Here is a 57,671-nt window from a genome sequence, read left to right on the forward strand (position 1 = left end):
CGAGTTTGCGGCCTTCGAAAACGGCACCAAGGTGATTGCCCAGGCGATTGCCGAGTCCAGCGCCTTCAGCATTGCAGGCGGTGGTGACACACTGGCCGCGATTGCCAAATACGGCATCGAAAAGCAGGTGGGCTACATCTCGACAGGCGGTGGTGCATTCCTCGAGATCCTGGAAGGCAAAACTCTGCCCGCGTTCGAAATTCTGACCAAACGCGCTGCAGGCTGAACGCATTCCCCTCCCTTGTGGGAGCGAGCCCCTGCTCGCGAAACTTTGCCTGATCATGCAGACTCTTCGGCCGCAGGGGCAGCCTCCCACAAACGATCGCCCAACAAAAAACCCCGCATCGCGGGGTTTTTTGTTGTTGGAGGCGAAGGCCTGATCAGGCTTGGGCCGAAGTGGGCAAATTGCCGCGCACCGGGCTGGTCATATTGCCTTTGAAGTCGGTCCAGCATTCGCGGCTGAAGTCGTACATCTTGCAGTTTTTGGCGGTTTCAAAGTACCACTTCCAAGAGAAGGCTTGCACGATGATGCGCCCGGGAAGCATTTCTTCAAGCTTGGTTTGTGCCTGCTTCAAACGGTACAGCGGGATGCTCATGTCCACATGGTGAGCGGTGTGCTCCATGATGTGATGCATCATGCCGCCGATGTTGAAGGGGAAGGTCAGGTGCACGGTGGTGGACACGAAGGGCGCGGCCTTGGTCCAAGCGGCTTTGTTGTCGTGCCAAGACACTTTGACATGGGTGTGGTGAACATAGACCACGAAGCCGATCATGCTGTTCCAGAAGAAGAAGGGCACGGCGAAACCCAGCAGCAGTGACAGCCAGACCGACTGACCGGTGTAGACAGCCGCAGCGGCGATGGTGGCGATCCAGAACGCGCCAAACAGGGTGACCAGCATGCTGTCCTTGAAAAAGATCGGACGGCGCGTGGGCATGTGGGTTTTGTTGGGGAAGAACTCGCGCTTCCACCAGATTTCGATCATGTAGTACAGGCCCGGCGCCCAGCCACTGCGGTACGCACGCTCCAGCAGCTTTTGCATGGGGCTCAAGGCTTCAAATTCGGCCGCTGTCAACGGCGTCCAGACGAAGTCCACGCCTTTGAGGTTGGTGTAGCCGTGGTGCACCACGTTGTGGCCTGTGTCCCACAAGCTGTAGGGCGTGAGCGATGGCAAAAAGGCGATGCGGCCCAGCACCTTGTTCAGTTCGCGGTGGGGCGTCAGGCTTTGGTGGCAAGCGTCATGGCCAATGATGAAAAGGCGGCCGATCACAAAGCCAGCGGCCAAGGCGCAAAGCAGTTTGGCCCAAATCGCGTCCAAGGCGATCGTGCCGGAGATCAAGGCGAAAAACAAAGCGTAATCCAACACCAAGAGAGCGAAAGCCCTGACCGTGCTGCGCCCGGAAAGCGGAACCAGCCACTCGCGCAAAGTTTTGCGGTGCGGCAGGGGTTGGTCTAAACCAATGGGTTGTTCGGTGGTCGTGGTGGGTATGGCAGTCATGGCACTTCAGTTTTGACAAACTAGGCTCAAGTTTAGTCGTCCTGCCCTTCTGGTGGGCTGACAAGGATCAATTGAGGGTCTGCTTCACAGGGGATTCGGAGATCTCCCGGATCTTTGGGGGCATGGGGCCCGGCCCATTGGGGTTTCCCATCAGGGGAAGGGATCGGAAAGAACCGGCTATGTAACCGATTCCGTGTGAGAATTGAAATCAAATTACATGGAGAGCATTGAATGTCCCGTCGCGCTACCAAGATTGTTGCCACCTTAGGCCCTGCTTCCAGCGATCCCGCACTGCTTGAGGCCATGATTCGGGCTGGCGTGAACGTGGTTCGGCTCAATTTCAGCCACGGCAAGGCGCAGGACCATGTGGACCGTGCCCTTTTGGTGCGTGAAGCTTCTCACCGCGCGGGCCGCGAAGTGGCCATCATGGCCGACCTGCAAGGCCCGAAAATCCGCGTGGGCAAGTTCGCAGAGGGCAAGGTCATGCTGGAGCCGGGTCAGCCTTTTGTGCTGGATGCCTCTCGCACTGAGCCGGGTGATTTGCAAGGCGTGGGCCTGGATTACAAGGAATTGCCCCGCGACGTCAAGGCGGGCGATGTGCTCTTGCTCAACGACGGTTTGATCGTGCTCACCATCAATGCCGTCAAGGGCGAGCAGGTGCACACCACGGTCAAGTTGGGTGGCGAGTTGTCCAACAACAAGGGCATCAACAAACAAGGCGGCGGCCTCACGGCCCCAGCCTTGACCGCCAAGGACATGGACGACATCAAAACCGCCATGAGCCTGCGTGCCGATTACGTGGCCGTGAGCTTCCCTAAAAACGCCACCGACATGGAAATGGCCCGCCAACTGTGCAATGTGGCGGGTGCCGAATACGGCCACAAGCCGGGCTTGATTGCCAAGATCGAACGCGCTGAAGCCATCCCACACCTCGAAAGCATCTTGTTGGCCAGCGACGGCATCATGGTCGCCCGGGGTGACTTGGCGGTGGAAGTTGGTAACGCCGCTGTGCCTGCGCTGCAAAAACGCATGATCAAGCTGGCCAAGGTGCACGACAAAGTGGTCATCACGGCCACCCAAATGATGGAAAGCATGATCACCAACCCGGTGCCTACCCGCGCCGAGGTGTCCGATGTGGCCAACGCGGTGTTGGATGGCACCGACGCCGTGATGCTGAGCGCCGAAACCGCAGCAGGCAAATTCCCGCTCGAGACGGTGGAAGAGATGGCCAAAATCTGTTTGGCCGCAGAAGGCGCCGAAGACGTGGAAATCGATGCCGATTTCAAAGGCCAGACCTTCAGCCGCATTGACCAGTCCATCGCCATGGGAGCTTTGTTCACCGCCAGCCATTTGGGCGCCAAGGCCATTGTGGCCATGACCGAGTCGGGTTCCACCGCCTTGTGGATGAGCCGTCGCCGGGTACACATTCCGATTTATGCCCTGACCACGAAACTGTCGTCACAGCGCAAGATGGCCCTGTTCCGCAACGTCAGCCCTCTCCTCATGGACACCAGCGCCGACCGCGACACGGCTTTGGCCGAGGCTGAAAATCATCTGAAAAACCGCGGCATTGTGAGTTCGGGCGACGTGTATGCCATCACTTGCGGCGAGCCCATGGGTTCGCCCGGCGGCACCAACATGTTGAAAATCTGCAAGGTTGATTGAGGGTGATTCGCCCTGCCGGGAGGGGGCGGTTCAGACTTGTGTCAGGCCGAACCCTATAAAATCTGTTTCAGTTACGGGCCGGGTACACCTCGGCGCCTCTGAATTTTCAACTTTCCCGGGAAATCACCACCATGGCACTCGTTTCAATGCGCGAGCTGCTGGACCATGCCGCCGTCAACGGCTACGGCATTCCAGCTTTCAACGTCAACAATCTGGAGCAAGTCCAGGCCGTCATGACCGCCGCCGACGAAGTCGGTGCCCCGGTCATCTTGCAGGCCAGCGCGGGCGCACGCAAGTACGCTGGTGAGCCCTTCATCAAGCATCTGATCCAGGCTGCTACCGAGCAGTGGCCCCATATTCCTTTGGTCATGCATCAGGATCACGGCCAAAGCCCGGCGGTTTGCCAAGGTGCGATCGATCTGGGGTTTTCTTCGGTGATGATGGACGGCTCTTTGTTGGAAGATGGCAAGACCCCGGCCGACTTTGGCTACAACGTTGATGTGACCCGCCGTGTGGTGGACATGGCCCACAAAATGGGTGTGTCGGTTGAAGGTGAGCTGGGCTGCTTGGGCAACCTGGAAACCGGCGAAGCCGGCGAGGAAGACGGCATCGGCGCTGAAGGCAAGCTCGATCACAGCCAAATGCTGACTGACCCCGAAGAGGCAGCCCAATTTGTGAAAGCCACAGGCCTGGATGCCTTGGCCATCGCCATCGGTACAAGCCACGGCGCCTACAAGTTCAGCCGCAAGCCCACGGGCGACATTTTGGCGATCTACCGTGTCAAGGAAATCCACCAGCGCATTCCCAATACCCATTTGGTGATGCATGGGTCTTCCAGCGTGCCTCAAGAGTTGTTGGCCATGATCAACCAATATGGCGGCAACATGAAGGAGACTTACGGCGTTCCCGTCGAGGAAATCCAGGAAGCCATCAAGCACGGCGTTCGCAAGATCAACATTGACACCGACATCCGTTTGGCCATGACGGCCGCTTGCCGCAAGTTCCTGGCAGAAAACCCCGACAAGTTCGACGCGCGTGAATGGCTCAAGCCCGCCCGCGAAGCGGCCAAGCAGCTGTGCAAACAGCGTTACCTGCAGTTCGGCTGCGAAGGCCAGGCGGCAAAAATCAAGGGCGAGACCTTGCAAGTGTTTGCTGGTCGATATGCCAAGGGTGAGCTGGCGCAAGTGGTGAACTGAGCCTGCGATAATCGACCCGAATGGCCCGTTGACTGTTCAACGGGCCTTTTTCTTTTTTGCTGGACTGTTTTTTGCCATGACTTCTGCGCTTCACACCTCGGCCCTGACTTCCTTGCCCCTTCTGGCTCGAGGCAAAGTGCGTGACAACTATGCAGTGGGCGACGACCGCATCTTGATGGTGGCGTCGGACCGCATCAGCGCGTTCGACGTGATCATGGGTGAGCCGATTCCAGGCAAAGGCGTGCTGCTCACGCAAATGGCGCTGTTTTGGTTTGACCAGCTCGGACCCAAGGGCCTGAACATCTGCCCGATCCACCTGACAGGTGAAGCGCCCGAGAGCGTGGTGAGCGCCGACGAGGTGCCGCAGGTTGTGGGCCGCTCCATGCTGGTCAAGCGCCTCAAACCCATCCCGGTCGAGGCGGTGGTGCGCGGTTATCTGGCCGGCAGTGGCTGGAAGGAATACCAAGACAACCAAGCCGTGTGCGGCGTGAACCTGCCTGCAGGCCTGAAAAACGCGAGCCGCTTGCCCGAGCCCATCTACACGCCAGCGGCCAAAGCCGCAGTGGGTGAGCACGACGAAAACATCACCTTCGAACAAACCGTGGCCATGATCGGCGCCGACCTGGCCACCCGCATCCGCGACATCAGCATCCAGCTCTACAAAGCCGCGCGTGACATCGCGGCCACCAAGGGCATCATCATTGCCGACACCAAGTTCGAGTTCGGCCTAGACGCTGACGGCACGCTGGTGCTGATGGACGAGGTGTTGACGCCAGATTCTTCGCGCTACTGGCCCGCCGAAAGCTATGCAGAGGGCGCCAACCCGCCCAGTTATGACAAGCAGTTTTTGCGTGATTGGCTGGAAACTGCCCTAATCAACGGCAAGCCTTGGGACAAAACCCCGCCTGCGCCGCGTTTGCCCCGCGAAGTGATCGAGAAAACGGCTGCCAAATACGAAGAGGCGATGAACAAATTAATGACTTGAAGTTTGCGGTATGTCGGGCAGATTTAAGTAATGTGTATAAATCAGGAACTTAAAATTTGGAAATAAATTTTAAATATTTTCTATGAATGTGCCAAAGCCTGATTTGAGTAATGCTGTAATAATAATCTTTTCCGATCTGTATTCTAATCCATCACGGAAAGTGCTATCTAATAAGCTGGAACCAAAGGATGAAAATTCTTTTTCGAGACCTTTTTCGCAAATATCATTGTAAAAATCTTTAAAATTTCTATCGTTACTTTTGAATTTTTCAAACAAATCTATTCCGAAATTTCTTCTTTCATCATCGTTTGGGAAATTCATCTTACTTAGCGTAAATATTGTTGCTTGGTATTGTGGAGTCAAAACAAATATGTAATCTTTTTTGACAATATCTTTTGAGGTGAACTCTATGTAGCCTTTTTCGATATTATCTAAAATACTAGTCATGTATGTTTTTGGCGGAGTCTTTTTTACTGATTTGTAAATATCAAGCATGAATTTATTTTTGCGCATTTCCTCAATTGCTTTATTTAAATAATCTTTATTATTTAGCTTTTCAAACTCTACAAAAAATTGCTCTCCAATTTTTTCTTCAAGAAATTTTCGATCGATACCCATTTTAAAGTTGGGTTCTTTGAAGATGGTTGAATCAATTGGCGTTGAGGATAATGTTAATGCTAATGCGGCTTTGTTTGATAAAACTGCTTTATATGTGAGAATATTATTCGTGGTCATTTTTTTAAACAACGAGAGAGTATGGTTTCTGCCTTTTTCAATTCTTATATTAGTCGACACTGTTGCTGATCGCATCGATAAGAATTGCAGGGAAATCAGCCCGCGAAAGCCAGCAGTGTCATGCCATCCAGCAGCAAAGTGGTGCTGGCCACCAGCAAGCTGGCGTTGGCGGCCGTCCGGCCGCGTGGGTGTAAGGACGCACCCCAGAATACCGCCAGGCAAACCAATTCCAGGCTGCCGCGCATCCACAGGTAGCGACTGCTCCCCAACAAATTGGCGGCATCGGGGCTCATGAGCACGGCATACAGGAAAACACCCTTGACCAGCCAGAGTGCAGCGCCAAAATGCAGGGAGTGCAGTTGTGCCAGCTGGCTGCGCAAAGACATGTTCGAGCGCACAGTCGCACCGCCGAGCAGGCATTGCAGCTCTTCCGGTGTGATCAGGGGATCGGTGCGTGACATGGTTTGAAAATGTAGCCAAAAGTGATGGTTAAATTCTAGGGTGCAACCCGCCCAAAATTGCTGTCAGTGGCCATGTTCGCAGCTGAAACCGGTAAACATCTGTAACGACAAGTATTACATTTGGCGCTTTGGGTGCCAGAACGAGAGGATTGAATGACGCTTTTCCGCCCCGCTACCGCCTTGATGGTGCAGTACGCGCATTACCACCGCGATCGCCGCAACATCGCCACACACCTGGTGGGCATCCCGCTGATTTTCATGGCCGTCGGTGTCTTGATGCTGGGCCCGGCCTGGCCTGTGGCGGGTCAGACGCTGACGCTGGCTTGGGCCATGTGGGCGCTGACCAGCCTTTGGTACCTGAGCCGGGGCGATGTGTTGCTGGGCTTGGCTACATCGGTTGTCAATGGCCTGCTGATCGCGGCCGCCCATGAGGTGCCGCCTTTGGCGCAAACCCTGGGCTTGGCGGTTTGGCAGGCGGGCTTGGGCTTGTTCTTCATCGGCTGGGTCATCCAGTTCATTGGCCACTATTTCGAAGGTAAAAAACCTGCTTTTGTGGACGACGTCGTCGGCTTGTTGGTGGGGCCGATGTTTGTGGTGGGTGAGGTGCTCATGTGGGCTGGGTTGCTGCAGCGGATGCACATGGACATCGAACGCCAGGCAGGGGCCACCCGTTGAGTGTGTGGGCTGCGCTAGCGTCAAAAAGCCCGGCTCGTCTGCATCGCGGCAGCTGAACCGGGCTTGGGATGGTGGCCTCGCTTGTGCTCAGTTGAGCATCATGCTCAGCTTGCGCCGGTAGCTGGAAATCATGGCCATGTGCGGGTCTTCTTGCATGGCGGCTTTGCCCATGAGCTCGATACCCCCGGCTGACTTGCCGGTAGCGTCTTGCGTTTTGGGTTTGGGAGGTGTCATCAGCTCCAGCAGCGCCACAAAGGTTTTGCGCGGTGCCTCGTCGCTCCACTTTTTGTCGCGCATGATGATTTCCAGCAACTCGTCCAGGGCCGCTTCCCACTGGCCAATGGCGATCAACAAGCGGCTTTTGGCAAAACGGGCATCGAAATCACGCTTGTTCTGGGCGATCAAAGCGTCAAACTGGTCCAAGTCCCATTCGCCGCGTGGGTCGGTGGTCACAAATTCCAGAGCCTTGAGCCATTGGGTTTGTGCCTCAAAACGCAAGGGCACCGGGATACGTCCCATGGCCGGCGCCAGCAAGGCCGAGGCTTCGGCCAATTCACCCAGTCCGATCAACAGTTTCACCAGGTCAAAACGCGCATCGTCGTTGCCGGGGTCGGTGGCCAAGGCTTGTTCCAATGCGGCGCGAGCACTGTCGGCGTCACCCGCCTGCATGTGCTCTTGCGCTTCTTGAGCGGCGGCTTGGGCTTGCAGCTCGCCTTCGGCGGGCAGGTGTTTGTCCAAGAACTGCTTGACTTGGCCTTCGGGCAACGCACCCATGAAGCCGTCGACCGGCTGGCCATTTTTGAGCAAAACGCAAGTGGGCAGGCTTTTGATGCCAAAGGCCCCGGCCAGTTGTTGTTCTTCGTCCGCGTTGATCTTGACCAGCTTGAAGCGACCTTCGTAGGCGAGCTCAACTTTTTCGAGCACCGGGCCCAGCGATTTGCAAGGGCCGCACCAAGCGGCCCAAAAGTCCACCAGCACGGGCGTGGTCATGGAGGCTGCGATCACCTCGGCTTCAAAGTTTTGTATCGTGACGTCCATCATGGCGGGCAGTGTTCCGGGTTGTGTTCCAGACCCCAAGCGGGTGAAACCTTAAAATTCAACATTGATCACGAAAAGCACCCAATGACTCAAGCGCTCATCGGCGTCGTTATGGGTTCCAGCTCCGACTGGGACACCATGCAGCACGCAGTCCAGATTCTCCAACAGTTTGGCATCCCTCACGATGCCCGCGTGGTTTCTGCCCACAGAATGCCGGACGATATGTTCACTTATGCCGAAACCGCCGCAGCGCGTGGTTTGCAAGCCATCATTGCGGGCGCGGGTGGGGCGGCCCATTTGCCCGGCATGCTGGCGGCCAAAACGGTGGTGCCGGTGCTGGGTGTGCCCGTGCAGACCAAGGCCCTGTCGGGCGTGGATTCGCTGCACAGCATCGTGCAAATGCCCAAAGGCGTGCCCGTGGCCACCTTTGCCATTGGCGCAGCCGGTGCTGCCAATGCGGCTTTGTTTGCTGTGGCCATGTTGGCCAACAACGACCCGGCCCTGCGCCAAAAATTGGAAGCTTTCCGCGCTGAACAAACCGCCATGGCCCGTGCCATGACCCTCCCAGCGGTAGGTGCCGCATGAGCCGCGCCATCTTGCCGGGGTCTATGGTTAATGGCCAGATGGCCACGCTGGGCGTGATGGGCGGCGGCCAGCTGGGCCGCATGTTCGTGCACGCCGCGCAGGCCATGGGTTATTTCACCGCCGTGCTCGACCCAGATGCGGCCAGTCCGGCTGGACTGGTCAGCCACCACCACATCCAGGCCGATTACCTGGACGAACAAGGTTTGGCGCAGTTGATGCAGCGCTGCGCTGCCATCACCACCGAATTTGAAAACGTGCCCGCACCCGCGCTGGTGACCCTGGGCGCCCACCGCCCTGTGGCCCCAGCGTCCGAGTCGGTTGCCATTGCGCAAGACCGTGCGGCCGAGAAGGCCCATTTTGTGGGCTGTGGCGTGCCGGTCGCGCCGCATGCTGTGATCGTGACCCCAGAGCAGTTGAACGCTGTCACGGTGGATTTGCTGCCCGGCATTTTGAAGACCGCCCGCATGGGTTACGACGGCAAGGGTCAAATCCGCGTCAAGACCCGCGAGGAACTGGCTGCCGCTTGGGCAGAGTTGAAGGGCGTGCCCTGCGTACTCGAAAAAATGCTGCCCCTGCAAGCCGAGTGCTCGGTCATCTTGGCGCGTGGCGCCGACGGGCAGATGGTGAATTTTCCGGTGCAACTCAACCTGCACCGCGACGGTATCTTGGCCGTGACCAGCGTCTACGAAGGTGCCGTGCCGGCCGATGTGGCCGCCCAAGCCGTGGCTTCGACCCGCGCCATTGCCGAAGGCCTGAACTACGTGGGCGTGCTGTGCGTGGAATTTTTCCTGCTCGAAGGCGGCCAACTGGTCGTCAATGAGATGGCCCCACGTCCTCACAACAGCGGCCACTACACCATGAACGCCTGTGACCAGTCGCAGTTTGAGCTGCAAGTGCGCACCCTGGCAGGGCTACCTCTCACGCAGCCGCGCCAGCATTCGAGCGCCATCATGCTTAACCTGCTGGGCGATCTGTGGCCCGAAGTCACACCCACAGGCAAAGGCCCCACCAGCCCCGCTTGGGGCCAAGTGCTGGCGCTGCCCGGCACGCATTTGCATTTGTATGGCAAGTTGTCGGCACGCCCCGGCCGCAAGATGGGCCACCTGAACATCACTGGGGCCACGCCCGAGGCTGTGCGGGCCACCGCCTTGCAGGCGGCCGCTTTGCTCGGCATTGAAGCGTTTTAAAGACCACCATGATCCTGAGCACCTCCCAGGCTGCCATCGCGCAGGCTGCACAAGCTTTGTGTGACGGCCAGTTGGTCGGACTGCCGACCGAGACCGTGTACGGTCTGGCGGCCAATGCCACCGATGAAGCGGCCGTCGCGAAAATCTTTGTGGCCAAGGGCCGCCCGGCCGACCACCCGCTCATCGTGCATGTGGCCAGCTGGGACCAAGTGCCGATGTTTGCGGCGAAAGTGCCCGACTTTGCGCAAGCCTTGATGGCCGCTTTTTGGCCCGGCCCACTCACCTTGATACTGCCGCGCCAAAGCGGTGTGGCCACGGCTTCGGCAGGCGGGCAAGACTCCATCGGTCTGCGCTGCCCCTCGCACCCGGTGGCCCAAGCTTTGTTGCAAGCCTGTCTGCCGCTGGGCGTGCTGGGTGTCTCGGCCCCCAGCGCCAACCGCTTTGGCCGCGTGAGCCCCACCAGTGCCGCGCATGTGCAGTCAGAACTGGGGCCTGATTTGTTGATTCTGGATGGCGGCGACTGCGCAGTTGGCATCGAGTCCACCATCATCGACTGCACCCGTGGCGAACCCGTTTTGCTGCGCCCAGGACACATTACACGGTCGCAGATTGAAGCCGTTTGCGGCCGCACCGTGCTGGACAAGGACGCACCGCAAGCGGTGTTGGGCCAGCCTGCACCCCGAGCCTCTGGCACCCTCGAATCGCATTACGCGCCGCGTGCCAAGGTGCGTTTGATGACGGCGGCTGACATTGCCCATAAATTGCAAGCCCTCGGCCCACACGCCAACAACCTCGGACTCTGGTCGGCAGAGCGACCTGCCAGCGAACAGGCCATGGGTTCAGGGGTGGGCGCTGGGGTGTTGTGGCGCCAACAAGCCAACACGGCCGAGCAAGCCGCGCACGACTTGTTCAGCGTGCTGCGCGACTTGGACGCTCGGGGGGTGAGCCAAATTTGGGTCCAGCTGCCGCCCGACACGCCCGAATGGGAAGGCGTACGGGACAGGTTGCAGCGGGCTGCGGCTTAAGGCGCTGTAATTTATCTGTCCAAGAACAAGGCCCGCGCGAAGCGGGCCTTGTTCATAAAGTTTTCGGGATTACTTCACCTTATCAAACTCTTTTTTGGCTTCCGCGTGGCAAAGTGGAGGTTCATATGTGCCATGGTAATTGCCGTAATAAGTCATAGGGTCAGTTGCCAACTCAGTTCCGTGTAAGTATTGAATAGTCGCATCTACATCAACCGATCGAACATTCGTAAGACCTTTTGCATCGAAGGCGGCTTTCATGACAGCCTGATGCACAGCAGGCGGCACTGTGGGGTCGCCAGAGCCACCGCATAGCATCAGTGGTGATTTGGGACTCCAGTCCAGTAGGTCGTTTTTCTTGGCTGCAGCGACTACAGCATTGTTCGCATTTGCGGTGATGTCTGTGATGAAAGCAGGTTGAAACAGTGCATCGCGGGCCTGGTTTGGGGTTCCGCCACCTGGCAACTTGCCGCTGGTGACCAGAGTGATGTAGTCCAAGGTAGGATTAGGCAACAAAGACTCGATCCCATCCGCATAAGGTGCTTTGAATGCCGTTTTGACATCGCTGTACAAATTGCCGTAGATCTTCTGCCATGCGGTGACGAGGTAAGGCACAAAGAACTGGTAGCCGGCAATTGCGTTTGGCAGTTGCATGGATCCCGACAGGTTGTACGGTCCAGCCAAGTGTGCGCCGGCCACAACGTTGATCTCCGAAGACAGGCTCTTTTCAATGGCGCGGTGTGCCGCCATCGAGGCATGGCCACCTTGAGAGTAGCCCGTCAGCATGACCTTGCCGTTGAGGCTGGCTCCTTGCGAAGACACAGCATTGCGCGCAGCGCGAATCGAGTCGATCACCGATGAGGCCTCAGTGTCTGCATGCAGATAAGGGTGATAGCTGTGACTGGATTTGGCGAATCCCAAATAGTCGGTGGCTACCACGGCATAACCTTGGCTTGCGTACATGGCAGCGAGTAAGAAGGTTTCGCCGTCGGCAGGGTTGGCCAGTGTGCGGGGTTTTTGCACATCTGTGCCTTTGGCATAAGCCACCAAGGGTGCAGCGGCCGTGCAATCGGCGCCCGATGGGAGCAACAAAACGCCCGAAGCATTTGAGCTTTCGCCCTTGACACCGGGTGTCAGGTAGTTAATGGAAACGACCTTAACGTCACATTTGGCTTTGCCGCTCAAACCCACAAGTGGCCCACCGTCGAACTGTGCTTTGGTCAGTGTCGCCAGCAATACGGGGCTCTCAATCAATGTGCCATGAGGTGAATCGCCTCCCCCGCAAGCCGCAAGCAGGGCTGCACCCAAAATCGAGATGCCGTATTTCAATGTCTTCATGGTTTGTCTCCATTGGATTAAAAAGAACAATCGTTCTTTTTTCACTGTAGTCGACTCATGGGTATCTAACCATGGGGTTATCACTGACTTTTGATCGGCAGTCAGGGGCTATCAGCTCACCGATAACGCAACTTCATCACCAAAATCATCAGCGCCAGGCTGGTGGTGATGGTGTTGGCGATGATGATGGGCCAGGCCACCAGCAAAACGCCATAGACCAGCCACAGTGCCACGCCCACGGTAAAGAGGCTGTACATGCTCAGAGAAATACCGCTCACGTCTCGGGTTCGGAAGGTTTGCCAAGCTTGAGGTACAAAGCTGGCCGTGGTCAGGATGGCGGCCAAAGAGCCGACCCAGTCGATCAAGTTCATGGTGTGTTGGCCTTGGGCGATCGGGTGTCGCGCACGGTCCATTCAAGGAGTTGGTCAAGAGCCGCTCGGGCTTGTTGGGCGTTGGGGTGATTCAAAACGGCCACCAGTGTGTAGCGTTGCCCGCTTTGCCCTTGCACATAGCCCGCGACCGAGGCCACGTCGCGCAGCGAACCGGTTTTGAGCCAGGCGTTCCCAATGACTGGGGATTGTGGGTTGCGGTCTTTGAGTCGGGCGGTGGTGCCGTCCATGCCGGCCACCGACAGAGAACTGACAAAGGGTTTGGCGTGGGTCCCAGAATGGGCTGCTTGCAGGAGCGCGGTCAAAGCCTGAGCCGTGCTGCGTTCGTGGCGGGAGAGACCTGATCCGTTGTCCATCACGGGCTCATCCTGTCCTGCAAATCCGCTTCGCCACCACTGCGACAAGCGCACTCGCGAGGCTTCGAATCGGCCGGGTGCCCCCAACTCGCTCGACAGCGTCAGGTAAAGCTGTTGGGCCATCACGTTGTTGGAGAACTTGTTGATGTTTTGGATGATGTCGGACAGCGGCAAGGACGGCGCTTCCAGCAGCAGCCTGGCCGATGCTGAGCGCGTGCCGTAACGCACTTGCCCGGTGAGTTGTCCGCCCGCACCCAGCCACAGGGCGCGAATGACACGCGGCGCATAGGCTTCTGGTTCGGGGTAGGCCACGGGCCATTCGCGCTCTCCGCAGCGTGAGGGGTAGCTGCCTGCAAAGCGCACTTGCAAGGGTTGGCTGAAGTCGGCTTGCAGCTGACGCCTCCAGTCGGTGCAAGGGGCACTCGTCAAGGGCAATTGGGAGGGGACTGTCAAGCCCGCCAAGGGCGGTTCAAAACGCACTTGCACTTGCCCACTCGCACCATCGGGGGTGAATTTGTAAACCACAGCCTTGAAGTTCAGCAGCAAGCCGTCGGGCGACACGTTGTAGGGTCGAAGGGGCTCGTCGTCAAAGGGTTCGCTGCGTTCGCGCACGTCAAACACACTGCGGTCGAGCACGATATCGCCGCGCACCTCGCGCACGCCCGCAGCCTGCACTTGGGTCATGAGGTCTTGCAAGCGTTCAACGACCAGCTTAGGGTCGCCACTGCCTCGCACGATCAGGTTGCCCTGCAGCATGCCTTCACGCAAAGGGCCGTCGGTGTAGATGCGGTTACGCCAGACATGGTCAGGGCCCAGCAGGCTGAGCCCAGCATAAGTGGTGAACAGCTTCATGACCGAAGCGGGGTTCACGCTGGCATGGGCTTGGTGCGACAAATGGCGGGGCTCGGTGTTCGAGATCAGGCTATTGGGCAAGGGCGTGATGAGGACACTCAAGCCCGACGGTGGGACTTGGGCTTGTTGCAAGGTTTGCAGCACTTGCCGCGGCAGTTTGCCCTGCGCCAAGTTGTGGGTCGGCTTTTTGTTCTGGGTCTCTTGGGCGATGGCCGGCCCACCCAGCGCCATGCCCACTGCCAGGGCCAGCCACAGCCACCTGCGCAGCGCGATTCTTGGCAGGGTGCGACCCGACACAAGCAGCCGCAATAAGGCCGGGGCAATGGACCCAGAGCGTGGGCGCGAAGAGCTGGAGAACAACATCGGTCAAGTCTAACGGGGTGGATGGCGTTTGTTCTTGGGCGCTCGAAAGAGAGGCATCGGCCCCGTATGATTCAGCCCATGCGATTTTCTTCAAAAACCGTGGGCCTGGCTTCTGCGGTCATCACGGTGTTCATCTGGACCGGTTTCATTGTCATTGCGCGTGCTTCGGCTTCTCGGGGCTTGCTGCCTTTGGACATTGCTCTGGCCCGCATTTTGGGGGCCAGCGCCGTCTTGCTGCCCTGGGCTTGGTGGTTGATGCGTCCGGCCCGTCTTGCGGGCCAAGCCGTGGGTTCATTGGGGGGGCTGTCGCCCTTGCCCTTGGGGCCTACATTGCAGGCGGGTGTGTTGGGCGGTTTGCTCTACGCCGTCTTGGCCTACAACGGTTTCTTTTTTGCCCCCGCTTCCCATGCGTCGGTCTTGTTGCCAGGCAGTCTGCCCCTTTGGACCACCCTGCTGGCTTGGCTGGTCTTGCGCGAAAAAGTTTCATCGGCCCGTGCGGTGGGGCTGGGCTTCATTGTGCTGGGTGATGTGTTGGTGGGCGGTGCCAGTTTGCTCTTGGCCTTTGACGGCGGAGAGGTCTGGAAAGGTGATTTGATGTTCATGACGGCCGCTTGCTGCTGGGCGGGCTACAGCGTCACCGTGCGTCGCCATGGGTTGGATGCGGTACGCGCCACCATGGCCATCACCGCGTTTGCTTTCGTGACTTTTGTCCCGGTTTATTTGGTTCTGGTGGGGTTGGGCGTAGTGCCCAGCCATTTGATGCAGGTGCCTTGGACCGAAATCGTTTTCCAAGCGGTGTTCCAAGGTGTGGGCTCTGTGGTCATTTCGGGCATCACTTTCACGCAGATGGTGCGCCATTACGGCCCGGTGCGTTCGACCATGATCACGGCACTGGTGCCGGGCTTATCGGCCTTGGGCGCGGTGTGGTTCTTGGGCGAGCCCCTGCACTGGAATTTGTTGGCTGGTCTGGCATTGGTGACCAGCGGTATTTTGTTTGGCGTGCGTCAGGCCAAAAAACCAGCACCCGATGCGGAGGTCAAATCATGACCGCAGTCACTCAGCCGCGTTGGCTGGCTTTTGACACCAGCACCGATGTGCTGTCTTTGGCTGTGGCTCGCGGCGACCAAGTCTGGACGCAGACCTTGCCAGGGGGGGCACAAGCCTCCAGCGGTTTGATTCCGGCGGTGCTGGCCATGCTCGCCGAGGCCGACATGCCTCTGGCCTCGCTAGACGCCATCGTTTTTGGCCGGGGTCCGGGCTCTTTCACGGGCTTGCGCACCGCGTGTGCCGTGGCGCAGGGCTTGGCCTTTGGTTCGGATTTGCCGGTCTTGCCTGTGGATACTTTGCTGGCTGTGGCTGAAGAGGCCCGCTGGGCGCAACTTCAAGCCGGGGCCATCGCACACGATGCCGAGATCACCGTGCTGGCGCTGTTGGACGCCCGCATGGACGAGGTCTACAGCGCCGCTTACCGTTGGGAGCCCGTGCCGGGCGCAAACCACGGCCGTTGGCAAGAAGCCGCGCCCTTGCAGGTGGGTGCCCCCGAAAAACTCCAGTGGCCCAATGACTTCCCGGTGCTGCAGGCTGGCAACGCCTTTGCCGCATATGGCGAGCGACTGCCCCAGGTGGTGCCGGGAGGCTTGCGCTGCGAGGCTTTGCCCACTGCCGCCGCATTGCTGCGCTTGGCGCCCGCCTTGTGGGCCCAAGGCCTGGCTGTGCCGGCTGAACAGGCCATGCCGCTGTACATCCGCGACAAGGTGGCCAACACCACCGCCGAGCGCGAGGCCATGAAGGCCAAGACAGCCCTGGACAAGGCCGCAGCGCAGCCATGAGTCTGTCCAGCAAGCCAGCTTCAATTGACGAAGGCACTCAGCCGTCGGAAGCCACGCGCAACCGCGTCACGCTGGCCCCCATGACGCAGGACGACTTGGACGCGGTGATCGCCATCGAGCAAACCGCCTACAGCCACCCCTGGACGCGGGGCAATTTTCGTGACTCGCTCAACCCGCTGTTTGATGCCCAATGTCTGTGGCTGGATGGCGAATTGTTGGGTTACTTTTTGGCCATGCGCGGCTTTGAAGAGATGCATTTGCTCAACATCACCGTGGCGCCAGCGCACCAAGGACAAGGCTGGGGCCACATGATGCTGGACGCCTTGTCGTTGATGTCGCGCCATGAAGGCGCGCAGTGGTTGTGGCTGGAGGTACGCCAAAGCAATCTGCGGGCACTGAAGGTCTACGAGCGCTATGGCTTCAAGCAGATCAGTGTCCGCAAGGATTACTATCCTGCAGGCCGCCAGCAGCGAGAGCATGCGGTGGTGATGAGTTTGAAACTGTGAGCCTGAACATGAGCGACCCCACCCGATTCGACCTGGACGACCGCCAACGCGCCATGCTGGCCGAAATGGGCGTGCGCGTGTGGTGGCCGCAACGCCCCGCCGACGAACAGCCTCATGCTCAAGCTCAGACCCCAGCCCCGGTGCTTGCCGCTTCGTCTGATGTGGCCCTGCCCGCGTCTGCTCCCGCGGGGTTGGCCCCTGCGGCATCGCCGGTTTCACGGCCTGCGGCCCCAGCCCCCACGCCTGCCGTTGCGCCCATGCCGGTGCCCGAAGTGCTGGTGGGCAAGCCCTTGGCCGAGGGCGTGGATCAGATGGATTGGACGGCCTTGGAAGCCACCGTGGCCGCTTGCCGGGCCTGTGATTTGTGCACGAACCGTCAACAGGCCGTGTTCGGCGTGGGTGATGTGCAAGCCGATTGGCTGGTCGTGGGTGACCCGCAGGTCGAAGCCGAAGGCCAGCTTGGCGAACCGTTTGTCGGTCAAGCCAAGCAGTTGCTCGACAACATGCTCAAAGCGGTCGGTTTGAGCCGCGAGGCAAAAGGCGAAGGGGGTGTCTACATCACCAGCAGCCTCAAGTGCCGCCTTCCCGGCAGCCGCAACCCCAGCCCGCAAGAGTTAGCCACATGCGAGCCGTATTTGGCGCGGCAGGTGGCTCTCGTCAAACCCAAAGTCATTGTGGTGATGGGGCGGTTTTCGATTCAGTCTGTGCTGCAATCGACCGAGCCGCTGGGCAAATTGCGTGGTCAAGTCCACAGCTACCAAGGCGTTCCTGTGGTGGTGACCTACCACCCCGATTCGTTGCTGCGCAATCTGCCCGACAAGGCCAAGGCCTGGGCCGATTTGGTGCTGGCGCTCAAAACGGTACAGGGATAAACGGCCATTCAAGCCGCCTGGCTCTTGGGCCACAGCACGGCCGCGATTGACAGCATCATCAAGCCCACCGCTGCCCAGTCTTGCCAGTGCAGCACCTCGCCCAACCAGGCCGCTCCGCTGAATACGCCCAGCACAGGGATCAGCATCACGCTCAATGTGGATGCCACGGGCGGCAAGCTGCGTGCCAGGTAAAACCAAGCGGCGTGCGCAAAGCCAAAAACCAATACGGCATTGAAACCGATGGCAAACCAGTTGGAGGGTGACGGGGCCACCCAGCGATCGCTCTCCAGCACCACGGCCAGCACGCTGATCACCCCGGTGGTCATGAGGGTCATCCAAAACGAGATGGCCAAAGTGGGGATCGGCATCTGGGTGCGGCGCAACATTTGCGTGCCCAGCGCCCAAGTGCTGGCCGCCACCAAGGCCAGCAAGACCCCGGTGGGCCTGCCGCTCAAATTGGACAACTCATGCCAGAGCAAAAGCACCACGCCCAGGCTGGCGGCGGCCACCCCAGCCCACGAGCGCTTGGCCAACTGGTCACCAAACACCCAAGCACCCAGCAAGGCTGAAAACATGGGCATGGTGTAGCCCAAAATCGCCGCCCGCCCGCTGGACAGGGATTGCACCGCGATGATGATCAGCGCGTGCCAAATGAACATGTTGAACACTGCCAACACCAGCAACTCGCGCCAATGCGCACGCGGAATCCGAAACGGGACTTTCATCGCCAGCAATGCCAGCCCCAATACCGGTGTGCCCAGCCAAAGGCACATGGCCCGAAAGGTCAAAGGCGGAAAGCCCGTGACCCCCATTTTCATGACCGGCCAGTTGATGCCCCAGACCAAGGTGAGCAAAACCAAGAGGGTCCATTGGCGGGGAGAGAGTTTGTGCATGGGGTGCATCTTATCGGGCCGTAAAATCACAACCCATGACCTTCCTCGACATGCTGCGCGCCGCCGAGCGCCAAAACGGCTCCATGCTTTGCGTGGGCCTGGACCCCGAACCCACCAAGTTCCCTGACGCCTACAAGGGCGACGCCAACAAGATCTACGACTTTTGCGCTCGCATCGTCGACGCCACGGCCGACCTGGTTAGCAGCTTCAAACCTCAAATTGCCTACTTTGCCGCACACCGCGCCGAGGGCCAGCTCGAACGCCTGATGGAGCACATGCGCCGCGTGGCCCCGCATGTGCCCATCATTTTGGACGCCAAGCGTGGCGACATTGGCAGCACCGCTGAGCAATACGCCAAAGAGGCTTTTGAGCGTTACGGTGCAGATGCCGTGACCCTGTCGCCCTTCATGGGCTGGGACTCGGTGGCCCCGTACCTCAAGTACCACGGCAAAGGCGCCTTCTTGTTGTGCCGCACCTCCAACCCCGGTGGCGACGATTTGCAAAACCAGCGCTTGGCTTCGGTCGAAGGCCAGCCGCTCTTGTACGAGCATGTGGCCCGTCTGGCCCAAGGTCCCTGGAACCTGAATGGCCAACTGGGTCTGGTGGTGGGCGCAACCTATCCCGCAGAAATAGAGCGCGTGCGCGAATTGGCCCCCACCGTCCCCCTGCTTATCCCCGGTGTGGGCGCACAAGGCGGCGACGCAGTCGCCACCGTCAAGGCTGGCTGGCGTGCTAACGCCGACGGCAGCAGCGCAGGATCGATCATCGTCAACTCATCGCGTGCCGTGCTGTACGCATCGAGCGGTGACGACTTCGAGCAAGCCGCCCGCCAAGTGGCCCTGCAGACACGCGACACGCTGGAAGCGGCCAAGGCCTGATGCCTGGATGAACGCTGCCACTCAGCCAGCGCCGAGCGGCATACCCTGGATGGCTCTGCTGTCCTTGTTGATGGCGGTCTTTCTCGGTTCGCTCGACCAATCGGTGGCCAACACGGCCTTGCCTGCCATCGGTGAGGCCTTGCAAAGCACACCGGCCGAGTCGGTCTGGGTAGTGCATGCCTACCAGTTGGCGGAGGTGGCGGTGCTGCTGCCCTTGGCTGCTTTGGGTGACCGTTGGGGCCCACGCAAAGTGTTTTTGCTGGGCATCGTGCTCTTCAACCTGGCGGCACTGGCCAGTGCCAGCGCCACGCAGCTGGAGTGGCTGGCCTTTTTCCGCGCCATTCAAGGTGTGGGGGCGGCCGGGGTGATGAGCGTCAACCTCGCCTTGATCCAGAGCATCTACCCTCCAGAAAAGCTGGGCCGCGGTGCCGGTATGAACGCCCTGATCGTGGGCTTGGGCTACAGCCTGGGCCCCACGGTGGCTTCGCTCTTGCTGGCCGTGTTGCCCTGGCCCTGGTTGTTTGGCTTGCAGGCGCCACTGGGAATGGTCGGGCTCTTGTTGGCGTGGCGTTACTTGCCCCGCACCGTACCTGCCAAAACCAACGTGCCCTATGACCGTGTACTGGCGCTGCTGGCGGCCGTTTGTTTTGCATCCTTGGTGTTCACGCTCAGTGCCGTGGCTCAGCAAAAAGGCTGGGTTGTTCTGACTGCGCTGGGGCTCATGCTGGGCAGCGGTGGTTGGCTGTTGTTGCGCCAGCGCGGCCAGGCCGCGCCTGTGCTGCCGGTCGATCTGATGCGGCGGCCCTTGTTCAGCCTGTCGGTGTTCACCTCGTTCAGCGCCTTCACGACACAGGGCCTTGCGTTTGTGGCTTTGCCCTTCTTTTTTCAACAGCAACTGAATCGCCCGTTTGTGGAAACCGGGGTGCTCATGTCGGTCTGGGCTCTGGTGGTGGCTTTGATGGCGCCTGTGGCGGGCACCTTGTCCGACCGTTATCCGGCTGCGATTTTGGGCGGTGTGGGGCTGGGCATTTTGAGCCTGGGCATGGCCGGGTTGAGCATGTCTGGAGCTGAGGTTTCGTTTGCCGTCATGGCCTTGAGCATGGCGCTGTGTGGTGTAGGCTTTGGGCTGTTTCAGTCGCCCAATCTGCGTGCCATCATGGCCAGCGCACCCGCCCATCGCACCAGCGGCGCCAGTGGTATGGTGGCTTTGGCGCGATTGATCGGGCAGGCCAGCGGTGCGGCTTTGGTGGCCTTGTGCTTCAACCTGTTCGGTCCGCAGGGCGCAGGCCATGCGGTGATGCTGGGCGCGTTCACGGCAGGCCTGGGCGCTGTGCTGAGCGTGGCCCGCTTGCGTGCTCGTTGAGGCGATTGACTCCAAGGCAGCGGAAGCCGTCGTCGGGTCTGACTTGGAACCCTAAGGGAAATCCAACCCCATGTGTCGATTTTGAGCAGGCACTCCTAGGTTTAGATGGTCAGTTTTCGGACGGCGACAACACTTGGTCGTCACAGACTGCAAATCGAGCGTTTAGATTGGCTTTCGTGATAACGCGATCAGGATCGAAAAAGCGTCATCAGCTGACGACAAATTCCGACAGATGAAGCCACGAGCCACAAGGCGGCACCTCGAATGGCATATTCAATTTAAAGTTAATACGGGTTTGCATTTAAAGGTTTTTTTGATGTTTGCCAATTGCAAAAAATCAAACTTTATTTACCAAAATCTCGTCTCAAGAAAAATCAATCATGTCCACTATTTCAGCCCCTTTTGGTTTTTTGCAAGGGTTTAAAGAATCTCATTCGACCCTTGAAAGGTCATGGCTGAAAACCGCGGTAGCAGTCATCATATTGACTGGCAACTTCCTACTTTTGGGTTGTGGCGGCCCCCCAAGCCCTCATCCTCACATCCAACATGTCGCGGTTATCGATGCGGGAAGCAGCGGTTCGCGGGTTGTACTTTATGAACGCATGTTCCAAGGTGATGCGCTACAGGTTGAACCGCGTTTTGCGGACAGTGGCGGCTTGGCGTTATCTGGTTTCGAAAGCACCCCTGGTGATGCAGGCCCATTGGGCGTAAAGCCTCTGCTAGACAAACTGGTTGCCAACTTGCAGGCAAGTGGGGTGTCGCCCGCGTTGGTCGAAGTTCATTTCTTGGCCACTGCCGGTATGCGTTTGGTGGAGGGCCGAAACCCCGCCGCAGCGAACGCAATTTATGACAGCGTTCGTTCGACGCTGGCTCGCTCAGGATTGAAACTCGGCCGTATCGGGACTCTCAGTGGAATCGAAGAAGGCCTTTTTGCCTGGATCGATCTGAACGAAATCGCTGGCAATTTCAAGACCGGTCAAGAAACCACTTTGGGTCTGCTTGAAGTCGGCGGCGCATCTGCTCAAATAGCCTTTGCCACCACCGCACAAGACAATCGGGCGGTATCCGTGTCAGTCAAAGGGAAAAGCCACAAAGTCTTCAGCCAAAGCTGGCTTGGACTTGGTCAGGACCAGGCGAGGCTGTCGATGATCCGCCTAAACCAGGCAGGATCTGGCCTGACAAACAACGTTTGCTACCCGGACAACACAGGCCAAGCCGGCGGCCTCCAGGCCTTTGACGTGGGCATCGAAGGTTTGTTCATCGACTCTGGTCGCTATGATTTCTGGGCCTGTAGCGAACTGTATGACGAACAGCTGCGCGGCATGCGGGTCAGGGAGGTCACAACAGTTCCTGGCTTTTCCGCATCAACCCTGGTGGGCGCCTCGTCCGTGAGCTTTGCACTAACGGACTGGCGCGCGACCGACGATGTGGGCAAGCTGGGCTCACATCTTCAGGCCAATTGCACGGGCCCTGACGCTTACGGGAATCAGGTTCTTCCCTTTCTCGGACGCACGGCACCGGGTAACCGCTTTGCTCAAAACGCCTGCGCCAATGGAACCTTTATGCAGGCCCTGGTGTTTGGAGCACAAGGTTTAGGCCTTCTACCTTGGCAATTTGGAGTTCAGATCGACAAAGGCCAAAGCATCAATTGGACACGAGGCGTGGTACTGATCGACCCATAAAGCCGAGATGAACCAGCGGCTTGCGTCGATACCTGTGCGAGTACGCCTAAATGTGATGCATGCACCTCTGATACCCCCGCTCTCTTTCTCGTCAGGATCCCAAATATGAGCTCATTGTTTCGACGCAAATCCTTCACACAAACAAACATCCCATTGGGACTCAAACGGTCCATGGGCCGCTGGACCCTGCTGTGCTTCAGCACAGGCTCAATCATTGGGTCAGGCATCTTTGTCATATTGGGTGCTGCAATCGAGAAAGCTGGGCCTGCCGTATTGATATCTTTTGCGGTAGCAGCTCTTGCAGCGCTCTTGTCGGCCCTGTCATACGCGGAACTGGCCAGCAAAATACCATCTAGTGGCTCCTCTTATTCTTATGCCTACGTCACATTAGGTGAAATCGTGGCCTGGAGCGTCGGGTGGATGCTGATGTTGGAATACGGTGTTGCCGTTGCTGCGGTGGCGGTAGGCTGGGGTGAGTATCTGAACGTACTGCTGGCTTCGGTGAACATGGCCATACCGCCCGACTTTGCGAATCCGCCTGGCCAGGGGGGTGTCTTCAATGTCCCAGCTTTCATAGTCGTAGTGGCCTGTGGACTGTTGCTGATCAGAGGAGCCTCTGAGTCAGCCATGATCAACACCCTCATGGTGTTTCTCAAAATCGTCGTCCTGATTTTTTTCTGCTGCGTTGCCGCTACGGCTTTTGATGCAAACAAGCTCACGCCTTTTGCACCGTTGGGGGTGGCCGGAATTGTCGCTGCCGCCGGACAAGTTTTTTTCTCATACATTGGCTTTGATGCCGCATCGACTGCGGCTGAAGAAGCCCATGACCCCCAGCGTGATCTACCGTTTGCAATTGTGGGCAGCGTATTGCTAGTCACAATTCTCTATCTGTTGGTGGCACTCGCAGCGGTGGGAACATACGGCTGGGAAGGCTTTGCATCAAAGGGCGCTGAGGCGGCGCTGGCCAGTGTGGCCAATAGCGCCGTCGGCGGAACTTGGGCCGGAAATATCATTGCCCTAGGGGCTGTTGTCTCAATCTTCAGTGTTGTTCTGGTCGTGATGTACGGACAGACTCGCATACTCATGGCGATGGCACGCGATGGCTTGTTGCCGAAGATATTTGCCAAGGTACACGCACGAACACAAACACCGGTGACCAACACCCTCATCGTGACACTGCTGATTGCTCTTCCGGCTGCTCTGGTACCGATGGGGCAACTGGCCGAAGCAACGAGCATAGGCACACTGGGGGCCTTTGCAGTAGTCAACGTAGGCGTGATGGTGCTACGACGTCAACGCTCGGGAACGCAGGCTGGGTTTCGTATGCCACTGTATCCCCTCATACCGCTGCTGGCACTTGTGCTGATTGCAGTGATTCTTGCCGGCCTAGACACAGCGACCTGGCTTGCGTTCCTTGTATGGATGACATTGGGAATGGTTTTCTATTTTGCCTACTCTCGCCGACACTCAGAACTTAACAACCATCATGATTGAATTGGGATAAATACATTCAGCTTTGTCTACGCGTGCCTTTAGGGCAACCACTTTAAGTCCTTTACGAAGCCTGGCGAAATCGTATTCTCGAGCTAATCACGGCAACTGAAGTTCAGGACACGCAAGGGAGCCAGATAATGAAGGTGGCGCCAGCGCCAAGTGTGCTGACAAGTTCAACATGGCCCTCATGCGCTTGGACAATACGCTGAACTATCGAAAGGCCCAACCCCATCCCTCGAACTTGGCTATCGACGGAGCCTCTGAAAAATTCTCGGAATATCTTGTCCTGATCCATTAAAGAAATGCCAGGCCCTTGATCTGTAACAGACACACCGACTAAGCCCGATCTTTCTTGTAGACCAACCGTGATGGTGGACCCGACAGGAGAATATTTGGCGGCATTGTCGAGCAAGTTGCTCAGAACCAGTTCCAGCTGATATTTATCAGCCAGGACTTTTGGCGCTTGAAGTGGCATATTGACATGCACGTTATGCCGGGTCAATAAATGTTGCTGAACCTGAAGCTGCTGTTGCACCCAGGCTTCCAGATCGAGAGGCCCAAGTACAAGTCTGGCTAGCGTTTCATTCAGGGCATCACTGTGAAGCCACTTGTCGAACATGCTCTTAAGCCGCAATGAGGCCCCTTCAATGGCACTCAACCGCTTAACCACCTCGTCAAGACCATTGGCGTACTCCTTGCGCATGAGCATGGCTTGGCTGTAGATGATGCTGAGCGGTGTGCGAAATTCATGCGAGATCATGGAGCCAATCCTCACATACTGCTCACGCAGATTTCTTTCTTCAAGCCAGGACAACTCAAGTTGTTTAGTTCGCTCTTGGACCATCCGGGTGAGTTTTTCTTCAGACGCCTTAGACTGATCCAGTAAGGCCTGGTTGGCCTCCAGCGCCAGTGCTTGTGTAGCAACATGGGTGAGATGCTTCTGGCGCAATATTTCACCGAGTGCAAGCGCCACCAACAGCATTTCCACTGCCGTTGTGATCTGCACCAAATAAGAAGTCAATCCGTTTGTAGGGATCAGGCCAAAAGCACGCAAGGCAGCACCACAGACACCCAGCCACAAAACCACCCACCCCAGCAGAAAATACCGTATGCCGCTTCGGTCCAGTCGATAGGCTTTATAGCCTACCAGTGTGACCAGTAAACCCATCAGCATTGAGTTAAGCATGAGCATCTGATTGGTCAAGAACAGCAGGTGTGGATAGACCAAATGCCCCAGAGACAACAAGAAGGCTAGAGCAAACATCCACTGGCTCAGCGATAAAGAACGATCCAACCAGCTGCGCGAATCCAGACGGACTAACCTGCGCGCAAACATGACTGCAAAAAAAGCCGTCAGACTCAAAAAGAGGCTTTGCGATATTTCGTCAAATTTTATGAAGTCGTTCCAGACAAAAAGACGGCCATAACCATTGCTGGCAAACATCCCCAGTGCAGCCGAAATGATGTAAGCGCTGTAGATTGCAAAGAGGCCATCTCCAATCGACAGGAAAATGACCAAGCCATAAATGGCCAGTACCGCCAGTACACCGTAATACATGAACTGCAACGCATGAAACCGTTGCTGGGACGCCTGGTAGGCATTGGGGGACCAAACCGTCAAGGGGACGGTCAACGCATAGCTCGAGGTCACCCGCAAGTAATATGGTTGGGTCTGCGGTGTCAGCTTTAATGGAAAGATGAAAAAACGGTCAAAGACAGGCCTGCTTAAGAAAGCACGAGCACTACCTGTCTGCACCACAGTTCCATCTGGCGCATAAAAGTCCAGGTCCTGCAGCTTGGTGTAGTCGATCTCGAGCAGCCAGTCCTGCGGCGCGTCCGCCTCTCGTGCAAGAGGCAACTTGATCCAGTAGGCCGACGTGGTAAATCCGAAATTTAATAATTTCCCGGGCCCAGCCCAATGTTTAAATTGTGCGTCTGCTGCTCTGACCTGCTCGAAGGTAAGTTGACCAGCCGGGTCTTCCAGAAAGGTGGTATCTGCAAGTGGATTGAACTTCAAAACTGTCGTAGTCAAGGTAGCCGCCGATGTTGACAAGCCGCTCAACAGCAGCGCGTACACCATTAGCAATTTGATAAAAACAGACATAGTCAATCGTAAAAAATCATAGGTTACGGCAGACCTTAATCTGGCTCAGACTGCACGGTCGCCGACCCTGTGAAGGCAAAGCCAAAGCCATAAACCGTCTGCAACGGCAACGCTTCGCTACCAATCTGATCAATTTTCTTTCGCAATCGGCGGACCATGATTTCCATTCGGCGAGCATCGTAATAGTCAGGCTTATGGCCCAAACTTGTTACCAACTCATGCCTGTCGACTGGAACACCAGCAGCATGCATGAGAGGCTTAAGAAATCTAATTTCGGATTGGGTGAGTTTGACCGCCAGCCCCATAGGGGTGACCAATGACCAATGCACTTCATCAAGTCGCCAGTAACCCGATTGTTGTCGTCGCACACGGCGAGTGAGGTTTCGCACCTGCAGAGAAAGCTCTTCGAGATCAAAGGGCTTAACAAAGTAGGCATCGGCGCCACATCGGATGCCTTTGAGCCGGTGTTCCTTGGAAATGCGAGCGCTCGTAATAATGAGGCCAGTTTCCTTCAAATCTTTACGCTGTTGGAGTAATTCCAAGCCATCGCCATCGGGTAGGCCAAGATCAAGAAGAATGACGTCGAATTGTTGCTGCTCAAGGGAAGAAAGTGCTTCCCCCAAGCTGCCTACACCTACCACCTTGATTCCGTCGAGGCGTAAGAAATTAACCACAGCGTCGCGCAGGTCCGGCTCGTCTTCCACCAACAGCACACTTGGCACGTCTTCTGTTTGCGTTTTCATTTATTTCCGGCCCTAGGCGGGCTAAGCGTCAATACCGCTGGAAAACTTCTGGACGTTTATAGGTTCCATCCTTGTCGTCGCGAACAAAGGCATAAAGCAGGTCATTTTCCCGATAAAAGGCCATTTGGTCGTCGCCCTCAATCAAAGTTTCGTCGTCTTCCTGGAAACAGTATTCCGATCCACCCACCCCTCTTACACACCAAATTCCAGGTGCATTATTGAGTCGGGAGTAGTCAACTGTCATGCCGCTGGAGAGCACACGCAGGGTGCCAGCTTTAGTGGTTGTGTTGAACGCGCCTGCTTGTAAGGTGCGCGCGATATCGGACAACATAATCGTCGCGATAACCTGCCCGGTTTTCTCAGCCACGATGCTGGATTGAGAGTGGGTCAGATAGGCGCCGGGACTCCCAGAGCAATCGGTTTTTGTATGAAAAGTAGTTTCAACCTCTAGCAGCATCTGCTCTTGAGCCGCCCCTGGTCTGATCTGCAGCCAATCCATTCGACCCTTGCCATCGCAGGTGCCCCATTTACCTATGTACGGTGATATCGGAGTTACTGGCTCAGGCTGAGTGTTGCCGCCACAAGCTACGAGTAAAGCTGCAGTGGCCAGTAGCCCCGTCATTTTTTTCATCAATTTGCTATTCATACGATTGCTCCTGCACCAAGAGGAATGAAGTTCCAACTAATGGCAAACAAATCCTAGCTCAAGGTCTACACGACTCGGAAAAACAAATTCGACAAATACCGACATCGAATTTTTTTAGTCACTTAAATAATTAATATTGAGCAATACTGGCTGGTGCAGCTTAATCATGGGGCTCACAATTCACCTCAGTTTTACTCTTGCCCTTGAACGTAGATTGATCAGTTACTGCGTGGATCCATGATGCCTTCACTTGATGATCGGTCACTTTCAGCGATTCTGGGTGCTCCACAAGAGTCGATGGAGAGAGTTTGATAACACATTTTTCTGGCGGCCGCGTGGTCTTGGTGCAGTAGTGCTGCGATTGAGTTACCCCGCGTATGGGTCATATTAATGTTTAAAGCGTTTAAGAATACCAATGCATCAATTTGAATCACAAATCTTACTGGGCTACAAAACACGTATCGAGATATATTTAAAAATCGTTGTGCTGTCCATGCTGTCAGCTTTGTTTTTCACAGGATGCGGCCACAATACTGAAGCTCCGGTGAGTGTAAAAATACTGGCTGTGAACGACTTTCACGGCTATCTGCTCCCAGAAAAGCAACTGGTCATGAGCCTACCTGATCCCGACGGCGGTGCAGATGTGCGTGTCAATGTCGGAGGCGCCGCTTACCTTGCCAGCCTTGTCCGACAAACACGTGCGCAATCGCCGAACACTCTTTTTGTCGGGGTTGGCGATTTTGTCGGAGGCTCACCGGCACTGTCCACTTGGACAACAGGCGAGGCCACCATTGAAGCCATGAACCTGATCGGACTGGAGGTCAGTGCAGTTGGTAATCACGAATTCGACCGGGGCAAGGCCGAGCTCAAAAGACTGCAGAACGGCGGCTGCGCCAAAGGGGAACCGACAAGCAGTGCGCAGGAGTTCAGTTGCGCCCGCACAGGTGCTTTTGAAGGAGCGCGGTTTCCCTACCTGGCAGCTAATGTGATCGACCATGACACAGGAAAGAGCCTGTTCCCAGCAACATTCGTGCGTCGGGTAGGGTCGGTATCCGTCGGCTTTATTGGCCTGACCCTGCGCGACACACCACAGTCCACACGGGGGGCGCAAGGCCTGACCTTTCTCGATGAAGTCAGTACGATACGAGAACATGCTGCACGGCTCAAACAAGAGGGGGTAGAAGCAGTGGTGGTGCTACTCCACGAAGGAGGCTCCACCAGCACCTCATCTCTAAGAGATCAGACTTGTGCTGGTCTTGCTGGACCGATCAAATCCATTGTCTCTTCATTACCACCAACAGTGGATGTGGTGCTCAGTGCGCACACCCACTACGATTACTTGTGCGAGATCAACGGTATTTTGCTGAGTCAGGCTGGCTCCTATGGTCGCATGGCAACCGAGATCAACTTAAGCATCAGACCAGGTCGCGGCGTGACGTCCAGATCAGGCAAAACAGTGCCCATCATCAACGACCTTACTGCGACCACTCCGAAGGGCTACTCCATCCTCTCACCGGATCCGCAAGTTTCTCGCTTGGTGGAGTTCTACGACCAACTCACCCGGCCGCTACGAACCCGTGCTTTGGGCTTCATCAACAGCAATATTTTGCGTACCGACATCGACGGCGCTGGGCAGGTGGTGAGCAGCGGAACCAGGATAGATGTAGCCGACCACCCCATTGGCCGGGTCTTTGCCGACGCTCTCCTTGCCATGCCCGTACCCGATGGTCAAACAGCGGATGTGGCTTTCATCAACCCCGGGGGGCTGCGAAACTACCTGCCCATGCTAGAAGGTGGCAAGGTCGACTATGAAACCCTTTTCGGTGTCGCGCCCTTCGGGGATGCCCTTTACAGGGTCGAGATGACTGGCGAATCCCTGATCCGATTGCTCGAACAGCAATGGGAGGCGCCCAACTGCACTGGCAAGCGATACAAAGGCATCTGCGGGCGGGTACTGCAACCCAGCCACAGCCTGACCTACACGTGGACTTTTAGCCCAGAAGGCCAAGGTAAAGCGAGCGGTACAGGCAAGATGATCGACCTTGATTCGGTTCGAATTCATGGCAAACCGTTGGTACTCGATGCCATTTACAAAGTCGTAACAGTGGAATTTTTGGCCGTCTATGGCGGCGACTTCTTCACTGCTTTTACTAACCAGCGCCTTTCCCTGCAGAATATTGCAGCCACTGATATGGATGCCTTACAGGCCTATCTCTCCCGGTACACCGCCAACTCACCTCTGACGCCTCCCCCATCGCGGATTCGCTGTGTCGAAAAATTCAGCGGTAAAGCTTGCGAAATCCCAGTCTTATGACCACTGGTTTTCAAGGATACAGTTGTCCTGCAGCCCGTGCCGCCTCAAGGTATATTTCTGGCGGCTTAAAGCCACGTCTTACCCAAGCGGAGCGGCGTATCGATATGTCATATGAAGAGTTAACCTGACTTGATGCAGAGGGCCGCTGTTCGGGATTGGCGAGTTGCCTGAGGGCCATTTCCATGGCCTTCGCTCCCAGTTCAGTTGGCGATGATGAAACGGCCAATCCGCCACCGAAGCGCACGTACGAAGCACGCACACCCATAGGCAAGGGCACTGCGTGCTGTTCCGTCCAAGCGTTCACATCAGCCTCTGGTGCCATTCGCCGACTCCCTGGTACAGCTGGTATTTTGTCTGTCGTCAGCACCAATAGAATGTCCGCGCCGCGTGCAGGTCCCGACACAAAGGCTCTCCAGGCCTCAAAGTTACCAACCAGCGCCTGTGCCTTGATGCGGTGGTGTCCCCAGTCGTAACGTAACACCTGCTCCATTTCTGCGCGGCCAGTCAGATCATCCACACCAACCACCGCAATATTGAGGGATTTTGTGGGATGCATCTGTTCAAGCAGCCTGTTCATAGCCTGCAAGGGTAATTGTTCGCGAATGCCCCAAACGCCGCTGCTGGCTGTATAACCGTAGCTTTCGGGCTCATCCATCAGACCGGTGTAAAGGATTTTCATATCCCTGCGGCCCACGTAATGCCGCGCCACAAGTTCACTGGTTTCATCATCCACCGCAATCAGCACATGTGGATCAAACTGTTCGATTTTTCGACCAACTGCAGCAGTCAGGACCTGGGTGTCCACCCCGTCGGCAAGGATATCTAGGTTCAGGTAATCACGCGTAACGGACACTGGCATGCGGTTGGATGCCAAAACCTTGTTGAAGCCTGCGTCCATGGCTGAAGTCCATGATGATGCCTGGCTGAGAGAGTGAAGCACAAGGATACGGGGCTTAGTGGCGTTGAAAATGGTCAGAAGCAGCAAACTCGTGACCAAGAAAACAGCGACCAGGATTTGACGAAGCAATCGGCTTGAGTGAGGGGTCATACCAACCCCATCCAGCTCCACATGGGAAGAGAGCCCAACACTGCAAGCAAACGAGCTCCGTTCATCAGTAAGTTATGGCGCAAAAAGGCTCGCTCGTCCATCACAGCAGTCACACCAGCGTTGACGGCGATCATGTAGGGAGTTATCTGGTATCGGAAAAACCAGATATCTGAGAAGACTGTAATGACGAATATGCACAACCACAGGTGTATTCCTTGGCTCTGCGCAATAGGCAACAAGATGACTGCGGACAAAAGCATACCTGCAGGGATCGGAAAGAAAAGACGAAGGAGCAGGACCACACATAGGGCCAATCCAATGAAGCGGTAAGTGTCGCCATGAATGAATGCTGACATTCCCCGAAGCGACTGAGCCAATTCAGCCGTCAGGCCCAGATAATCCATGACCTTGATCAAGCAGTCGGTGCTGATGAGAAAAACAATCATCGGCCAGTCCACATTTTTTTGCAGATCGTTCTTGGTCATGGCACCCGTGACCAGCAGATAGATCAACACCGCACCAACAACTGCTGCGGGACTGACATGATGGACACTGGTGGTCATCGCACCTAAGAGAAAAAGGACAAAGCCCGAAGCGGTGACCTTCTCTGCCATGCTAGGTGCACCAAGTAATTTGAGACGGTCGGCCAGCATTGCCCGCGAGACTTCGGCAACCTCGACATCACGAAATACCCAACGGCTGGCTAAAAAATGGCACCCTAGCAAGACGAGGGTGGAAAAAGCTGCCGCCGACAGCCAAAATAGCCCACCGAAGTCGTCCTGCAGATGAGCCGGCAAAAAACCAAAGACCGAAATCGTGGCTGACTTGCTGGTTGCCAGTGAAGATGAAAACAGGAAAGCACCGGCAAAAGTTGCGGTGAAAAGAGCAGTCACGTTCGCACTGCGAGGTGCTAGTCGCAAACCAAGTCGCATGTCGTCGAATGCGGGCATCATCAATGCAATGCGGTTGTTTGCCGAGGGAGTCCCCATGGACAACACCAAACCGTAAAGTATCAAGCTGACCTGATGCCACAGCGGGCGGTTGGGCAATTTCAAGAGTAGCCAAAGAAAAATTCGATTACTGAGCCCTGAGCTTGTCATCATTGCCGCTAGGGCAAACACCCCCAACAAGGTCATCATGCTCGAAGATGCAAAGCTGGACAACACCACTGCAGGTGGTGCCAAGCCCACAAACAACATGAAGACCAACGCAAGAAAGGGCGGTACGAATTCATCCACCAGGCTGAACACCCACATTGTGATCACGGCGGTGAAGATAGCGATAAAGATACTGGCTTGCAAACTTAGCCCCGAAACCTTGCTCGCGGCAAAAAGAATCGGTGGCAAAGCCAGCGTCAAGCTCCAACCAAACAGCGTCCGCGCTGGGACAACTGGGGAATGAACGGTTGGCAGCAGCACGACTGCCTTAGATAACCCAACATCCCCAGAGAGTGAGTGAATCAACGTGGCTTCAAGCCGTGGAACCGCCGAGCACAATTGAGCCAATGCGGTTCTCGGAATTCGCCAAGCGCGAACATCACTGACAGCGCGCACCGTGTGCGCAAACTGCGCTAATCCCGCCGTCTCCTGTCCAGCCAGGGCATTAGGACCCAGTATCGCCAGTTGCTCGGTGCCGCGCAATCGCTCTGCCTTGCCCGTGGTGATCAAGTACATCGCATCTGGTGTGTCACCCTCGCGCGTTAGGCATTCACCATCCACGAAAGTGACTTCATCCATTTGACCTATTAACCGCGAAAGTATGGGCGGAGGTAAGCGGCCAAGCAAGGGATGCTCTCGTAAATCAGGCCACGGCGTCACGTTAGCAGCTGTCATTTTTTGCCATGTAACCCTACTTGTTTAGCGTTGTCTAACTAGAGCTGTAATCACAGCTTAGGAGGGGCGGCAAGCATTGCTCAGCCCTGTCTTGATCTGGTCGAAGAAACACTTCGCCACGGCCGCGCAGATGGGTGGGGCCAGAGTGCCGTGGTACCGTCCAAAGTACCGTGCCGCTTCAACAGGGTCCTGCGGCGGTGAGCCAAACATCGTCCGAATCTGTGGATCCACATCGACGGACTTGACGGTCGTCACACCACGCGACTGAAAATCGGCCATCAAGGTTTTTTGATGTAAGGAGGGCAGCACCGTGGGATCTCCAGAGCCACTGCACAGCAGGGTTGGTGAGACCGGGTTCCAACCCAGCAGGTCATTGCGGCGAGCAGACTGCATAAGGGGGTTCTGGGCATTGGTTTGCACGTCGCGAATGAATGCGGGCAAAAACAGCGCATCGCGTACCTGGTTAGGTGATTCTCCACGAAGGCCAGGTAAACGTCCTTCGGTTAGCAAAGTGTCTTTAGTCAGCGTCGGGTTGGGTAACAGGTCTTCGATGCTGCCAGCGTAAGGTGGTTGAAAGACCGACGCCACATTCGAGTACAGATCACCATAGATTTTTTGCCATGAAGTGACCAGTAAAGGGACAAAAAATTGGTACCCGACAAATGCGTCCGGGGGGCTCAGGGCCGCTGAAAGGTTATATGGACCTGAAAGGTGGGCACCACCCGCCACTTTAATTTCGCCTGCATGTTGAAGCTCGATGACCCTGTGCGCCGACATTGAGGCATGCCCCCCTTGCGAATAGCCGCTGAGCATCACCTGGCTAGACAGAGACACACCAAGTTTCGCCGCAGCATGTCTCGCTGCACGGATCGCGTCGACCAAGGTGGTCGCTTCCGAGTCCGCGTGCAGGTAGGGATGAAAACCGTAAGACGAACCTGCATATCCGAGGTAATCGGGGGCCACCACCGCATAACCGTGGGCCGCATAGACGGCGGTTAGCAAGGCAGTTTCGCTATCTTTCGGATCAGCCAGAGTGCGGGACTTGTTCATCTCGGTGCCCCGCGCATAGGTCAGCAACGGGAAAGGTCCCTGGCAGGCTGGTGCATCGCCCTGGGGGACCAGCATCACGCCCGTACTGTTGCTCATCTCGTTGCGCACTCCAACCGTGTGATAGTCCAGTGCAATCACACGTACATCACACTGGGCCGGACCAGTCAGCTTGATCAAGCCATTGGCCTGCGCGCCTTCTGTGATGGTGGTCACTGGCAAGGTGACCACGGTGGCCGGGTCCTTCTTCAAATCACCTCGACCCGGGGATGCCCCACCGCAACCGGTCAATATGGCGGCTGTTACGGCAACAGTCCAGGTTGAAAAATATTTCATAGCAAGTGATTCTTTAGGTTTGAAAATTTTGACCAGGATATAAAGATCGCTCATGGTTTTGGGAAGCAGACCAAGGCGCCCCGCTCCCGCCAAGTTGCCGGGGCCGCAGGCTACCCATAACGGCAGACATAGAACATGGGCAACTTTGGCGATTGCCAGATTAAAAACTGGCCTTTTTTGCCTGATGAGCTCAATAGTTGGCTGCATGGTCTTCAGAGTGCCAGCGCGTAACGCGCGCCCTGCAGTGAATTGGTGTTTTTGAAGAATAACGGCTGTGTAACTATAAAAATCGATCCATATTCGACAAATTCCGACAATTGCATCAGCCAGGCTGACTTGCCAGTCCAGCTTCTGTAGGCTTACTGTTTTGCTCTCAATTGGGCACTTTCAGCAATCTAAGAACGATCATGAACTCAACCTACACGGCGACAACCAGCTGGTTTCAAACCCTCCATGATCTTGCCAAATCGGGTGAGCTTGAGCAGGCATTGATATCTGTATTTGGCCAGCCTGCCATGACGGACAACTTGCGGACTCTGGTCAAAGAACTTGCGCGCGGTAACAGTTCTTTTCTTCCCCAAATTGTCTCTATGGACCCTGAGGTCCTGCAAGGTCATCCTGGTGCATACGACGCGCTTACAAACACGATTTACGTGGACGCACGGGTTTTGGAGATACCGTCCTTGGCTCTTGAGGTCTTGACCCACGAATGGGCGCATGCGCTGGCTAACAGCCATGTGGCCGGTCATGAGAACCCGAGCGATGCCTATGCACTGACGAAGGAACTGCTCGGCCGAGACCATGCCTTGCTGATGTCCTCGCATGAAACCCACGCTCAAACAGATGCTGGCTTCGGCAGTGGACAACTGACCCTGCCTGGCTCGAAAAACGGAGTGGCAGTGAGATGGTTCGACACCGCCTTGCACATTGACTGGGCGCGAGCGCAGCTGCCCATGCTCAACGCCAAAGCTTTTGACTTGTTCAAACTCGGACAAAACGATTCAGACGCCTTCGCCGTTCAGCCCGCAAATTTTCGTGTAGGCATTACTTCGCCCTATGGTTTGCAGACTTCGAGTGCAACACACTTTGACAACAACAATGTTCGCGGCAGCATTGAGACCATGCGCAAGCGCTGGTCTGATGGGCTTGAAAATTTCGAGGCCAACAAAACCTATGCAAAAGTTTTTACAATTTTTCTGGACTCGTCTCTCGTCGGACCAAGTTTCAAAGGAACTAACGCTGGATTAGAAAATCTGATTTACCGGTTCGGCCAGATTGAGCATGCTTTCCAAGATTTTTACTCGCATTCCAATTGGGTAGAAATGGTGAATGCTGGCTGGATCAAATCCGGAACACTGCTGGACGAGGGACTCGACCTACCAAAACAGCTAAACCCCGGAGACTACCTCGGATCCACAAGTGCGGTCATGGTTGCGATGGGTGGCCCAGACTATGACCATAGTTTGGTGCGTGCCGGCATAGGTGCATATGCAGGCGGACCCAAGGTCGTGCATTGGTGGGTCCAAGACCGCCAGACCAATTGGGGCGAGGTGTTCGCCTTGCCGAAGTCAGGAACGACCGCGCCTGCAGATCGGGTCGGTGGCCTGATGACCGGGGCGGTCAACGGTGCGATTTACTACGACACCGATTTCAGCTTGCCCCTACGAGCAGTCAACCGTACCGGGTTTTTTGAGGCCGAATACTTCCGCGGGTTTTCCCATGGTGGCCTTGCCGGCACGGTGGCAGGCCAGTGGATAGAGCCGCTGTCCAAGGATAAACCTGACAATAGTCGATTTAGCGATAAAAATGCCAATCGGGTGCTGTTTGAACAAGCCCAAGACTATGCCGCGCAACAGGTCCGTCATGACTTTGACCGTATGGGCAACCTCATCTTCAAGCAATATGGTGAGGCAGGTTTGCGCGCATTTGCCGAATTCGCTCTGACCGAATTTGACCGTGATACCTACGTTTCAACCTACAGCAGCCCAGGTGGCCGATGGGACTGGGACAATGCCTTGCAAACCCCGCAATTGGCGAAAATGTTTGCGGTCACCGCCAGTGAAGAGGCACCGTCGTCGGATGACTTCCATTTTGATGAATCGAATATGCGCTTCATCGAGGTTTACTACGCTGAGGGGCATGAAAATTTTTCCGACAATGCCCACCCCGCCTACCTGACCCAGGTTTTTGTCGATGGTCGGTGGCAGGATGCTGCCGCCGGGCTCATCAATACCCACCACGGAGAACTAGAGGAATATGGGCCAGAGGCATTTGTGCCTGCGCCTGTTCAGCACACCCAAATGGGCGGCCGGGCAGTCTGGTCTTCACCTTATGTCCAGGAGGGCCATTATCTGGGGACTGTTTATTTTGTCTCCAATGAGAACAGCGACGCACTGGTGAAAATCCCCAACTTTGACGTCGGACGGGACCTTCTGCAGTTAGTCGATGCACAGGGGCAGTTGATCCACAGCTTCGACCTTGACCATGCTGACTATCCCGTACAGCGCCAACGATTGCTTGAACAACACAACATCGACATCAATGCCCGCCCTGAAACAGAGGGTCTGACCATGACCCGAGTAATCGGCCCTGGGATGACACAAGGGTCAATGCTGTTAAGTGCAAGTGATTTTTTTGCGGATATGGATGCGTTTGAATCTAAGGACCCAAAGTCTAAAGCTCTCGGTCAAGACACCCTCATATTTGCTGGCCATGATGAGACGCGCCCTTGGCTGGACCTAAGGGCAGATGGGCAATTGGAGATTCTCGATATTGCTCAGGTCCCAAGAGGGTTGCATGAAATTTATGTCAGCGTCACTGACGGTGAAGGTCTTTTAGAAAATGCACTGATCGTATTGGCGGTAGACCCCCAGATTCGGATTGGCGATCGCACTTACGATCCCAGCAGCGCCATCACAATAAGCCTGCGTTCGAAGACGGAGGCCGCAACAGGCCTTTGGGGTCAGGTGGTGGACGATGCCGGTCGGCCCGAAGGACTGCCAGAACAGTGGGGCACCAGCCTAGGCCTGGCTTCAGGCCTGCCTACAGGTGTGCACGCGGGTATTGTGAAGTCATCTCTAGCGAGTGAAGTCGACCATGGCACGATGCATTTTTTTGCTGACCTGTACGACCGAAAAGAAACTGTACCCTTGGAGGTAAGAGCAAATGGAGAAGGCAGGTTCGAACTCTGGCTGGATGGGCAGGTCTTTGCCGACCTTGACTTGCAATCACCAGATCCTGAGGCATTTGTAGATACTATCTACGTGCCTGGGCAGGGCGATGTCTTTATCGGCGTCCCGCTGCCAGCGTCCTTGGACACTGTCACTTTTGATGCGCCTGGCCTTGCTCACCAAGTCAGGCTGCAGATGCGGGTGGTGCAAGACAGTCCACGCGCTGGCCAGTTCGGCTTCATTTTGATGGACCTGCAGTCCGGCGATGTGATTGATCCTCGCTCTGGCGTACACCTCGAAAACTTGCGACTCGATTCCGACAATATTCTTGATTACGCGGTTTACAAAGCACAAACCTCACCGGACAAGGTAGTGGAGAGTTCAAACCACTTTCTGATCGATACAGATTTGCTTCTCAACAATTTGGCCCTTCAGCCCTTCTTCATTTTCGAGACGCAGCTTGGAAAGCAACTCTTGCTCAGCGGGGTTGGCGGAACGGTCGATGGCATAAGTCCCATCGTCCGAGTAGACCAAAACAGCTTTGGCGTCGAGGATTTGGTTGACGGAGACTACGACTTTGACGATGTGGTCGTGACGATAACGGGCCTGAATGTCGCCGCTTTTGATACCGACCGCGTTGCAGTTTGGGACGTGCTTTAGGACTTGTTTTAAACCTGAGCATTGTCGGGATCGGTCGAAGTCTTTTCGTCCAATCCCGCCTTGCGCTGGCGGACGCAGGCACGCTTATCGTTGGTCTCTGCCAACGTGATCTTGAGGCTCAACGCTGCGTGGCCAGTGAGTCGCGCTGTCGTCGAGTTTGATTTCGGCGCTCAGGTTTTGACTTATTGGTCAGCGAGCTTGTCGGAGTTTGTCGGAATATCGGCTTGAGAAGTCACTTTCGACAAGCTAGGCTGTATGGGTGATACACGCAGGTTCACAAGAACGGCCACTGCCTTTCCTGCTCGTGCACTTTCAAAAATGGAGATGTCATGCGAACGCCAAAAAAAAAATCCGTCAGCCAAAGCCGTCGTGGCTTCATGAAGATGGGCGCAGCAGCCGCCATCGCAGGCGGTGTCAGTGCCTGCGGTGGCTCGGCAGGTCGAGAGCGGACTGTCACGATAGAGTTGCCCGAAATGCCGGTAATGGCCGGTCCCGACAGCGCGCTTCGATTGCGGATGCCCGGTTTGCGTTACATCCCAGTCGAGCTTGCCTCGCAAGCGGGTGGAGGCGGGCCTGTGATTGCAAGGGCCCGATGGACAGAAAATCCCGAAGAGGAACAGTGGGGGATGATGACCCTGGTGCAAGCCGGAAAGGTCACCCAAAAAGGCAAAGCGCTTCAACGCGAAACAGTGCTCAGCAGCGGTATCTACCTGCCCAAAGGCAACCCCGAAAACCACCACTCGCGTCTGGCCGCCTTGCGCACGGGCATGGGGCTTGCCGTTGAAGCGGCGCCAGTACAGGCTGTCTCCGATCAGGGTCCGACGTTGACACCGAAGTCGATAGCTGAACAGATCGTGTTTCATCACCCAGAGATCATGGCGCTTGAAGAGAGCCTGGTCTCCGTGGTCCTGCAGCACATTCGCATGACCTCAGGATTCATGAATCTGGTCAATACGATCCGTGCCCGCCCATACACAAACGGCAGCGATCAAGCCTGGTGCGAAAACATCACCTTGCGCGATGACGACACAGGTGAGGTGCTGACCGACAACTCCGGCCAGATCGCCATAGACTGCCGCGTCACCGATGTGGTCATGAACGCGGCTGCCCCGGTGATTGCTGAGGCCCTACAAACCATACAGGCTGATACGGAGTTGCGTGGAAAGCTATGGAGCGTGGATCCGGCCGACGACGGCGTGACAGCCAATACCGGGGGCCTCTTGCGCGCCGTGGGCGGCTCGTCTCCGGGCTACAACATCATCAGCACGATCCGCGAGCGGGTAGGAGGGTTCCGTTTCGCGGTTGAACAAGTTGACAGCGATCCCCGCAAGCTCAAGGTCAAGATCACCAATTCATTTGTGCGTTTCGGCACGGCGTATGTCGAGTTTTTTGACGAGAAACGTGACACCTTGCCTCTTTCGCAGGACTCTGATCTGTTTGGCCCCAAGGTTTCCTCCAGAAGTGACCGCGCTTGGGAAAACGCCATTCCCAACCGGCAGTTACCTTGGACGGTCAAGGACGATCAGATTGGTCTTGTGGATTGGAGAAATAATCAGCACAGCCGACTGATCAGCCTGATCGCGCCAACATCAGTCTTCATGGGCGTGCCCACTTTTGCGTCTACCACGGAGTTTCTGGTGAATGTGCCAGCCGACGCTGCAGGGCTGCGTATCAAGGTGGGAACTTTAGGTAATTCGTATGACGACTACAGCCGGAGCGACCTCAAGATCAGGGTGTTCGGGTCCGAGAAGAATTGGGGCATCGCCTCTACTGCCGTCATCAATCTAGCTTTCCCGACACTGTCACTGATCCTGCTGGGGGGACCTGGCGTCAAAAACGCTTTGGACAGCTTTGCCAAGTCCCTCTACACAGATCCCGAAGTCCTGATCCAGTCCTTGACCACATTGATGGCGGACGTAAATTGGTTGATCGCTGCCGGTGGTGCAGGCGACCGGTACGATGTCACGGAAGCAGCTGTCATGCGCGCCAATCGGGGCCTGCTGCAGCTGCTAGCAGACCGCTTGCTCAAATGGCTGCTGAAAGGCACGGGCGGTGTGATGCTCCTGGCCGCTGCTTTAGCCGACAACGTAGCAGCGGCCATCCCCTTTGTTGGCTGGGCGCTGCGGGCTGTATCGGTAGTCAGCACGACAGCCCTACTGGCACAGACCACCGCAGCGGCAGCCGGCAGCACGGGCTATGTCGTCAACGAACTGGTGCTGGCAACGGATCTGCGGATTCGTCTTAACCATGATCTCGAAAATTTCGCGCTGCCCTCAGACGCCAAGGCCTATCGTGTCTACCTGCAGAAAAAAGGCCGCGCCGAGCCTTTCTACAAGACCGAATGGTTGCCAGTGACACCGGGTAAATCGTTGGACATCACGCTGGCCAAGATTGCTTCTGGCGGCAAGGCGCAGATCATCATCGAGTTCCAGGACAGCCTGGACGGCCGGGGTGCGCTGGTGGCCAAAGGCTATGTAGCTACTTACGCGATTACCCATGCCGATGTCGACGGGCTGGCCAATGCGACTGCCGATCATCCTGCCCTGCCAGCAGACGTGATCGTGAAGGTTCGGGCACTGGCTGGTCAACAGTATCCGGATACGCCTGCACTTCTGGCTGCCCTGGAACCAAGGCTCGGGAGTGATTTTCACAAATTCAAGCGCAGTATTGTGGGACATCTGCGAGACACTGAGGTCTCGATGCAGCTGCCCAAAGGCAGCACGGCCTTGTCTTTCGAGTGCACCATCGAAGAGCTGCTGGTGCCGCTGTCTGCTTCAACGCAGTACCAGCACGAACGCATCCTTGACTTTGACCAGACTACCCGCAAGTACCGGTGGCTCAGCACCCAGGAGCCGCCCCAGGCGCAAGCTCTGTCCTGCAGTACGAATGCCAATGCCGTCTGCGAACTTGGCAACATCACGCTGTCACAGCTCAACGGTTCGCTTGGCTATTCGTGGCGGTCATCTTCCTCGGCGCTGATTTCCTGTACGGCAGACGTTTCGAGCAGCCAGCTCTACACGGTGCAGAACATCTATGCCGGTGAGGACCCGAATCAGTCGCTGCGATCGCTGACACGCAACAGCCAGTTCTGCGGCGTGGCCGGCGGTGCCAGCCTGGTTTACGAGCTGATGGGTCCACCTGATGGCAGCGGGCAAAACTACCTCCTCGACGGGCGCAGCGGCACAGTACACGTGCGTCGTATCAATAATGTGCGCAGCGATAGCCTGCAGGTTGAAAAGCTCGGCAGCTCCTATGGCCGACTGCTGCGGCAACCCACTTCGGCCGTGCTGCACCCGGCTGGTTACCTGGTGGCTGTGCACTCGGAGGTGCATAAGTTAGAGGTGCTGCGGCTGCCCAACACCCCCTATGACGATGCCGATGCGCCCGATGCGGAGCTTTTTGCAGGGCGTGGCCTGCGCGAGGGACTTGTGTACCTGCCCCGGTGCGTGGCGGTGACCACAACGGGCTCCATCCTGGTGCTGGAGGCCGGATCGAACCGCGTGCAGGCCTTCGATCTGCTGGGGAATCCGGTGGACATGTTCCGCGATGCCCAGGAGCGGGTCAGCACCAGCTTCTCACTGCGCGACCGGGGTGCCGGCGTGACTTACCTCGACATGGGTGCCGAGGTGACGGGCTATGTCTATGTGCTCTCGCATGTTGGCGAGGGGTTGCGGCGCGAAGATTATTTCTTGGACATCTTTGATCCTGCGGGCCGTTACCTTTCCACCACCCAGCGCTTCAGCGCAGGCCGCATGATGGTAGACCGCTGGCGCAAAGTGTATTCGCTCAACCGCCAGACGCTCACCGGTCCCAGAGGCCGTATCGAGCCTACCGTGAGCAGCTGGCTGGCGCCACGCGCCAAGGCCTGAGTTGCGGACGACACAGGACTGAATATGCAGGGCAACAAGGTCGGCGAAATACACTTTAAAGGTGCAGGGCAGTGGACCAAAATGCTGGCCGCCAGCATAGGCTTGTTAGGTCTGATCGCCTGCGGTGGCAGCAGACCTGATACCCCTGACCCTGAACTGGGCTCGTTGTCGGGCAAGCTTGCCTTGCTGGGCACGCCAGGAAAAGGCATCGATTCGGCCCAGATGCTGGTTCGCGGCGATTCGGGCACAAACACCCAGTCGTTTCGAATCACGCTGAGCGAGCCGACTGTGGTGCGCTATTGCGTTGACGATGCTGATCCGAACGTCTTGCGGGTTGCGGTGAGAGATTCGGGCGATCAGCTGGTTTGGGAGCACCAGCGCTCCACGCTGGATGGACGGCCCGATTGCACCCAAGCCCGCGGCGCAAGCCTGCAGGCGGGCGAATACAAAGTGACGGTCGAGGGCCGGAAAGTGCCCGGCCCTGACAACCCTGTGTTCGTGTATTCACCCGCAGATGCAGACCGGGCCATGGTGCGAGCGCCACTTGCACCAGAGAACGAACGCTGGCCTATCCGGTTTGCTACCGGACAAGTGCTGCAGATGGCTCGAGCTGGTGCATCCGGTGCCGAGCTCACCCTCGTTGAGAAGCAAGCGCTCGAGTCTCTGGACGAGCGCCACTTTTTTTCGGTCTCACGCAAGCAGATTGGGGGGTACGAGCAAGTCAGGATGTATTCCCACAACAAGGACCAGAAACCCACAGCCATGCTGAACTGGCAAAGTGCCGACTTGCTACTCAGGATGACAAGCGCATTTGACGAGACGACCTTGCCCCTGGCACCGGTATCCGCTAGCGGCACCAAGGCGGTCGATGCCTATTTGCGTCCGCTGGGGGGCGCACGCTACGCCTATTGCTTTTTGGTCAACGCCTTTACCGAACACCGCTGTCTAGGTGCGCGCAAGGACGGCATGGCGGGCGTTTACAGGACCGATGACGGCATGTTTGCGGTGGGTTCGCGCCTTGCGAGCGCTGATCCAGACTACTTGGATGGTTCGGGGGAACTGATTGCCAATCCCCGCTACATCGTCAACACCAATCACCACGGCGGTCTACTGTCTGGTGAAGTGTTACTGTCCTTCGCACTGCCATCTACAGCGTCCTCAGGCATTCCTTCAGGCCTTCTGTACGGACAGCACTCCAGTTTCGTCCCGCAAAACTGGCGACCGGCTTGGGCGGATCTGGGGCCCGACACCGAGCTCAGTGTGGATGGTGGTCAATCATGGATCGGGGCCTCGGGCGCACTGCCACTCAAAGACGGCGAGACGGTGAAGGAGATCAAGATTCGGCGCACCCGCTGGGATCTGCTGGTGACAACACGCTCCTGCCGGGGCTGCGACCTGCGTGCTTTTGTTGGCACCTCGGGACCCTTGAATCTGAAAGATACCGATCTTAGGGGATCTTATCTGACCAATCCCAAGGATTCGACCACGGTGCGTGGTGCAGATTTTTCCAGGGCCAATTTGGCCAATGCCGATCTGACGGGCGCACTCTTGTGGGTTGGCCAGTTTGCCAATACCGATCTGACTGGAACCAACTTGCGCAGCGTCATGTTGCTCAATGTCAATTTCACGGGTGCCCAAATGCGTGGCACCGACCTGACCGCTGCGAAATTCAACAAAGTCAGCTTGGACCAGCGGAAAAGCGTGGGTGAGCGTACCGTCCTTGTCGGTGCGCGGTTTGATGGTGCAGTGTTCGAGCAGGCCACCGAGTTCGGCAGCGCGGCCATCGGCTGCACGCGCATGCGCTGGATCACAGGCGTAGCAGGTCTAGACGGTGCACGGATGCAATGCGTGGACATGTCTGATAGCGATCTTCGAAAGTTCAGGTTTGGCCGGGCCAGTAACTTTTTAGGAGCGGACGCGTTGTCGTTTCCCAGGGATGCGGGGGAGCAATGCCCCGCAGCAATACTGAGCGCACAGCCACAGACCGACGGTAGCTTTGCAGCCATTTCCTGCAGAGGTGCGTCAATGCGCGGCAGCAAGCTGACGATACAAAGCCTGCCGCTCGATTCCTGGCGCAAGGTGGACCTCTCCAGTGTACAAGTTGAGCGCAACAGCGATGGCTCATGGCCGGTATCCTTTGCAGGGCAGGACTTCAGCAAGGGGCGGTTTGACGGTTTCGACTGGAGCGGTACCGATCTGTCAGAGGTCAATTTCAGCGCGGCGTCCTTGCGCGGCGTCAACCTGGCGCAGACCACTCTGCACGGCGCTCAGTTTTTCAAGGCTGATCTTTCAACCCTTGGCAACAGTGCAGTGGCGACACAGCGTACCAGCTTTAAGGGCGCTTCCTTGCGTGGTGCCAACCTGGCTTATGCCAACGCGACCGGGGCCGATTTTTCGCAATCGGTGATGAACGCTGACCCTAAAGCATCGCCTTCAGCCAGAGAGTCTCTGCCCGCCAATTTGAGCTACCTCTATGCGCCGGGCAGCCTTTTCGAAGAAGCCGATATGGCAGGAGTCAACCTGTCGAACGCACATATCTATGGCAATTCACTGCTGAGCTTCAGGAAAGCCAATCTGTCGCAAACCAATCTGAGCAACGGGGTTTTTTCAGGGGTAAATTTCGCCGAATCAATATTGCAAGGCACCCAGTTCACTAACGCGAATCTGGTCAATGCCACCTTCACTGGCGCGACCTTGAGCAGCCTGGGTGGACAGGTGACCTCTTTCAGCGGGGCCTTCCTGCAGGGTGCCGACTTCAGCAAGGTCAACGCCTTAGGAGTCAATTTCAGCGGTGCCAACATTTCGTTCAGTCGGGGGAGCCTCTCCATCAGGCGACTCAAAGGGCCTGGGCAACTGGAGGATGTGTTCATCAGCATCGAGGCTACCCAACTGCCAGCAGTGACCGACCAGAAGACCATCTGCCCCAATGGCGCTAGTGGGCCATGCAGCGTCAACCCACTGGCCAACTGGACTGCGCTGGAATACAAGTTGCCCACCTGTGTACCGGATCCTACTGGCGAGAGCTGGTGTCCGAGCGATTGAAAATTCAATATGCACGTGTCTGTACGATTTTGGCGAGGCGGGATTGGGCGAAAAGACTTCGATCAATACCAACTCAAAAAAATTTTGCCAATGGTGATGAGTACGCTTGACGGAGATGCACCATGCAGGAAAACGCTCTGAAAAACACAGGCCATGACAAAGTCATTTCGTTAGATGTGACTAGCTCGCAGTGCTACCAGCAAGCCCTGGCAGACTTGAGGCCTATTGTTCATCGCGCATCAGACAAAAATGATGCTCACGTCCGTGAACGACATCAACCAATCACGCAGCCTGAGTTGTCACGTCGTGAGGTCTTGCGCAGGCTGCTCGGCTTACCGACCGCTGGGCTTTTGGGCGTTGGTTCTCTCGGCCTGAGCATGGGTCTTGGCGGCTGCAGCAGTACCCCCTTAGCAATCACACCGAAACTGTCCGCTGAAAATGCGGCACTACGAGCACTGGACATGGCTAAGCTGGCTGCTCAAGCTGGCACCTTCGGTGTTGGAGGTGTTCTGATTGACAACGCCAGCGGCAGGGTCGCGCACGCTCTCTCCAACCAAGTGATGGGTTCGCTGACAGGTGACGAGTTGCGTGGTGGGCAAATTCAAGCCTTCACCCAAGATCCGACGGCCCACGGTGAAACAGGCCTTGTACGCTGGTATTTTGCCAACGCTGCGGCCCTTCAACTGCCGCCTCCCGAGCAAATGACTATCGTGACGACTCTGGATCCCTGCGCCATGTGTACGGGGGCGTTGGTGGCAACAGGGTTCAATGTGGCGGTCATCGCTGAAGACGCCTATGCTGGGATTAACTGGGGTGGCCAGCAAAATTTCTCAGCCTTTCCAGAGCACATTCGCCAAAGCCTCGAACGCCAGTTTAGCTACCTTGCTATTGAGTCAGTCCGTGCCTTTGCTGGTCGTGCTCAAGGGCTGTACGCGAGGGATTCTGTTTCAGCAAAGACAGCGCGCGCCTGCAGCAATTTATTCACCGAGAGCGTTCAGAAGGTGCGGCTCTCCAGCTCCGGCGCTGGTTTAAACCCTACGCAGCTCATCGACCCCATCAGCCTGCCCATCGACAACCCGGCCCGCAAGGGGTGGCATCGAGCCTTCCCTGATGCGTTCTCAATTCGCTTAAACCACTACCGCCAACCCGACAACGCACTGCGAAATTACCTAGAGAAGTTGGTGCAGGACATGCCGGGCAGTCGCAACGCCGTCGCATTTATCGATAGTTTTGGCAACCTCTTGATGGCATCGCCCGACCGCTTTGACAGCAGTCCAATCGCCACCGCTTTTATGAACCTGACTCAGGCATATGCAAAGCTGCGCTTTGACCTGATGAACGATCCACTGAGTCGATCTCCTGCCGAAAGCTCATTCACAGCCCCTCGATATGGCACGTTCGTTTTTCTTCATGCGCCGGACCCCGAGGACCCATTGACTCTCAAGGATCTTGGTGCGTATGGATCGACTTTAGAAGGTGCAATCCCAATTTCAAGTCCCAGTCACTTCCAGTTTTACTCCCCCCCACAGAAGGGCACAGTACGACAACTCAAAGCCTTGATAGCTGCAATGCCACCCTTTTACAACCAACTGGTGAATATCGACCCGCAGCCAGTGACATGAGGCCATCTATTCTTGCTGGGCGACGCAGACAATGAAACTTCCGCCTCAGATTGCGAGCGTTAGTTGTTCCCATCAAGGCCGCAGGTAAACGTGTACAGCTTCACACACACCCGAATGAAACACACTGCTGGGACTGCAAAAGCCAATCAACACTCAGGTTTTATCATAATATTTTGTGATTATTTTCAACATAAAATTAATTAAAAACCACCTCGAACTTTTTTAAAAGAAAGACGCCAATGCGCACATTTTTGATCATTTCCTTCACACTGCTGATGCACAGTGCACATGCCGCAAACGCGAAGTTCGAGTTCCTGAAAACCGTGACGGCTCAGGAACTCAACACCATCCTGAATCAAGAACGTGAGGGCTTTCTGAAGGCCTCACCGCCAGATGCGTCCTACGCCCTGCCCCCCGTCTCTCAGGCCCGCAACGATGTGGACCTGTACACGGTCGCCTACGACTCCGTGGTGCCCGAACAAGGCCGCAAAGTTGTCCGAACCACAGGATTACTGGCATTGCCCAAGACAGATAAAAAGGGATCGCTGCCCCTGATGTCTTACCAGCACGGCACGGTGTTTGGCAAATACGAGGTCCCCTCTTTCGCCTTCAAAGCTTCGAATCCCAGCGGACACCCCCATTACGAAGGCGCTTATGAAACTCGCTACATGGTGGCACTGTATGCAGGCAATGGCATGGCCATGATGGCAGCTGACTACTTCGGCATGGGCGGTAACGCGCAGAACAACGAAGCCTACTTTGTCAAAGACAGCACACAGCAAGCCAATTTCGATCTTTACCTTGATGTGCAAAAGTTCCTACAGGATAAGGGCATGGCTCCCTCACGGCTATTTCTTGGAGGCTGGTCGCTGGGTGGTTTAAACACCACAGGTTTTGTGAACAAGCTTGAGTCAGAGGGTGTGAAGGTCGATGCTGCATTCACTGCCTCAGCACCCAATGATCCCTATGCTGCTTTGCATGGTCTGATGTATTACCCACGTGAAGGCCTCGATGCGATCTGGCTCAACACCATCGTGGCTCTGTCTGTGTTTTCTTATGAGTACTATTACAACAAACCGGGTCTGGCTCGATCGGTCATACACCCTGACCATTTCGCCAACATGCAAAGTGTCTACACACGCAGCTATGGTGCACCGACCAATTTGCTGGCCATGTTTCAGAAACTGGGGCGTCAACCGCTGCTCAATTATTTCCGGCCTGAATACAAAGATCCATCCTTCTTTGCCAAGTCTGAGTACGGAGCGTTGTTGCGCCAGAACGAAACTTATCGGCACTTGTTCAAGGCACCTGTACGGATGTATTTTGGCTCACGCGACGAAGCCATCAAAGAATCGATCGGCACCTTGGCCAGTGCATATCAGAGCATATTGATCGGCAATTCCGAAGAGCAGAACAAAAACAATGTTCAGACACAACGTGTGAGCGGTGCCAACCACCGAGCCACATTCATCACTGCGGCACCCGATGCCTTGGCCTGGCTGAATCAGCTCAAGTGATCAACACCTGCGCCTGCGCCGCCTCTGCTCTTCTTGAACGGATGCCTCGCAAGCACAGGGTCAACAGTCCAGAGTCAGGTCGGGAATACCGGTCAAGGATCGCAGTTCAATGAGGATTTCTTGGAGTGTCATTGACAAGTCCGACGTTAAGTTGGGATTGGTGAATTCAAGAACAAACAGAAACAGTGCTCCACGAAGAGTGAAACACATCGACCTACGTCTCGAATCCGGGGATTAATTCGCTGTGTTATTGAAGATCTGATGGATAAATCTGAGAAATTCATCAGGCCCCATAGATTTGCTGACTTTAACTGTAATCGGCTCAGAAGTTCTACACAATCATCCCTGTCCAACTCTTGGGGGTCAGTTCAAACCCGGGGCGATTCAGTTTTGAGGCTATAGTGGAGATAACTAACCCGCTTGAGCACCGGACTATGCAAGAGGTTGGACTGCAAGGAAGGGGCACCGAGTTTAATGGCAAATTTATACCTGTACAAAATCACAGAAGATGAGCCCTTCAAAACAAGGCGCAAGCGGATTGCAACTATTTAATTTAAAAGATGTATCGACTGTCCCCGGATGTATTTACTGGGTTATGCGGTCTACATTACGTAAGGTGGCACACAGAAAGTTCTGCACATGGTTAAGGCTCCGCAAGTTCAGCCCATCGTCCCAGAGCGGGAGACAGACACTCTCCAACGCTTGCCCTATTTCCTTGGCATTTCAGGTCAAACGGTAGGAGCTACCGGTCTGTCCATGCACTTGGTGGTTATCCCGCCAAGTGCCAAGGCTGAGCCTCACGTGCACTTGGGGTACGAAACAGGCATTTACGTATTGGAGGGCATGGTCCGCACGCGGTGGGGTGAGAACCTCGAGCACGAAGTGATCAGCACCGCTGGCCAGTTCCTATTCATCCCAGCAGGCGTGCCGCATGACGCCACAAATCTCAGTGCGAGCGAACCGGCCAGAGCAGTGGTAGCTCGAAACGACCCAGCGGAACAAGACAGAGTTGTCCCTTACGTGGTCGCTGGCGAGCCTGGCAAATCTGGCAGCAGTGCCGCCTAGCCCAGTCGGTAGAGACGTCACGCAACGGCATGGTCATACAAACACGCCCAACGTCAAACTGCGCTATGAAAAGTGTCTAGGAATTTGGGGGAATGCCAATTGGGTCGAAAGCGGCCCTTGGTTTGCTTGATGGAGAGTGACAGCAACCAGCGGCGGATTCAACCGGTCGATGCAACGCATTCGCTGAACATCTCAGCGGGCGTATGGAAGCCGAGCGTTTTGCGTGGCCTCTCGTTTAATTGTCGCGCAATCGCGTTGAGCTGAACCTGCGAATAGCCCGAGATGTTCACGCCCTTAGGCAGGTACTGTCTGAGTAGTCCATTCGTGTTCTCGTTGCTGCCGCGTTGCCAAGGGCTTTGCGGATCGCAGAAGTAAACCTGGATGTCTGTGGCCATTGTGAATTTCTTGTGTGCGTGCATCTCTGTGCCTCGGTCCCAGGTCAGCGATTTGTAGAGCTCTTGGGGCAGTCTGCGGGCGCTCTTGATGAGTGCGTTGACGACCGTCTGCGAGTCCTTGCCATCAAGCTTCACCAGCATCACATATCGCGTTTGACGCTCAACCAGTGTTGCAATCTGGCTGCTGCCACTGCCAAAGACCAAGTCTCCCTCCCAGTGTCCAGGAACGGCTCGGTCTTCCACGCAGGCAGGCCGCTCACTGATCGAAACAGCATCAACGATCTGCCCATGAATTGCTGTCTTCTGGGTGTAGTGGCGAGATCGCCGCATTCCGCGGGTGCGCCTGAGGTGCGCCAACAACTCTTTCTTCAAAGCGCCACGTGCTTGAATGAATAGGCTGCGGTAGATGGTCTCATGTGACACGTGATAGCTTTCGTCGCACGGATAAGTATGCTTTAGCCAGCCTGAGATTTGTTCCGGAGACCAGAACATCCGCATTTTTTTCGCCACGATGTGGGCTAATCTGCGGTTCTCACGCAGCTTGCAGCGCTTTGGTCGTCGCGCACGCTCCCAAGTAGCTTGGTCGGCTTGGTTTGCACGATAGCTTTCTTTGCCTCCATTGCGCTTGATTTCTCGACTGATCGTTGATGGAGCTCGTCCAAGCCTGGTGGCTATGGATCGAATCGATTCGCCAGAGACCAAAGCCCTTGAGATTTCTTCACGCTCGGCAAGCGTTAAAGCTGTCGATGAGCGTGATCGTTGAGCCGGTCTGAACCCGCCTGTTTCTGCAAGTATTCGGTGAATCGACGTGTGTGGCCTATCGAAGATCTTGCCAATCTCATGCAAAGTAAAGCCTTGTTTCCAGCGCTCCCACATCAGCGCTTTCTGGCTATCGGAATAGTAAATCCTTGGTCGTCGCTTCATCTGCAACACTCCTTCCGTTTTCGCGGTGGTTAGTATGTTGCATCGACCGGTTGAATCCGCCGCCTTAAACAGTCATTACCTTAGCCTGCCAACGCCACAAAAACTGTTTTTTCGTCCTCGCGTAACTCGTTCATTTTTATAGAGGTGACAGGCGGACCAGCCGGACTCCGGCCTGCGCTGGCTGGGTCAGTTCAGAGGGGTCGTTTTTCCTTTATTGACGGGGTCTGCACGATGCGCTGCACAACGCGCTGCAAATGGGCTCGCCTCTCAGAAAACCTTCAGCCTGACCGAGTCAAGCTGCATCACCCGTGCGATGCAATCATTGGTTTTATCAGCGTCAATCCACCGCATGATGCACACCAACTCCAGCTCGGGGTCCACCCAGGTGATGGAAGAACCCGCGCCAATGGCAAACCAGGAGCTTCGGGGTGCATCTTTGAACAGCGCGCCGTCTTTGTTCAACCAAATCAGGTAGCCGTAATAGGGCGCGATGTCGCAGGGCTGCTGCATCATCTCGAGCCACTTTTTGGACAAAATTTGTTGGCCTTGGTATTGGCCTTGCCCCATGAGCATCAGGCCAATCCGCGCTTGGTCCATGGCTGAGATCGACACCCCGCCACCCCAGTGGCTGCCCCCGGGGACAGACATCATGCGTTGGCCGTTGACTTGGGTCCAGCCTTGTTCGTAACCCACCCATTGAAAGTCATCTGAACAGCCCAGCGGTTTTCGGAAAAATTCTTCAAACACCTCGGGCAGCGGGCGCTTGAACAAGTGCAGCAAGGCCAATGACAGTTGGTTGATGCGCACGTCGTTGTACTCAAACCGGGAGCCCGGCTCGCCCAGTGGCCGGGCATCGCCCTTTTGGCCATCGGCCTGACCCGTTTGGTAAGCCAGCCAGCGGTAGCGGTCCACTTGTTCGGGAATGCCCAAACAAGTGCCTTCCCATTCGCTGGTTTGCTGCAGCAAATGGTGCCAAGTGATGCGCGACAGCCTCTCGCCTTCGAAGCCAATGCCGGGGCATTGCTCGGCCACAGGCGTGTGGACGTTGGGGATCAGGCCCTGGTCGAACGCCAAGCCTGCCAGCAAGGCCAAATAAGTCTTGGCCACACTGAAGGTCAGATCGGCCTTGTGGGGCTCGCCCCACTGGGCCAACAACTGGTGTTGATGAAACAAAACCCCAGACACGGGCCCTCTGCCGTGCACCGGGCCATACAAGCGGTTGTAGGGCGGTGGGTCTGCTTCATGGATGCCCCAAGGCGGCGAGGTATCACGCGACCAGGGTGTTTCACACGATTGGATGAATTCAACGGTGGATGCCAGGGAGGGGGTCATGTGCAAGCTCGCTTCGGTCAAGGGGGGAACTGGGCGACTGTTAGCCCAGGGCCGCTTTGGCGGCCTGCTGGGATTTGTACACCAGCTTTCGGGCCATGCTCCAGCGGTGGACTTCGCTCGGGCCGTCATAAATCCGGAAGGCACGCATGTCCATAAAAATGCGCATCACCGGTGTTTCGGCCGTCACGCCCTGGCCGCCGAGGATTTGTACACAGCGGTCCACCACGCGCCATTCGGCTTCAGAGCAAGCCACTTTGGCGCGGCTCGATTCAAAACCGCCTTTGTGGCCTTGGTCGAGCAACCAAGCGGTGTGCCAGATGTGCAGGCGGGCGGTGTGCAGGTCGATGTCGTTGTCGGCCAGCATGAAGCCCACGCCTTCGTGTTCGGCCAGCGGTTTGCCAAAAGCATTGCGGCGGCTGGCGTAGGCCAGTGCAATGTCGTGCGCACGGCGGGCCTGCCCCAACCAGCGCATGCAGTGCGTCAGGCGGGCAGGTGCGAGCCGAATCTGCGCGTAGCGAAAACCCTGACCCACTTCGCCCAGCACGTCTGTAGCGGGCACGCGCAGATTCTCAAATCGCAGCACGCCGTGGCCACCCGTGAAGCAGTTGTCCATCGCGTCCATGCTGCGCTCAAGCGTGATGCCCGCTTTGTCCATGTCGGTCAAAAACATGGTGGCCGTGCCGTCTTCCATTCGCGCCATGACGATGATGTAATCCGCGCCGTCGGCCCCGGTGATGAACCACTTGAGGCCGTTGATCACGTAGTCGTCGCCATCGCGTACTGCGGTAGTTTGGAGCATCGACGGGTCAGCGCCCGCGCCGGGGGCGGGCTCGGTCATGGCAAAGCACGAGCGCGTGAGGCCCGCCACCTGCGGGCGCAGCCAGCGCTCTTTTTGCGCCGGGGTGGCCACTTCTTCCATGAGGTGGATATTGCCTTCGTCGGGGGCGTGGATGTTGAGCGCGGTGGGCCCCAAGTTGGAATAACCGGCTTCTTCAAACACCACCGCTTTGGCGATGTGGTTCAGGCCCAGACCCCCCATGGCCTTGGAGGCGTGTGGCGTGAGCAAGCCCGCAGCGCGTGCGCGGGCCACCAATTCCTGCCGCAAATCTTCGGACGAACCATGATGGCCGTGGCGCGGGTCACCCTCCAGCGGGATCACCTGATCGGCGATGAACTGCCTTGTGCGGTCACGCAGGGCCGCTATGTCCGGTGGGATGTCGAAGTTCATGGTCAGGGTATTTCAAATCGTTGAACAGGGTGTCTGGTCACGATTGGAAAGGCTGTGCGGGGCTTGTCCTGTCCGGCCTGCGACTTGCTGTCGCCCGGGCGTCTTTTCTCGGAGCTTGAAGTGGCCTGTCATCTGGGCGGCATGCCCTAGAACAGGCGGGTGCTAGTCTGCACGCCACGGGCCCAGACTTGAATAGGCCCTTGCCCTCAAAAGGAAAACCATGAAGCTCTACACCGCCCACCGCGCCCCGAGCCCTCGCCGGGTGTTGATGTTTTTGGTAGAGAAAAACATCACCGGTATCGAGATGGTCAGCATGGACCTGAACGGCGGCGAGCACCGCCAGCCCGAGTACCTGGCCAAGAGCCCGTTGGCCAAAGTGCCTGCGTTGGAGCTGGACGACGGCCGTGTGATCACCGAGACAAGGGCGATCTGCACTTTGCTGGAGGGCCGCTACCCGGAGCCCAACCTGATGGGCGAGGGCGATGAGCGCGGTTTCATTGAGATGGCCGACCGGCAGGTGGAGCTGTATTTGCTGGGTGGCATCGCCAACGCGATCCGCCACAGCCACCCGGGCTTGGCGGCTTTAGAGAAACCCCAGTTTCCGGAGTTTGGGCGCTCGCAAGCCGAGAAAGTGCGCGATGTAGCGCGGGGCTTTGACCAGCGCCTGCAAAAGCAGCCCTTCATCGCGGGCGAGCGCTTCACCATCGCCGACATCACCGCGTTTTGCGCCTTGGAGTTTGCACGCGGCCTGATGAAATTCGTGCCCGGCGACGAGGGCATGAGCGCCTTGCAGGCTTGGCGCGACCGCATGAACGAGCGGCCAAGCGCCAAAGTTTGAGCCGCAGGCTGAGGTTAAGCCGATGGTTGTTTCAGGAGCGCCTCTGTAGGAGCGGTGCCCTCGCCGCCATCAAGCCCCTGAGACCACCACCGATCGCCCCGAGGGCGGGGCTCCAACAGGGCCAAATCTTGCTCAGCAAGGCGTGATCAGCTGAACACGCCGCCGTATTCCTTGCGCAGGTCGTTCTTCTGAACCTTGCCGGTGCCGCCCACGGGCAGCGATTCGAGGAACACCACATCGTCGGGCACCCACCACTTGGCGACCTTGGTGGTGAGGAAGTCGAGGATCTCTTGCTTCTCCAGCGCCTGGCCGGGCTTGCGCACGATGAACAGCAGCGGGCGCTCGTCCCACTTGGGGTGCTTGACGCCAATCACGGCGGCCATGGCCACGGCCGGGTGACCGATGGCGGCGTTTTCCAGGTCGATCGAGCTGATCCATTCGCCACCGGTTTTGATCACATCCTTGGTCCGGTCGCGGATCTGCATGGTGCCGTGGGCGTCAATCGTGGCGATGTCGCCCGTGGGGAACCAGCCGTCCACCAGCGCGGTTTTCTCGGCCTTGAAGTAACGCTCCACGATCCACTGACCGCGCACCATCAACTCGCCTTGCGATGTGCCGTCGCGGGGCAGGGTCGCGCCGTTTTCATCGACGATTTTGATTTCGATGCCTGATACGGTTTTGCCTTGTTTGGCCACGATGGCGTGCTGCTCGGCGGCGGGCTTGAGGCGGTCGGCCCGGCTCAGGTTGCTCATGGTGGCGACAGCCGTGGTCTCGGTCATGCCCCAGCCGTGGCGCACTTCCACACCGTAGTTGTCCATGAACTTGGCGATCAGCGCCATGGGCATGGCTGAGCCGCCAACCGCGGTGCGTTTCATGTGGGCAAAGCGCAAGTTGTTTTGCTCCACATGCTGGATCAGGCCCATCCAGATGGTGGGCACGCCTGCGCTGATGGTGACCTGCTCGCTGTCCATCAGTTCGTACAAGCTGGGGCCGTCGAGCTTGGGGCCAGGCAAGACCAGCTTGGTGCCTGCCACCAGCGCGGCATAGGGGATGCACCAGGCGTTGATGTGGAACATGGGCACCACGGGCAAGATGGTCTCTTGTGTGGACAGGCTCAGCACATCGGGCAGACAGGCCATGGTGGCGTTCAGCACGATGGCGCGGTGCGTGTACAGCACGCCCTTGGGGTTGCCGGTGGTGCCCGAGGTGTAGCACAGCGCAGCGCCGGTTTGATCGTCCAATTCGGGCCAGTCGAAGCTGTCGCTGTGGCCGGTGAGCAGGCCTTCGTAATTCATCACATTGGCCACGCCCTCGATAACGGGTGTGTTGACCGCATCGGCCAGGCACACCCAGGCGCGGACTTTGGGGCAATGCGCGGCAATGCCTTTGACCAGCGGCGCGAAGGTGGCGTCAAACAGCACCACCTCGTCTTCGGCGTGGTTGATCACATAGATCAGCTGCTGGGGGTGCAGGCGCGGGTTGCAGGTGTGCATGACCATGCCGCTGCCCGAGACGGCGTAATACGCCTCCAGGTGGCGGTGGTTGTTCCAGGCGATTGAGCCGACCGCGCTGCCGGCCTTCAAACCCATTTGGGCCAGCGCGTTGGCGAGCTGACGTGCGCGTTTCGCGGTGTCGGCATAGGTGGTGCGGTGCAGTGGGCCATGCGTTTCGCGCGAGACGATTTCTTGGTCGCCGAATTGCGCAGCGCCGTGTTCAAGAATGCCCGAAATGAGCAGCGGGCGATTCATCATGAGGCCGGATGTGGACATGGTTTTTGTCTTTAATGGTTTCGAATTTTTTACAGCAAGGCCGCGTACACCAGGTCGCGGAACAGGGGCCGATAGTAATCTCTTTGGTTGGGTGCTTGAATCATCAACATGGCATACATGTCGAGCGCCGGGTCCACAAAAAAGGTGGTGCCCGCGATCCCGCCCCAGTAATACAAGCCCACCGAGCCGGGCACCGGCGACAAGCCCAAGTGGGTGCGCACCGCAAACCCGAGACCAAAGCCGTGGCCCGGCGGCAGCAGCGTGCCATCGGCCGGGATGCCGCCCAGATGGTCGGATGTCATGTAGTCCACCGTGTGCGGGCCCAGCAGGCGCACCCCGTTCAGCTCGCCCCGGTTGCGCAAGAACTGCAAAAAGCGGGCGTAGTCCAGGGTGGTGGACATGAGTCCACCGCCGCCACTTTCCATGGCGGGCACTTCGCGGGGTTCGATCACCTTCATGGGTACACCACCATCAGGGTCGTACGCAAAAGGTTCGGCAATGCGGTGGTGCTGCGCGGGTGGTACGGAAAAGCCTGTGTCCACCATGCCCAGTGGGCCAAAAATTTCAGTTTGTAGGAACGACCCCAGGCTTTGCCCGCTCACCACCTCGACCAATCGCCCCAGCACATCGGTGGCGCGGCTGTAGGCCCACACGGTGCCAGGTTGGAACTGCAACGGCACGCCCGCCAGCGTTTGAGAAAACTCAGCGTTGGTCCGCTCGCGTGAGGCGATCTTGACTTGGCCGTACTGCTGCTGCACGGGCGATGTACCCAAAAATTCATAGGTCAGCCCGGCCGTGTGGCGCAGCAGGTCTTGCACCGTGGCCTCTTGCTTGACCGGCTCCAACCCCTGGGCGGTGGCCACTTTCTGGTTTTTGTACTCGGGCATCCAGCGGCTGACCGGGTCGGAGAGCAGCAATTGCCCGCGTTCAACCAGCATCATCACCGCCACCGACACGACCGGCTTGGTCATCGAATAGATGCGAAAGATGCTGTTGATCTGCATGGGCTGGCCTGTGCCGGGGTCTTGCTGGCCCACGGCCTCCAGAAGGGCGATCTGCCCGCGCCGGGCGACCATGGCCACAGCGCCTGGCAACCTGCCGCTGGCCACTTCGCGTCGCAGTACGTCCATCAGTCGCTGCGCTCGCTCGGGGCACACGCCCACGTCAGCAGGGTGTGCGTGGGTCAAAGCGGGGTGAGTGGTCATCGGGTGCTCCTGAAGAAGGATGTTTTGTACACCAGCACGGCGCAGCGGGGTATCACCTGCGGCGCAGACGCCCGCCGGGCTTGTCGCCCATGTGTCAAAAGAGATAACCCTCGCACTGCGCGAGCGTTGCTAGACTGGATTCATGCGCATTTCAGAACTCTCTGCCAAGACCCAGGTGTCGGTGCACCGCTTGCGGCGGTACGAGGCCGATGGCCTCATTGACAGCCAGCGACTGCCCAACGGCTACCGCGACTACGAGGAAAAAACCGTCCAACACGTCATCTTCATCGCCATGTCGCGAGAGATGGGCTTTTCGCTGCCCTTCATTGCCGAGTATTTGCCGCGCTTCAAAACGGGCAAATTGTCGGCACAAGACATGATCGACGCGATTTTGGCGCGTGTGGCCGAGATCGACCAGGTCATCGCCGAACACCAAGCATTGCGCAAGAAGCTGATTGACCACATCGGCTGGTTTGAAAACAAGCAAAGGAAATCGCAATGAGTCCACTCGACATGTTGAAAAAAATCAATGCCATGGCCGAATTCAACCGCTGGTGCGGCATTGAGGTGACCGTGGCCGAACCCGGCTTTGTGGAAATCCAGATGCCTTGGCGTCCAGAGGTGGGTCAGTATTCAGGCTTCTTGCACGCAGGCCTGATCGGCACATTGATCGACACCGCGTGCGGCTTTGCAGCCGGTACGGTGGCGGGGCCGAATTTGCTGGCTGCCAACTTTTCAGTCAATTGCCTGCGACCTGCGGTGGGGCAAAAGTTCATCGCTCGGGCTCGGGTGGTCAAACCCGGCAAAGCACAGGTGTTCACCAGCTGTGATTTGTTTGCGGTGGATGCAGAAGGCGAAAAGCTGGTGGCGAACGGTCAGACTTTGCTCACGGTGGTTCAAGCCGCGTGACCGATTCAGAACGGCCAATGGCCCTCAAGCCGCAGTTGCCGCAAATCGCCCGCGCAGATAGGTCACGATTTCGGTCGAGTCCTGCAGCCAACGGGTTTGACCATCCGCTTCGGTGATCTTGAGACACGGCACCTTGGTCGCGCCACTGCCTTGCAGCAATTCATTGCGGTGATCGGCATGGTGCTGCGCATCGCGC

Annotated in this window: 46 protein-coding genes (1 of these 46 running past the window's edge); 26 read left to right on the top strand and 20 right to left on the bottom strand. The window is 57.0% G+C overall.

Annotation, left to right across the window (positions count from 1 at the left end):
- The coding region (gene pgk / locus SWE17_RS08780) for a phosphoglycerate kinase (RefSeq protein ID WP_322992724.1) at positions 1-226 on the top strand (226 nt) is incomplete at its 5' end.
- 154 nt (positions 227-380) lie between these two features.
- On the opposite strand, the gene SWE17_RS08785 is transcribed toward pgk, so the two are convergent.
- Entirely contained in the window at positions 381-1,496 is a 1,116-nt protein-coding gene (locus SWE17_RS08785; RefSeq protein WP_322992725.1) for a fatty acid desaturase, read from the bottom strand.
- A gap of 231 nt (positions 1,497-1,727) precedes the next feature.
- Between SWE17_RS08785 and pyk the strand changes: the two genes are divergently transcribed.
- The 3 genes from pyk to SWE17_RS08800 all read left to right on the top strand — a co-directional run bounded on the left by pyk (position 1,728) and on the right by SWE17_RS08800 (position 5,342).
- Complete coding sequence (pyk, locus tag SWE17_RS08790) at positions 1,728-3,161, top strand: pyruvate kinase (RefSeq protein ID WP_322992726.1); 1,434 nt, start codon at positions 1,728-1,730, stop codon at positions 3,159-3,161.
- Between the two features lie 131 nt (positions 3,162-3,292).
- Positions 3,293-4,357: a class II fructose-bisphosphate aldolase gene (fba, locus tag SWE17_RS08795; RefSeq protein ID WP_322992727.1), complete on the top strand. Its 1,065-nt coding sequence runs from the start codon at positions 3,293-3,295 to the stop codon at positions 4,355-4,357.
- Between the two features lie 76 nt (positions 4,358-4,433).
- Positions 4,434-5,342 carry a phosphoribosylaminoimidazolesuccinocarboxamide synthase gene (locus SWE17_RS08800; protein ID WP_322992728.1) on the top strand — a complete coding sequence of 303 codons (909 nt, stop codon included), beginning with the start codon at positions 4,434-4,436 and terminating at the stop codon, positions 5,340-5,342.
- Positions 5,343-5,411: 69 nt separating this feature from the next.
- On the opposite strand, the gene SWE17_RS08805 is transcribed toward SWE17_RS08800, so the two are convergent.
- Both SWE17_RS08805 and SWE17_RS08810 read right to left on the bottom strand, forming a co-directional pair.
- The gene (locus tag SWE17_RS08805; protein WP_322992729.1) at positions 5,412-6,077 is read right to left on the bottom strand and encodes a hypothetical protein; all 666 of its coding nucleotides are present in this window, start codon (positions 6,075-6,077) and stop codon (positions 5,412-5,414) included.
- A gap of 95 nt (positions 6,078-6,172) precedes the next feature.
- Positions 6,173-6,538 carry a hypothetical protein gene (locus SWE17_RS08810; RefSeq protein ID WP_322992730.1) on the bottom strand — a complete coding sequence of 122 codons (366 nt, stop codon included), beginning with the start codon at positions 6,536-6,538 and terminating at the stop codon, positions 6,173-6,175.
- A gap of 153 nt (positions 6,539-6,691) precedes the next feature.
- Here SWE17_RS08810 and SWE17_RS08815 point away from each other — a divergent pair, with 153 nt between their 5' ends.
- On the top strand, positions 6,692-7,213 hold the full coding sequence (locus tag SWE17_RS08815) for a DUF962 domain-containing protein (protein WP_322992731.1): 522 nt from the start codon (positions 6,692-6,694) through the stop codon (positions 7,211-7,213).
- Positions 7,214-7,300: 87 nt separating this feature from the next.
- Here the strand turns inward: SWE17_RS08815 and trxA are convergent, their stop codons facing one another.
- Entirely contained in the window at positions 7,301-8,254 is a 954-nt protein-coding gene (gene trxA, locus SWE17_RS08820; RefSeq protein WP_322992732.1) for a thioredoxin, read from the bottom strand.
- An 81-nt stretch (positions 8,255-8,335) separates the two neighbouring features.
- Here trxA and purE point away from each other — a divergent pair, with 81 nt between their 5' ends.
- Genes purE through SWE17_RS08835 form a run of 3 tightly spaced genes read left to right on the top strand, consistent with a single transcriptional unit; the run spans position 8,336 to position 11,048 of the window.
- On the top strand, positions 8,336-8,836 hold the full coding sequence (purE, locus tag SWE17_RS08825; RefSeq protein ID WP_322992733.1) for a 5-(carboxyamino)imidazole ribonucleotide mutase: 501 nt from the start codon (positions 8,336-8,338) through the stop codon (positions 8,834-8,836).
- Positions 8,833-10,023: a 5-(carboxyamino)imidazole ribonucleotide synthase gene (locus tag SWE17_RS08830; protein ID WP_322992734.1), complete on the top strand. Its 1,191-nt coding sequence runs from the start codon at positions 8,833-8,835 to the stop codon at positions 10,021-10,023. The genes purE and SWE17_RS08830 overlap by 4 nt, the downstream gene beginning before the upstream one ends.
- 8 nt (positions 10,024-10,031) lie before the next feature.
- Entirely contained in the window at positions 10,032-11,048 is a 1,017-nt protein-coding gene (locus tag SWE17_RS08835; RefSeq protein WP_322992735.1) for an L-threonylcarbamoyladenylate synthase, read from the top strand.
- Positions 11,049-11,117: 69 nt separating this feature from the next.
- Here the strand turns inward: SWE17_RS08835 and SWE17_RS08840 are convergent, their stop codons facing one another.
- The 3 genes from SWE17_RS08840 to dacB form a co-directional block, all read right to left on the bottom strand.
- Positions 11,118-12,383: a lipase family protein gene (locus SWE17_RS08840; RefSeq protein ID WP_322992736.1), complete on the bottom strand. Its 1,266-nt coding sequence runs from the start codon at positions 12,381-12,383 to the stop codon at positions 11,118-11,120.
- A gap of 116 nt (positions 12,384-12,499) precedes the next feature.
- The gene (locus SWE17_RS08845) at positions 12,500-12,754 is read right to left on the bottom strand and encodes a SemiSWEET transporter (RefSeq protein ID WP_322992737.1); all 255 of its coding nucleotides are present in this window, start codon (positions 12,752-12,754) and stop codon (positions 12,500-12,502) included.
- A complete protein-coding gene (gene dacB / locus SWE17_RS08850; protein ID WP_322992738.1) occupies positions 12,751-14,343 on the bottom strand; it encodes a D-alanyl-D-alanine carboxypeptidase/D-alanyl-D-alanine-endopeptidase in 1,593 nt (530 codons plus the stop codon). Before dacB ends, SWE17_RS08845 begins: the two co-directional genes overlap by 4 nt.
- Before the next feature lie 78 nt (positions 14,344-14,421).
- Here dacB and SWE17_RS08855 point away from each other — a divergent pair, with 78 nt between their 5' ends.
- From SWE17_RS08855 to SWE17_RS08870, 4 genes are read left to right on the top strand one after another with little or no spacing between them, the layout of a single operon-like run.
- Positions 14,422-15,390, top strand: a complete 969-nt coding sequence (locus SWE17_RS08855; RefSeq protein WP_322992739.1) for a DMT family transporter — start codon at positions 14,422-14,424, stop codon at positions 15,388-15,390.
- Positions 15,387-16,172 (top strand): tRNA (adenosine(37)-N6)-threonylcarbamoyltransferase complex dimerization subunit type 1 TsaB, encoded by a 786-nt coding sequence (tsaB, locus tag SWE17_RS08860; protein ID WP_322992740.1) that lies wholly within the window; start codon positions 15,387-15,389, stop codon positions 16,170-16,172. Before SWE17_RS08855 ends, tsaB begins: the two co-directional genes overlap by 4 nt.
- On the top strand, positions 16,169-16,678 hold the full coding sequence (gene rimI / locus SWE17_RS08865) for a ribosomal protein S18-alanine N-acetyltransferase (RefSeq protein WP_322992741.1): 510 nt from the start codon (positions 16,169-16,171) through the stop codon (positions 16,676-16,678). Before tsaB ends, rimI begins: the two co-directional genes overlap by 4 nt.
- Before the next feature lie 8 nt (positions 16,679-16,686).
- Positions 16,687-17,550 carry a uracil-DNA glycosylase gene (locus SWE17_RS08870; protein WP_322992742.1) on the top strand — a complete coding sequence of 288 codons (864 nt, stop codon included), beginning with the start codon at positions 16,687-16,689 and terminating at the stop codon, positions 17,548-17,550.
- Positions 17,551-17,558: 8 nt separating this feature from the next.
- Here the strand turns inward: SWE17_RS08870 and SWE17_RS08875 are convergent, their stop codons facing one another.
- Positions 17,559-18,443, bottom strand: a complete 885-nt coding sequence (locus tag SWE17_RS08875; protein WP_322992743.1) for a DMT family transporter — start codon at positions 18,441-18,443, stop codon at positions 17,559-17,561.
- Between the two features lie 35 nt (positions 18,444-18,478).
- Here SWE17_RS08875 and pyrF point away from each other — a divergent pair, with 35 nt between their 5' ends.
- The 4 genes from pyrF to SWE17_RS08895 all read left to right on the top strand — a co-directional run bounded on the left by pyrF (position 18,479) and on the right by SWE17_RS08895 (position 23,860).
- Entirely contained in the window at positions 18,479-19,321 is an 843-nt protein-coding gene (gene pyrF / locus SWE17_RS08880; protein ID WP_197275264.1) for an orotidine-5'-phosphate decarboxylase, read from the top strand.
- A 7-nt stretch (positions 19,322-19,328) separates the two neighbouring features.
- Positions 19,329-20,684, top strand: a complete 1,356-nt coding sequence (locus SWE17_RS08885) for an MFS transporter (RefSeq protein WP_322992744.1) — start codon at positions 19,329-19,331, stop codon at positions 20,682-20,684.
- 380 nt (positions 20,685-21,064) lie between these two features.
- Positions 21,065-22,366 carry a hypothetical protein gene (locus SWE17_RS08890; RefSeq protein WP_322992745.1) on the top strand — a complete coding sequence of 434 codons (1,302 nt, stop codon included), beginning with the start codon at positions 21,065-21,067 and terminating at the stop codon, positions 22,364-22,366.
- A 105-nt stretch (positions 22,367-22,471) separates the two neighbouring features.
- Positions 22,472-23,860, top strand: a complete 1,389-nt coding sequence (locus SWE17_RS08895; RefSeq protein WP_322992746.1) for an amino acid permease — start codon at positions 22,472-22,474, stop codon at positions 23,858-23,860.
- A gap of 112 nt (positions 23,861-23,972) precedes the next feature.
- Here SWE17_RS08895 and SWE17_RS08900 read toward each other — a convergent pair whose 3' ends face one another.
- From SWE17_RS08900 to SWE17_RS08910, 3 genes are read right to left on the bottom strand one after another with little or no spacing between them, the layout of a single operon-like run.
- Positions 23,973-25,964: a sensor histidine kinase gene (locus SWE17_RS08900; RefSeq protein WP_322992747.1), complete on the bottom strand. Its 1,992-nt coding sequence runs from the start codon at positions 25,962-25,964 to the stop codon at positions 23,973-23,975.
- A 35-nt stretch (positions 25,965-25,999) separates the two neighbouring features.
- Positions 26,000-26,707, bottom strand: coding sequence for a response regulator transcription factor (locus SWE17_RS08905; protein WP_322992748.1), 708 nt, complete (start codon positions 26,705-26,707; stop codon positions 26,000-26,002).
- A 28-nt stretch (positions 26,708-26,735) separates the two neighbouring features.
- On the bottom strand, positions 26,736-27,353 hold the full coding sequence (locus SWE17_RS08910; protein WP_322992749.1) for a hypothetical protein: 618 nt from the start codon (positions 27,351-27,353) through the stop codon (positions 26,736-26,738).
- Positions 27,354-27,768: 415 nt separating this feature from the next.
- On the opposite strand from SWE17_RS08910, the gene SWE17_RS08915 reads away from it, so the two are divergent.
- The gene (locus SWE17_RS08915) at positions 27,769-29,667 is read left to right on the top strand and encodes a bifunctional metallophosphatase/5'-nucleotidase (protein ID WP_322992750.1); all 1,899 of its coding nucleotides are present in this window, start codon (positions 27,769-27,771) and stop codon (positions 29,665-29,667) included.
- A 10-nt stretch (positions 29,668-29,677) separates the two neighbouring features.
- Here SWE17_RS08915 and SWE17_RS08920 read toward each other — a convergent pair whose 3' ends face one another.
- The 3 genes from SWE17_RS08920 to SWE17_RS08930 all read right to left on the bottom strand — a co-directional run bounded on the left by SWE17_RS08920 (position 29,678) and on the right by SWE17_RS08930 (position 34,137).
- Entirely contained in the window at positions 29,678-30,715 is a 1,038-nt protein-coding gene (locus tag SWE17_RS08920) for a hypothetical protein (RefSeq protein WP_322992751.1), read from the bottom strand.
- Positions 30,712-32,451 (bottom strand): SLC13 family permease, encoded by a 1,740-nt coding sequence (locus SWE17_RS08925; protein ID WP_322992752.1) that lies wholly within the window; start codon positions 32,449-32,451, stop codon positions 30,712-30,714. The genes SWE17_RS08920 and SWE17_RS08925 overlap by 4 nt, the downstream gene beginning before the upstream one ends.
- 153 nt (positions 32,452-32,604) lie before the next feature.
- Positions 32,605-34,137 carry an alpha/beta hydrolase family protein gene (locus SWE17_RS08930; RefSeq protein WP_322992753.1) on the bottom strand — a complete coding sequence of 511 codons (1,533 nt, stop codon included), beginning with the start codon at positions 34,135-34,137 and terminating at the stop codon, positions 32,605-32,607.
- Positions 34,138-34,337: 200 nt separating this feature from the next.
- Between SWE17_RS08930 and SWE17_RS08935 the strand changes: the two genes are divergently transcribed.
- The 6 genes from SWE17_RS08935 to SWE17_RS08960 all read left to right on the top strand — a co-directional run bounded on the left by SWE17_RS08935 (position 34,338) and on the right by SWE17_RS08960 (position 48,875).
- Positions 34,338-37,760, top strand: a complete 3,423-nt coding sequence (locus tag SWE17_RS08935) for a hypothetical protein (RefSeq protein ID WP_322992754.1) — start codon at positions 34,338-34,340, stop codon at positions 37,758-37,760.
- A gap of 329 nt (positions 37,761-38,089) precedes the next feature.
- Positions 38,090-41,629: a twin-arginine translocation signal domain-containing protein gene (locus tag SWE17_RS08940; protein ID WP_322992755.1), complete on the top strand. Its 3,540-nt coding sequence runs from the start codon at positions 38,090-38,092 to the stop codon at positions 41,627-41,629.
- A 24-nt stretch (positions 41,630-41,653) separates the two neighbouring features.
- Positions 41,654-44,671: a pentapeptide repeat-containing protein gene (locus SWE17_RS08945; RefSeq protein WP_322992756.1), complete on the top strand. Its 3,018-nt coding sequence runs from the start codon at positions 41,654-41,656 to the stop codon at positions 44,669-44,671.
- A 122-nt stretch (positions 44,672-44,793) separates the two neighbouring features.
- A complete protein-coding gene (locus SWE17_RS08950) occupies positions 44,794-46,293 on the top strand; it encodes a hypothetical protein (protein ID WP_322992757.1) in 1,500 nt (499 codons plus the stop codon).
- Positions 46,294-46,532: 239 nt separating this feature from the next.
- A complete protein-coding gene (locus tag SWE17_RS08955) occupies positions 46,533-47,810 on the top strand; it encodes an alpha/beta hydrolase (protein WP_322992758.1) in 1,278 nt (425 codons plus the stop codon).
- 756 nt (positions 47,811-48,566) lie between these two features.
- Positions 48,567-48,875: a cupin domain-containing protein gene (locus SWE17_RS08960; RefSeq protein ID WP_322992759.1), complete on the top strand. Its 309-nt coding sequence runs from the start codon at positions 48,567-48,569 to the stop codon at positions 48,873-48,875.
- Positions 48,876-49,033: 158 nt separating this feature from the next.
- Here the strand turns inward: SWE17_RS08960 and SWE17_RS08965 are convergent, their stop codons facing one another.
- The 3 genes from SWE17_RS08965 to SWE17_RS08975 all read right to left on the bottom strand — a co-directional run bounded on the left by SWE17_RS08965 (position 49,034) and on the right by SWE17_RS08975 (position 52,754).
- A complete protein-coding gene (locus SWE17_RS08965) occupies positions 49,034-50,194 on the bottom strand; it encodes an IS30 family transposase (protein ID WP_322992760.1) in 1,161 nt (386 codons plus the stop codon).
- A 267-nt stretch (positions 50,195-50,461) separates the two neighbouring features.
- Complete coding sequence (locus SWE17_RS08970) at positions 50,462-51,526, bottom strand: serine hydrolase domain-containing protein (protein WP_322992761.1); 1,065 nt, start codon at positions 51,524-51,526, stop codon at positions 50,462-50,464.
- Between the two features lie 40 nt (positions 51,527-51,566).
- Positions 51,567-52,754 carry an acyl-CoA dehydrogenase family protein gene (locus SWE17_RS08975; RefSeq protein ID WP_322992762.1) on the bottom strand — a complete coding sequence of 396 codons (1,188 nt, stop codon included), beginning with the start codon at positions 52,752-52,754 and terminating at the stop codon, positions 51,567-51,569.
- A gap of 220 nt (positions 52,755-52,974) precedes the next feature.
- Between SWE17_RS08975 and SWE17_RS08980 the strand changes: the two genes are divergently transcribed.
- On the top strand, positions 52,975-53,592 hold the full coding sequence (locus SWE17_RS08980) for a glutathione S-transferase family protein (protein ID WP_322992763.1): 618 nt from the start codon (positions 52,975-52,977) through the stop codon (positions 53,590-53,592).
- Between the two features lie 146 nt (positions 53,593-53,738).
- On the opposite strand, the gene SWE17_RS08985 is transcribed toward SWE17_RS08980, so the two are convergent.
- Positions 53,739-55,361, bottom strand: a complete 1,623-nt coding sequence (locus SWE17_RS08985; protein WP_322992764.1) for a long-chain-fatty-acid--CoA ligase — start codon at positions 55,359-55,361, stop codon at positions 53,739-53,741.
- Positions 55,362-55,390: 29 nt separating this feature from the next.
- Positions 55,391-56,566, bottom strand: coding sequence for a serine hydrolase domain-containing protein (locus SWE17_RS08990; protein WP_322992765.1), 1,176 nt, complete (start codon positions 56,564-56,566; stop codon positions 55,391-55,393).
- Positions 56,567-56,708: 142 nt separating this feature from the next.
- Here SWE17_RS08990 and SWE17_RS08995 point away from each other — a divergent pair, with 142 nt between their 5' ends.
- Both SWE17_RS08995 and SWE17_RS09000 read left to right on the top strand, forming a co-directional pair.
- Entirely contained in the window at positions 56,709-57,068 is a 360-nt protein-coding gene (locus SWE17_RS08995; RefSeq protein WP_322992766.1) for a MerR family transcriptional regulator, read from the top strand.
- On the top strand, positions 57,065-57,475 hold the full coding sequence (locus SWE17_RS09000; protein WP_322992767.1) for a PaaI family thioesterase: 411 nt from the start codon (positions 57,065-57,067) through the stop codon (positions 57,473-57,475). The genes SWE17_RS08995 and SWE17_RS09000 overlap by 4 nt, the downstream gene beginning before the upstream one ends.
- Before the next feature lie 24 nt (positions 57,476-57,499).
- Here SWE17_RS09000 and SWE17_RS09005 read toward each other — a convergent pair whose 3' ends face one another.
- Positions 57,500-57,671: the final stretch of a glutaredoxin gene (locus tag SWE17_RS09005; protein ID WP_322992768.1), read on the bottom strand. Its footprint extends 227 nt past the window's final position; 172 of the gene's 399 nt are visible here — the last part of the coding sequence; its start codon lies off the right edge, out of view; it ends in the stop codon at positions 57,500-57,502.

The organism is Limnohabitans sp., from assembly GCF_034680285.1.
Taxonomy (GTDB): Bacteria; Pseudomonadota; Gammaproteobacteria; order Burkholderiales; family Burkholderiaceae_C; genus Limnohabitans_A.

What these genes read in the sequence shown, in the direction of transcription:
- SWE17_RS08830 (WP_322992734.1), top strand. Translation starts at nt 8,833, where the DNA reads ATGAGCCGCGCCATCTTGCCGGGGTCTATGGTTAATGGCCAGATGGCC.
- SWE17_RS08895 (WP_322992746.1), top strand. Translation starts at nt 22,472, where the DNA reads ATGAGCTCATTGTTTCGACGCAAATCCTTCACACAAACAAACATCCCA.
- SWE17_RS08980 (WP_322992763.1), top strand. Translation starts at nt 52,975, where the DNA reads ATGAAGCTCTACACCGCCCACCGCGCCCCGAGCCCTCGCCGGGTGTTG.
- SWE17_RS08990 (WP_322992765.1), bottom strand. Translation starts at nt 56,566, where the DNA reads ATGACCACTCACCCCGCTTTGACCCACGCACACCCTGCTGACGTGGGC.
- rimI (WP_322992741.1), top strand. Translation starts at nt 16,169, where the DNA reads ATGAGTCTGTCCAGCAAGCCAGCTTCAATTGACGAAGGCACTCAGCCG.
- SWE17_RS08945 (WP_322992756.1), top strand. Translation starts at nt 41,654, where the DNA reads ATGCAGGGCAACAAGGTCGGCGAAATACACTTTAAAGGTGCAGGGCAG.
- SWE17_RS08910 (WP_322992749.1), bottom strand. Translation starts at nt 27,353, where the DNA reads ATGAATAGCAAATTGATGAAAAAAATGACGGGGCTACTGGCCACTGCA.
- SWE17_RS08835 (WP_322992735.1), top strand. Translation starts at nt 10,032, where the DNA reads ATGATCCTGAGCACCTCCCAGGCTGCCATCGCGCAGGCTGCACAAGCT.
- SWE17_RS08960 (WP_322992759.1), top strand. Translation starts at nt 48,567, where the DNA reads ATGCACTTGGTGGTTATCCCGCCAAGTGCCAAGGCTGAGCCTCACGTG.
- SWE17_RS08890 (WP_322992745.1), top strand. Translation starts at nt 21,065, where the DNA reads ATGTCCACTATTTCAGCCCCTTTTGGTTTTTTGCAAGGGTTTAAAGAA.
- SWE17_RS08935 (WP_322992754.1), top strand. Translation starts at nt 34,338, where the DNA reads ATGAACTCAACCTACACGGCGACAACCAGCTGGTTTCAAACCCTCCAT.
- SWE17_RS08975 (WP_322992762.1), bottom strand. Translation starts at nt 52,754, where the DNA reads ATGAACTTCGACATCCCACCGGACATAGCGGCCCTGCGTGACCGCACA.
- SWE17_RS08800 (WP_322992728.1), top strand. Translation starts at nt 4,434, where the DNA reads ATGACTTCTGCGCTTCACACCTCGGCCCTGACTTCCTTGCCCCTTCTG.
- SWE17_RS08920 (WP_322992751.1), bottom strand. Translation starts at nt 30,715, where the DNA reads ATGACCCCTCACTCAAGCCGATTGCTTCGTCAAATCCTGGTCGCTGTT.
- SWE17_RS08915 (WP_322992750.1), top strand. Translation starts at nt 27,769, where the DNA reads ATGCATCAATTTGAATCACAAATCTTACTGGGCTACAAAACACGTATC.
- SWE17_RS08845 (WP_322992737.1), bottom strand. Translation starts at nt 12,754, where the DNA reads ATGAACTTGATCGACTGGGTCGGCTCTTTGGCCGCCATCCTGACCACG.
- SWE17_RS08970 (WP_322992761.1), bottom strand. Translation starts at nt 51,526, where the DNA reads ATGACCCCCTCCCTGGCATCCACCGTTGAATTCATCCAATCGTGTGAA.
- SWE17_RS08955 (WP_322992758.1), top strand. Translation starts at nt 46,533, where the DNA reads ATGCGCACATTTTTGATCATTTCCTTCACACTGCTGATGCACAGTGCA.
- SWE17_RS08815 (WP_322992731.1), top strand. Translation starts at nt 6,692, where the DNA reads ATGACGCTTTTCCGCCCCGCTACCGCCTTGATGGTGCAGTACGCGCAT.
- SWE17_RS08855 (WP_322992739.1), top strand. Translation starts at nt 14,422, where the DNA reads ATGCGATTTTCTTCAAAAACCGTGGGCCTGGCTTCTGCGGTCATCACG.
- SWE17_RS08900 (WP_322992747.1), bottom strand. Translation starts at nt 25,964, where the DNA reads ATGTCTGTTTTTATCAAATTGCTAATGGTGTACGCGCTGCTGTTGAGC.
- SWE17_RS08840 (WP_322992736.1), bottom strand. Translation starts at nt 12,383, where the DNA reads ATGAAGACATTGAAATACGGCATCTCGATTTTGGGTGCAGCCCTGCTT.
- purE (WP_322992733.1), top strand. Translation starts at nt 8,336, where the DNA reads ATGACTCAAGCGCTCATCGGCGTCGTTATGGGTTCCAGCTCCGACTGG.
- dacB (WP_322992738.1), bottom strand. Translation starts at nt 14,343, where the DNA reads ATGTTGTTCTCCAGCTCTTCGCGCCCACGCTCTGGGTCCATTGCCCCG.
- SWE17_RS08870 (WP_322992742.1), top strand. Translation starts at nt 16,687, where the DNA reads ATGAGCGACCCCACCCGATTCGACCTGGACGACCGCCAACGCGCCATG.
- SWE17_RS08965 (WP_322992760.1), bottom strand. Translation starts at nt 50,194, where the DNA reads ATGAAGCGACGACCAAGGATTTACTATTCCGATAGCCAGAAAGCGCTG.
- pyk (WP_322992726.1), top strand. Translation starts at nt 1,728, where the DNA reads ATGTCCCGTCGCGCTACCAAGATTGTTGCCACCTTAGGCCCTGCTTCC.
- tsaB (WP_322992740.1), top strand. Translation starts at nt 15,387, where the DNA reads ATGACCGCAGTCACTCAGCCGCGTTGGCTGGCTTTTGACACCAGCACC.
- pyrF (WP_197275264.1), top strand. Translation starts at nt 18,479, where the DNA reads ATGACCTTCCTCGACATGCTGCGCGCCGCCGAGCGCCAAAACGGCTCC.
- SWE17_RS08805 (WP_322992729.1), bottom strand. Translation starts at nt 6,077, where the DNA reads ATGACCACGAATAATATTCTCACATATAAAGCAGTTTTATCAAACAAA.
- fba (WP_322992727.1), top strand. Translation starts at nt 3,293, where the DNA reads ATGGCACTCGTTTCAATGCGCGAGCTGCTGGACCATGCCGCCGTCAAC.
- SWE17_RS08925 (WP_322992752.1), bottom strand. Translation starts at nt 32,451, where the DNA reads ATGGATGAAGTCACTTTCGTGGATGGTGAATGCCTAACGCGCGAGGGT.
- SWE17_RS08950 (WP_322992757.1), top strand. Translation starts at nt 44,794, where the DNA reads ATGCAGGAAAACGCTCTGAAAAACACAGGCCATGACAAAGTCATTTCG.
- SWE17_RS08905 (WP_322992748.1), bottom strand. Translation starts at nt 26,707, where the DNA reads ATGAAAACGCAAACAGAAGACGTGCCAAGTGTGCTGTTGGTGGAAGAC.
- trxA (WP_322992732.1), bottom strand. Translation starts at nt 8,254, where the DNA reads ATGATGGACGTCACGATACAAAACTTTGAAGCCGAGGTGATCGCAGCC.
- SWE17_RS08785 (WP_322992725.1), bottom strand. Translation starts at nt 1,496, where the DNA reads ATGACTGCCATACCCACCACGACCACCGAACAACCCATTGGTTTAGAC.
- SWE17_RS09000 (WP_322992767.1), top strand. Translation starts at nt 57,065, where the DNA reads ATGAGTCCACTCGACATGTTGAAAAAAATCAATGCCATGGCCGAATTC.
- SWE17_RS08885 (WP_322992744.1), top strand. Translation starts at nt 19,329, where the DNA reads ATGAACGCTGCCACTCAGCCAGCGCCGAGCGGCATACCCTGGATGGCT.
- SWE17_RS08940 (WP_322992755.1), top strand. Translation starts at nt 38,090, where the DNA reads ATGCGAACGCCAAAAAAAAAATCCGTCAGCCAAAGCCGTCGTGGCTTC.
- SWE17_RS08995 (WP_322992766.1), top strand. Translation starts at nt 56,709, where the DNA reads ATGCGCATTTCAGAACTCTCTGCCAAGACCCAGGTGTCGGTGCACCGC.
- SWE17_RS08810 (WP_322992730.1), bottom strand. Translation starts at nt 6,538, where the DNA reads ATGTCACGCACCGATCCCCTGATCACACCGGAAGAGCTGCAATGCCTG.
- SWE17_RS08930 (WP_322992753.1), bottom strand. Translation starts at nt 34,137, where the DNA reads ATGCAGCCAACTATTGAGCTCATCAGGCAAAAAAGGCCAGTTTTTAAT.
- SWE17_RS08875 (WP_322992743.1), bottom strand. Translation starts at nt 18,443, where the DNA reads ATGCACAAACTCTCTCCCCGCCAATGGACCCTCTTGGTTTTGCTCACC.
- SWE17_RS08985 (WP_322992764.1), bottom strand. Translation starts at nt 55,361, where the DNA reads ATGTCCACATCCGGCCTCATGATGAATCGCCCGCTGCTCATTTCGGGC.